Annotated in this window: 54 protein-coding genes and 1 pseudogene (1 of these 55 only partly in view); 15 read left to right on the top strand and 40 right to left on the bottom strand. The window is 53.0% G+C overall.

Annotation, left to right across the window (positions count from 1 at the left end):
* Positions 1 to 392: 392 nt before the first annotated feature.
* The 14 genes from LC073_RS16670 to LC073_RS16605 form a co-directional block, all read right to left on the bottom strand.
* Entirely contained in the window at positions 393 to 668 is a 276-nt protein-coding gene (locus LC073_RS16670) for a hypothetical protein (protein ID WP_226648448.1), read from the bottom strand.
* Between the two features lie 93 nt (positions 669 to 761).
* On the bottom strand, positions 762 to 1,253 hold the full coding sequence (locus LC073_RS16665) for a hypothetical protein (RefSeq protein WP_226648447.1): 492 nt from the start codon (positions 1,251 to 1,253) through the stop codon (positions 762 to 764).
* 110 nt (positions 1,254 to 1,363) lie between these two features.
* Positions 1,364 to 1,678: a hypothetical protein gene (locus LC073_RS16660; protein WP_226648446.1), complete on the bottom strand. Its 315-nt coding sequence runs from the start codon at positions 1,676 to 1,678 to the stop codon at positions 1,364 to 1,366.
* A 496-nt stretch (positions 1,679 to 2,174) separates the two neighbouring features.
* Positions 2,175 to 2,597: a hypothetical protein gene (locus LC073_RS16655; protein WP_226648445.1), complete on the bottom strand. Its 423-nt coding sequence runs from the start codon at positions 2,595 to 2,597 to the stop codon at positions 2,175 to 2,177.
* A 500-nt stretch (positions 2,598 to 3,097) separates the two neighbouring features.
* A complete protein-coding gene (locus tag LC073_RS16650) occupies positions 3,098 to 3,706 on the bottom strand; it encodes a helix-turn-helix transcriptional regulator (protein WP_226648444.1) in 609 nt (202 codons plus the stop codon).
* A gap of 709 nt (positions 3,707 to 4,415) precedes the next feature.
* On the bottom strand, positions 4,416 to 5,900 hold the full coding sequence (gene lysS, locus LC073_RS16645; RefSeq protein ID WP_226648443.1) for a lysine--tRNA ligase: 1,485 nt from the start codon (positions 5,898 to 5,900) through the stop codon (positions 4,416 to 4,418).
* An 84-nt stretch (positions 5,901 to 5,984) separates the two neighbouring features.
* A protein-coding gene (prfB, locus tag LC073_RS16640; RefSeq protein ID WP_226648442.1) for a peptide chain release factor 2 occupies positions 5,985 to 7,080 on the bottom strand; the annotation gives its coding sequence in 2 pieces (ribosomal slippage) (positions 5,985 to 7,007 and positions 7,009 to 7,080; 1,095 coding nt in all).
* Between the two features lie 100 nt (positions 7,081 to 7,180).
* Complete coding sequence (locus LC073_RS16635) at positions 7,181 to 7,576, bottom strand: MerR family DNA-binding protein (RefSeq protein WP_226648441.1); 396 nt, start codon at positions 7,574 to 7,576, stop codon at positions 7,181 to 7,183.
* A gap of 43 nt (positions 7,577 to 7,619) precedes the next feature.
* Complete coding sequence (locus LC073_RS16630; protein ID WP_226648440.1) at positions 7,620 to 8,069, bottom strand: hypothetical protein; 450 nt, start codon at positions 8,067 to 8,069, stop codon at positions 7,620 to 7,622.
* A 33-nt stretch (positions 8,070 to 8,102) separates the two neighbouring features.
* Positions 8,103 to 8,723 (bottom strand): LysE family translocator, encoded by a 621-nt coding sequence (locus LC073_RS16625; protein ID WP_226648439.1) that lies wholly within the window; start codon positions 8,721 to 8,723, stop codon positions 8,103 to 8,105.
* A gap of 8 nt (positions 8,724 to 8,731) precedes the next feature.
* Entirely contained in the window at positions 8,732 to 9,643 is a 912-nt protein-coding gene (locus LC073_RS16620) for a DMT family transporter (RefSeq protein ID WP_226648438.1), read from the bottom strand.
* Between the two features lie 79 nt (positions 9,644 to 9,722).
* Positions 9,723 to 11,450: a single-stranded-DNA-specific exonuclease RecJ gene (gene recJ / locus LC073_RS16615; RefSeq protein ID WP_226648437.1), complete on the bottom strand. Its 1,728-nt coding sequence runs from the start codon at positions 11,448 to 11,450 to the stop codon at positions 9,723 to 9,725.
* Between the two features lie 56 nt (positions 11,451 to 11,506).
* A complete protein-coding gene (gene thrC, locus LC073_RS16610; protein WP_226648436.1) occupies positions 11,507 to 12,907 on the bottom strand; it encodes a threonine synthase in 1,401 nt (466 codons plus the stop codon).
* A 90-nt stretch (positions 12,908 to 12,997) separates the two neighbouring features.
* Positions 12,998 to 14,320 carry a homoserine dehydrogenase gene (locus LC073_RS16605; protein ID WP_226648454.1) on the bottom strand — a complete coding sequence of 441 codons (1,323 nt, stop codon included), beginning with the start codon at positions 14,318 to 14,320 and terminating at the stop codon, positions 12,998 to 13,000.
* Positions 14,321 to 14,704: 384 nt separating this feature from the next.
* Between LC073_RS16605 and LC073_RS16600 the strand changes: the two genes are divergently transcribed.
* The 3 genes from LC073_RS16600 (at position 14,705) to aspA (ending at position 18,283) form a co-directional block, all read left to right on the top strand.
* On the top strand, positions 14,705 to 15,715 hold the full coding sequence (locus tag LC073_RS16600) for an asparaginase (RefSeq protein ID WP_226648435.1): 1,011 nt from the start codon (positions 14,705 to 14,707) through the stop codon (positions 15,713 to 15,715).
* Positions 15,716 to 15,875: 160 nt separating this feature from the next.
* Positions 15,876 to 16,688: a helix-turn-helix transcriptional regulator gene (locus LC073_RS16595; RefSeq protein ID WP_226648434.1), complete on the top strand. Its 813-nt coding sequence runs from the start codon at positions 15,876 to 15,878 to the stop codon at positions 16,686 to 16,688.
* A gap of 128 nt (positions 16,689 to 16,816) precedes the next feature.
* Complete coding sequence (gene aspA, locus LC073_RS16590; RefSeq protein WP_226648433.1) at positions 16,817 to 18,283, top strand: aspartate ammonia-lyase; 1,467 nt, start codon at positions 16,817 to 16,819, stop codon at positions 18,281 to 18,283.
* 46 nt (positions 18,284 to 18,329) lie between these two features.
* On the opposite strand, the gene LC073_RS16585 is transcribed toward aspA, so the two are convergent.
* From LC073_RS16585 to ffh, 6 genes are all read right to left on the bottom strand, one after another.
* Positions 18,330 to 19,082: a DsbC family protein gene (locus LC073_RS16585; RefSeq protein WP_226648432.1), complete on the bottom strand. Its 753-nt coding sequence runs from the start codon at positions 19,080 to 19,082 to the stop codon at positions 18,330 to 18,332.
* A 359-nt stretch (positions 19,083 to 19,441) separates the two neighbouring features.
* Positions 19,442 to 19,792, bottom strand: a complete 351-nt coding sequence (gene rplS / locus LC073_RS16580; RefSeq protein ID WP_020413505.1) for a 50S ribosomal protein L19 — start codon at positions 19,790 to 19,792, stop codon at positions 19,442 to 19,444.
* A gap of 80 nt (positions 19,793 to 19,872) precedes the next feature.
* The gene (gene trmD / locus LC073_RS16575; protein WP_226648431.1) at positions 19,873 to 20,637 is read right to left on the bottom strand and encodes a tRNA (guanosine(37)-N1)-methyltransferase TrmD; all 765 of its coding nucleotides are present in this window, start codon (positions 20,635 to 20,637) and stop codon (positions 19,873 to 19,875) included.
* Positions 20,638 to 20,648: 11 nt separating this feature from the next.
* A complete protein-coding gene (gene rimM, locus LC073_RS16570; protein ID WP_226648430.1) occupies positions 20,649 to 21,188 on the bottom strand; it encodes a ribosome maturation factor RimM in 540 nt (179 codons plus the stop codon).
* A 22-nt stretch (positions 21,189 to 21,210) separates the two neighbouring features.
* Positions 21,211 to 21,450, bottom strand: coding sequence for a 30S ribosomal protein S16 (gene rpsP, locus LC073_RS16565; RefSeq protein WP_226648429.1), 240 nt, complete (start codon positions 21,448 to 21,450; stop codon positions 21,211 to 21,213).
* A 155-nt stretch (positions 21,451 to 21,605) separates the two neighbouring features.
* Positions 21,606 to 23,024: a signal recognition particle protein gene (ffh, locus tag LC073_RS16560; RefSeq protein WP_226648428.1), complete on the bottom strand. Its 1,419-nt coding sequence runs from the start codon at positions 23,022 to 23,024 to the stop codon at positions 21,606 to 21,608.
* A gap of 205 nt (positions 23,025 to 23,229) precedes the next feature.
* Between ffh and LC073_RS16555 the strand changes: the two genes are divergently transcribed.
* Both LC073_RS16555 and LC073_RS16550 read left to right on the top strand, forming a co-directional pair.
* The gene (locus LC073_RS16555; RefSeq protein WP_226648427.1) at positions 23,230 to 24,030 is read left to right on the top strand and encodes an inner membrane protein YpjD; all 801 of its coding nucleotides are present in this window, start codon (positions 23,230 to 23,232) and stop codon (positions 24,028 to 24,030) included.
* A 209-nt stretch (positions 24,031 to 24,239) separates the two neighbouring features.
* Positions 24,240 to 25,502, top strand: coding sequence for an HlyC/CorC family transporter (locus LC073_RS16550; protein WP_413231456.1), 1,263 nt, complete (start codon positions 24,240 to 24,242; stop codon positions 25,500 to 25,502).
* Between the two features lie 24 nt (positions 25,503 to 25,526).
* Here the strand turns inward: LC073_RS16550 and rnhB are convergent, their stop codons facing one another.
* The 16 genes and pseudogenes from rnhB to rpsB form a co-directional block, all read right to left on the bottom strand.
* On the bottom strand, positions 25,527 to 26,144 hold the full coding sequence (gene rnhB / locus LC073_RS16545) for a ribonuclease HII (protein WP_226648426.1): 618 nt from the start codon (positions 26,142 to 26,144) through the stop codon (positions 25,527 to 25,529).
* Positions 26,145 to 26,161: 17 nt separating this feature from the next.
* Positions 26,162 to 27,310: a lipid-A-disaccharide synthase gene (gene lpxB / locus LC073_RS16540; RefSeq protein WP_226648425.1), complete on the bottom strand. Its 1,149-nt coding sequence runs from the start codon at positions 27,308 to 27,310 to the stop codon at positions 26,162 to 26,164.
* Between the two features lie 113 nt (positions 27,311 to 27,423).
* The gene (lpxA, locus tag LC073_RS16535) at positions 27,424 to 28,203 is read right to left on the bottom strand and encodes an acyl-ACP--UDP-N-acetylglucosamine O-acyltransferase (RefSeq protein ID WP_226648424.1); all 780 of its coding nucleotides are present in this window, start codon (positions 28,201 to 28,203) and stop codon (positions 27,424 to 27,426) included.
* Positions 28,204 to 28,318: 115 nt separating this feature from the next.
* The gene (gene fabZ / locus LC073_RS16530; protein ID WP_226648423.1) at positions 28,319 to 28,756 is read right to left on the bottom strand and encodes a 3-hydroxyacyl-ACP dehydratase FabZ; all 438 of its coding nucleotides are present in this window, start codon (positions 28,754 to 28,756) and stop codon (positions 28,319 to 28,321) included.
* An 82-nt stretch (positions 28,757 to 28,838) separates the two neighbouring features.
* Positions 28,839 to 29,882, bottom strand: coding sequence for a UDP-3-O-(3-hydroxymyristoyl)glucosamine N-acyltransferase (gene lpxD / locus LC073_RS16525; protein ID WP_264190644.1), 1,044 nt, complete (start codon positions 29,880 to 29,882; stop codon positions 28,839 to 28,841).
* Between the two features lie 24 nt (positions 29,883 to 29,906).
* The gene (locus LC073_RS16520) at positions 29,907 to 30,422 is read right to left on the bottom strand and encodes an OmpH family outer membrane protein (RefSeq protein WP_226648421.1); all 516 of its coding nucleotides are present in this window, start codon (positions 30,420 to 30,422) and stop codon (positions 29,907 to 29,909) included.
* Positions 30,423 to 30,491: 69 nt separating this feature from the next.
* The gene (bamA, locus tag LC073_RS16515) at positions 30,492 to 33,044 is read right to left on the bottom strand and encodes an outer membrane protein assembly factor BamA (RefSeq protein ID WP_226648420.1); all 2,553 of its coding nucleotides are present in this window, start codon (positions 33,042 to 33,044) and stop codon (positions 30,492 to 30,494) included.
* A 63-nt stretch (positions 33,045 to 33,107) separates the two neighbouring features.
* Positions 33,108 to 34,385, bottom strand: a pseudogene (bamA, locus tag LC073_RS16510) (outer membrane protein assembly factor BamA); the annotation flags it as partial.
* Positions 34,386 to 34,500: 115 nt separating this feature from the next.
* On the bottom strand, positions 34,501 to 35,856 hold the full coding sequence (rseP, locus tag LC073_RS16505; RefSeq protein ID WP_226648418.1) for an RIP metalloprotease RseP: 1,356 nt from the start codon (positions 35,854 to 35,856) through the stop codon (positions 34,501 to 34,503).
* Between the two features lie 58 nt (positions 35,857 to 35,914).
* Positions 35,915 to 37,099 (bottom strand): 1-deoxy-D-xylulose-5-phosphate reductoisomerase, encoded by a 1,185-nt coding sequence (gene ispC / locus LC073_RS16500; RefSeq protein ID WP_226648417.1) that lies wholly within the window; start codon positions 37,097 to 37,099, stop codon positions 35,915 to 35,917.
* A gap of 134 nt (positions 37,100 to 37,233) precedes the next feature.
* Positions 37,234 to 38,079 carry a phosphatidate cytidylyltransferase gene (locus LC073_RS16495; protein ID WP_226648416.1) on the bottom strand — a complete coding sequence of 282 codons (846 nt, stop codon included), beginning with the start codon at positions 38,077 to 38,079 and terminating at the stop codon, positions 37,234 to 37,236.
* A 126-nt stretch (positions 38,080 to 38,205) separates the two neighbouring features.
* Positions 38,206 to 38,961 (bottom strand): polyprenyl diphosphate synthase, encoded by a 756-nt coding sequence (gene uppS / locus LC073_RS16490; protein WP_226648415.1) that lies wholly within the window; start codon positions 38,959 to 38,961, stop codon positions 38,206 to 38,208.
* Positions 38,961 to 39,518 carry a ribosome recycling factor gene (gene frr / locus LC073_RS16485; protein ID WP_226648414.1) on the bottom strand — a complete coding sequence of 186 codons (558 nt, stop codon included), beginning with the start codon at positions 39,516 to 39,518 and terminating at the stop codon, positions 38,961 to 38,963. Before frr ends, uppS begins: the two co-directional genes overlap by 1 nt.
* Complete coding sequence (gene pyrH / locus LC073_RS16480; RefSeq protein ID WP_226648413.1) at positions 39,515 to 40,252, bottom strand: UMP kinase; 738 nt, start codon at positions 40,250 to 40,252, stop codon at positions 39,515 to 39,517. The genes frr and pyrH overlap by 4 nt, the downstream gene beginning before the upstream one ends.
* Before the next feature lie 162 nt (positions 40,253 to 40,414).
* Positions 40,415 to 41,278, bottom strand: coding sequence for a translation elongation factor Ts (gene tsf / locus LC073_RS16475; protein WP_226648412.1), 864 nt, complete (start codon positions 41,276 to 41,278; stop codon positions 40,415 to 40,417).
* Between the two features lie 113 nt (positions 41,279 to 41,391).
* Positions 41,392 to 42,138: a 30S ribosomal protein S2 gene (gene rpsB / locus LC073_RS16470; RefSeq protein ID WP_152452474.1), complete on the bottom strand. Its 747-nt coding sequence runs from the start codon at positions 42,136 to 42,138 to the stop codon at positions 41,392 to 41,394.
* Positions 42,139 to 42,457: 319 nt separating this feature from the next.
* Here rpsB and map point away from each other — a divergent pair, with 319 nt between their 5' ends.
* The 7 genes from map to dapE all read left to right on the top strand — a co-directional run bounded on the left by map (position 42,458) and on the right by dapE (position 50,573).
* Entirely contained in the window at positions 42,458 to 43,228 is a 771-nt protein-coding gene (gene map, locus LC073_RS16465; RefSeq protein ID WP_226648411.1) for a type I methionyl aminopeptidase, read from the top strand.
* 80 nt (positions 43,229 to 43,308) lie between these two features.
* Positions 43,309 to 46,017, top strand: coding sequence for a [protein-PII] uridylyltransferase (locus LC073_RS16460; protein WP_226648410.1), 2,709 nt, complete (start codon positions 43,309 to 43,311; stop codon positions 46,015 to 46,017).
* Between the two features lie 27 nt (positions 46,018 to 46,044).
* Positions 46,045 to 47,223 carry a succinyldiaminopimelate transaminase gene (gene dapC, locus LC073_RS16455; RefSeq protein WP_226648409.1) on the top strand — a complete coding sequence of 393 codons (1,179 nt, stop codon included), beginning with the start codon at positions 46,045 to 46,047 and terminating at the stop codon, positions 47,221 to 47,223.
* A 60-nt stretch (positions 47,224 to 47,283) separates the two neighbouring features.
* Complete coding sequence (gene nth, locus LC073_RS16450; RefSeq protein WP_226648408.1) at positions 47,284 to 47,952, top strand: endonuclease III; 669 nt, start codon at positions 47,284 to 47,286, stop codon at positions 47,950 to 47,952.
* Positions 47,953 to 47,954: 2 nt separating this feature from the next.
* A complete protein-coding gene (locus LC073_RS16445; protein ID WP_226648407.1) occupies positions 47,955 to 48,308 on the top strand; it encodes an ArsC family reductase in 354 nt (117 codons plus the stop codon).
* Positions 48,309 to 48,317: 9 nt separating this feature from the next.
* Positions 48,318 to 49,349, top strand: coding sequence for a 2,3,4,5-tetrahydropyridine-2,6-dicarboxylate N-succinyltransferase (gene dapD / locus LC073_RS16440; protein ID WP_226648406.1), 1,032 nt, complete (start codon positions 48,318 to 48,320; stop codon positions 49,347 to 49,349).
* A 90-nt stretch (positions 49,350 to 49,439) separates the two neighbouring features.
* The gene (gene dapE, locus LC073_RS16435) at positions 49,440 to 50,573 is read left to right on the top strand and encodes a succinyl-diaminopimelate desuccinylase (protein WP_226648405.1); all 1,134 of its coding nucleotides are present in this window, start codon (positions 49,440 to 49,442) and stop codon (positions 50,571 to 50,573) included.
* 75 nt (positions 50,574 to 50,648) lie between these two features.
* On the opposite strand, the gene tnpA is transcribed toward dapE, so the two are convergent.
* A complete protein-coding gene (gene tnpA, locus LC073_RS16430) occupies positions 50,649 to 51,083 on the bottom strand; it encodes an IS200/IS605 family transposase (protein WP_226648404.1) in 435 nt (144 codons plus the stop codon).
* Between the two features lie 234 nt (positions 51,084 to 51,317).
* Here tnpA and LC073_RS16425 point away from each other — a divergent pair, with 234 nt between their 5' ends.
* Both LC073_RS16425 and LC073_RS16420 read left to right on the top strand, forming a co-directional pair.
* A complete protein-coding gene (locus LC073_RS16425) occupies positions 51,318 to 53,372 on the top strand; it encodes a S9 family peptidase (protein ID WP_226648403.1) in 2,055 nt (684 codons plus the stop codon).
* Between the two features lie 112 nt (positions 53,373 to 53,484).
* A complete protein-coding gene (locus tag LC073_RS16420; RefSeq protein ID WP_226648402.1) occupies positions 53,485 to 55,443 on the top strand; it encodes an alpha/beta hydrolase family protein in 1,959 nt (652 codons plus the stop codon).
* Between the two features lie 77 nt (positions 55,444 to 55,520).
* On the opposite strand, the gene LC073_RS16415 is transcribed toward LC073_RS16420, so the two are convergent.
* From LC073_RS16415 to LC073_RS16405, 3 genes are all read right to left on the bottom strand, one after another.
* The gene (locus LC073_RS16415) at positions 55,521 to 55,898 is read right to left on the bottom strand and encodes a hypothetical protein (RefSeq protein WP_226648401.1); all 378 of its coding nucleotides are present in this window, start codon (positions 55,896 to 55,898) and stop codon (positions 55,521 to 55,523) included.
* A gap of 6 nt (positions 55,899 to 55,904) precedes the next feature.
* On the bottom strand, positions 55,905 to 56,456 hold the full coding sequence (locus LC073_RS16410) for a flavodoxin (RefSeq protein ID WP_226648452.1): 552 nt from the start codon (positions 56,454 to 56,456) through the stop codon (positions 55,905 to 55,907).
* A 214-nt stretch (positions 56,457 to 56,670) separates the two neighbouring features.
* A complete protein-coding gene (locus LC073_RS16405) occupies positions 56,671 to 57,138 on the bottom strand; it encodes a Spy/CpxP family protein refolding chaperone (RefSeq protein ID WP_226648400.1) in 468 nt (155 codons plus the stop codon).
* A 168-nt stretch (positions 57,139 to 57,306) separates the two neighbouring features.
* Between LC073_RS16405 and LC073_RS16400 the strand changes: the two genes are divergently transcribed.
* Positions 57,307 to 57,671: the 5' portion of a response regulator transcription factor gene (locus LC073_RS16400; protein ID WP_226648399.1), read on the top strand. 340 nt of this gene lie beyond the right edge of the window; the window shows 365 of its 705 coding nt (coding positions 1–365); its start codon is at positions 57,307 to 57,309; its stop codon lies beyond the right edge, outside the window.

The following is a 57,671-nucleotide window of genomic DNA, read 5'->3' as shown; positions in this document are numbered from 1 at the left end:
CCCGCTTAACAGGCAAATACTGGTTGGCTAAAATCCGAAGCGCAGCGTAGGAGCCAACCAGTATTTGTCCTTGTTGAAGCGCTTGTTATATTTGTAAACAAACTTACAACGATTGAATTAAGTTTGTGAACCAATCGAATGTAAAAACGGTTGTATAAATTTTCAAACAAACTATCCCTATAAACAGAACTATTAACCCAGCTTTAACCTTACGGCTTTTTACATTGTTCCAGAATGAAATCTTTGAGTTGATCTCACTTTTAACTTTTTCAAGTCCTTCTTTCACACACCATTTCCCTGTATTGATAAAAGTTGAATACTGAACAAAAATATAACGCCCAAAGCAACCGCGCAGTTTACTGCGTCGGTTGCCTTTGCTTGTTATGCTTTTATTACTTGAATTCATTTTGCAGCCAGCTCATTTGCCTTTTAAATTGACTTGCATAGTTAGGAAATTCTTGACTGCTTAGACTGTCAAAGTTTTGTAACCATTCAAAAGCAAGCTCTAGTTCGCCAGCGTATCGAAGGCTTACGTAATCAGAGACTTGTCTCAGAAACTCCTGAGCTTTAACCGAATCACTTTCCCCTGCTTCAGAAATTACAGGCATTATTAGATTGAATGCAAAATCTAAAGCTTCTTCTATTGAGGATGTGGCTATATCGCTCATTCTTCCCTCTGAGGAGCATAACGCTGCCAGCACAGGCGGCCAACTTGTTGGCCGTCCTGCCAGCATGAAATGCTGGCGAAGTGCCTGGCCTTGTTAAATTTTACTCGTGCCATACTTGATAAATTTGCTTATTGTGTCACTAAAATACGATGGACTAATTTCACCAGTGAAGACAACCCCTTTATTGTCATAGTGCTCGATAGAAGCGTATATAGATTTTCCTAGGGGGACAATGAAGCATGCGACATTGTCTGTATTAGGGCCCCAATTTAAAATCTGTTGATTTGGGTAGATTAGATCATCTTCGATATCGAAATACTCAGAACTGGGATCTCTGGTGCTCAAAATAAAATTGTGGGCCTCTTCGGGTGACATATTATGAAAGTACTTAGAAAATCGGTGTAAGTCACGCTTCTCAATTAAATCATCCTCGGCTTGATAGAGGACAGATTTAAGATAAGCAATATTATCTATCCTGGTAACATGCTGACCAAGAAGCCACATATCAAATTCATAAAGATCAAGAGACCCTTCGACACATTCTCCTATCTTAATTCCGATAATATCCCTACTTCCGATATCCACACTTACTCTCTAAGAAATTTAACGCTTTGCTAAAAGGCAGCCGAAACGCAGTGCAGGCTGTCCGGTGGAGGGGGCATTCTTTTGCACCCGGAACGAATTTCAGCAACTTGTTATGTTTTCCTCAAGGCCTTCTTGAGCAGGTAGCTTATAGCCCAGGCTATGAGAAAAAATAAGATCAAAATTTCATGGCTGCCCGTATTATTTGCCCACTTCTGGGCACGAATTTTACTACCAAAAATACTTACGAAGATAAGTGGCGATGCGATGGTCATAAGAACAAACCCAATGGCAACTGCTGGTTCACTATCAGATCCCTCTCGATATAAAACTCCAGCTACTACAGCAATTAAAGCCGAGCCTAATAGAAATAAGAGAACCCTAGATAACAGTTCATCAAACTCCTCTCGCTTACGCCTACTACCCACTTCTCTCTCCAGAAACATAACGAAAATAGATATGCGGAACCGTTAAGGAAGTTGGCAGTACCTTTGCGTAAGCAAAGGGAATGACAACTTTTAGGTTTCCGCATCATCGGGTTGTTATTTGTTGCTCGTGGCATTGTGTACAAATCCACTACAAATATCTTTCTTGCTACTGTCTACCACGATTCGGAGAGAGAAATTAGCAGCACTAGGTTCGCGGCCTTGCTTCGAAGCGGCTGCGCCGTCCGCATAAACTTCGTTATGCGAGCGTCGCTGAAGCTTCGAAGCTTACACGAAGGTCGAACCGTTGACTATGGGCTTCCCCGCCAATACTGTTTTTTTATACAGCACTCCAGCAATCATCTGCTATGCTTAACTGAACCCTCGCAAAACTGGAGCGAGCGACCAATAACGCCTTGCTAAGGGGCAACCGAAACGTAGTGAAGGTTGTCCCGCGGAGGCCGCGCCTTTTGTGGCCGGAGTGTACTTGAGCAATTTGTTAGGCATTTTCTCTCCGATGGTTAGCCACTCCCCACAAACGTAGCACTATACCTATATATGCAATGGTCATGATGCTATGGATGATCGGCTTTTCCCAAAACGTACCAAGAATAATTGAAATAATTGGAATTGCAGCGAAAACCAATGCTATTACCTTTAAACCCAAAGGAGACATAAACTTAGATTTACCTTTGGGGCTTACAAACAACAACCGTAGCGAGAGATAAAATACCCACAGACTGCCAGCCAAAAATAGGCTACCTAAAGAAATGGTGAGCAATGTAGGTGGCACATTCGGTGCGACCGAAATTATTGCCGAGCCGATAACACATAAAAAAGTAAAAGGAGTAAAGACAATACCCAGCGGTACTGTCACCCATCTCGGAAATGGCTTTGGCTCAATCTCTTCGTATTCTTCCATGCTCTATAAGATGCCTAACGTTGCCAGCAAGGGCAGCCGAAGCGGAGCGTAGGCTGTCCAGCCCAGCCACCGGCTGGGCGATCTTGCCTGGCCTGGTTATAGTTGGCGCGCTCTGAACGACCTACTTTCTCTCTGCCAGCCAACTTTGGCTGGCCGCTGCCCAATATTTACGAGGAAAGAATACCGCACTTTCCCCAACCAATTCCTATCTTACTGGCACTCCACGAAATTGCTGCGGACCGCCTCTTTTTACAGCACCTGAGCGAACGCTCTAGGAGCGAAACTGCTTGAATAGCAATCAATAAAAATGCTCAATATTGGGCGCTATTTAGTGGTACTAAACCTTCAGTTAGTATGAAAAATCAATAAAACCGACCGCCACAATAACGCCGCGCTCAGCCGCAGCTTACTTGGTGCGCCTTTTGCGCGAAAATTGGGAGCGCAGCGACCGCGCAAAAGGTGCACAAAGTAAGATGTCGGCCTGCAGCGCTTTGTTATGCCTAGTTCTGGGGGGTTACCTGGACCTCAAATGGAACCCCACTTGAAGCTGTAAACTTAATACCCGCAGATTTATGAAACTCTGTAAGTAAAACCGGGCTAGCCACAAGTACAAACCCGGTAGACTCTTTGAATTCGTACACTTTCGTTTTTAAACGGATTTGATTCTCCGGCGTTTGCTCCGTGCTTAGCTCAATTTTTAGCATATTATTTATACGCATTTCGCTTTCAGCGCCTTCCTCATTAAGAAGCTGAATAGATGCCAGCTGTTCATTATTTGAGCTTGCATCTACTTTAAGCATAATTGGAGATGCCGTGGAGAAAGAGGCGTATAGAAGAGATGCGCCCCCAAGTACCAATATTGCAGCAATATAATTCTTGATTCGTTTTACGACAGAAAATTTTTCTGACTCTTTCACAAGGATATCTTCTGGCACTATTGAAAATGCAGAAGAAATTGATTTGACCGACTCCTGGGACGCATTACCACTTTTCTCGATTCGTTGTATCGTTCTTAAGCTAACCGATGCCACTTCAGCAAGCTGCTGCTGACTCCAGGCTCGCGACTTTCGCAGGCTGATAATCTTACTTGTATCTACTTGCACTTCCATTTCTCTGTCCTCTGAAAATTGAACTCAAATTTTCATCGGATCAGCCTTAATTAGTTACGTCATTCTTACGACATTAGTACGAAATTCATGCGACAGGCATAACATTTATATAGTAATCACAATGCCCTCTATTATCCTGATTACTATCCCAGGATCAATTTACCTATCCAACTCTTAATTTCATTTCAGAATCATAGGGTTAAATAAATTTGGTACGATCGCACAAACTGAAAAAATGATCACTCTGACCACTATCACAAATCTTGTGGGATCGGCAACCTATTGATTTTGAACATCTTTGTCCTTCAGATTATTTTCTTACGAAAATAACGGTCACAATGAACGAAACCCCAAAGCGATTTCAGTCACTGTTACAAAGTATCTATAGTGGGAAACTAGAACCATGCACCACATTCAAGGAAGTAAAATCCTCTTCCACCTACCGCCGTCAAGTTGCAGCCACATAGGGCCCCAGACGCTTCTGGATCACCTGCATTCTGTCGATTCAATACCCAGATCTTTTTCACTGCTTATCTAGGGTATTAACAACCTGCATAGGCTCCATCGCCCCAAAAATAGCGGGGCTGTGGGTCTATTAAAAACAGTTGTCACTTTATGGGGAATTTACTGAAAGGAAACCACCGCACCGGAAATGGCGCGGTGGCTGTACGCACTGGGGATAATGCGCGGGGTTTAGGTTTTTGTTCGCCTAGTCGTTTGCTTCCGGGCGCATATGCGGGAACAGTAGTACGTCGCGAATCGATGGGGAGTTGGTAAACAGCATTACCAGGCGGTCGATACCGATACCCTCACCAGCGGTGGGCGGCAGGCCGTATTCCAACGCGCGGATATAGTCGGCGTCGTAGTGCATGGCTTCGTCGTCACCGGCGTCTTTCTCTGCCACCTGCGCTTTAAAGCGTTCAGCTTGGTCTTCCGCGTCGTTCAACTCGGAGAAGCCATTGGCAATCTCACGGCCGCCAACGAAGAACTCAAAGCGGTCGGTAACAAACGGGTTGTTATCGTTGCGACGGGCCAACGGAGACACTTCGGTTGGGTATTCGGTGATAAAGGTCGGCTGGTCCAGGCGATGCTCTACGGTCTTCTCGAAGATCTCGATCTGCACCTTGCCCAGGCCCCAGTTATCTTTTAGTGGGATGTCCAGTTTCTCGGCAACAGCGCGAGCGGATTCGATGTTGTCGATATCGACCGTAGTCAGTTCCGGGTTGTAGTGCAGGATGGAGTCGAACACAGACAAACGCGCGAACGGCTTGGAGAAGTCGTAGCTGCTGTCCTGGTATTCCACAGTGGTGGAGCCCAGTACATCTTCACAGATGCCGCGCAGCATCTTCTCGGTGAGATCCATCAGGTCGTTGTAGTCCGCGTACGCTTGGTAGAACTCGAGCATGGTGAACTCGGGATTGTGGCGAGTGGACAAGCCTTCGTTGCGGAAGTTGCGGTTGATCTCGTAAACCCGCTCGAAACCACCCACGACCAGACGCTTCAGGTACAGCTCCGGGGCAATACGCAAGTACATATCGATATCCAGCGCATTGTGATGCGTAACAAACGGACGCGCGCTGGCGCCACCGGGAATTACCTGCAGCATGGGCGTTTCCACTTCCATAAACTGCTGGCCGTTGAGGAAGTTGCGGATGTACTCGATAACCTTGGAGCGCACGCGGAACACTTCGCGGGCCTCCGGCGTGGCGATCAGGTCCACGTAGCGCTGGCGATAGCGCATTTCCTGGTCTGCGATGCCGTGGAATTTTTCCGGCAGCGGGCGCAGCGCTTTGGTCAGTAGGCTGTACTCTTCACAATTTACGTAGAGGTCGCCCTTGCCGGATTTGTGCAATGTGCCTTTTACGCCGACGATATCGCCGATATCCCAGGCACCGAAGCGCTCTTTGATATCTTTCTGTGCCGCTTTATCAGCATAGAGCTGGATGCGGTCAGACACATCCTGGATCACCATGAAGGGTCCACGTTTAGCCAGGATTCGCCCCGCTACGCACGCCCGTTTACCCAGTTCTTCCAGCTCCTCTTTCTGTTTATCGCCGAACTCAGCTTGCAGGTCGGCAGCGAGGTTTTCGCGGCGAAAACTGTTGGGGAAAGCATTGCCCTTCTCGCGCAGAGCGGAAAGCTTGGTGCGGCGCTCGGCGATCAGTTTGTTTTCGTCTTGCTGGATATCAGTCATGGTGATCTATCAGTTTTGTGAGTGATATTACCCCTCGTCCCATTAGTGAGAGACGAGGGGCGCGGTGAGCGTGGAGACTTTAAATCAGAGGCCGGCTTTGAGGCTGGCTTCGATAAACTGGTCCAGGTCTCCATCCAGTACTGCCTGGCAGTTGCTGGTCTGGACACTGGTGCGCAGGTCCTTGATACGCTGGTCGTCCAACACGTAGGAGCGGATCTGGCTGCCCCAGCCGATGTCGGCCTTGCTGTCTTCCATGGCCTGCTTCTCTGCGTTGCGCTTGAGCATTTCCTGCTCGTACATTTTTGCGCGCAGCATTTTCCAGGCTTTATCGCGGTTCTGGTGCTGGGAGCGTTCGCTCTGGCACTGCACGACGATGCCGGATTCTGTGTGGGTCAAACGCACGGCAGAATCGGTTTTGTTCACGTGCTGACCACCGGCGCCGGAGGCGCGGTAGGTGTCTTCACGCACCTGGGATTTGTCGATTTCAATCTCGATATTGTCATCGATTTCCGGTGATACAAATACCGAGCTGAAAGAAGTGTGACGGCGATTGCCGGAATCAAACGGCGATTTGCGTACCAGGCGGTGTACGCCGGTTTCTGTGCGCAACCAGCCGAAAGCGTGGTCGCCGGCAAAATGTATGGTGGCACTCTTGATACCGGCCACTTCACCCGCGGAGACCTCTTCCAGGGTGGTCTTAAAGCCGTGGGCTTCACCCCAGCGCAGGTACATACGCAAAATCATTTCTGCCCAGTCCTGGGCCTCGGTGCCACCGGAGCCGGCCTGGATATCCAGATAGGCATTGTTCTCGTCGTTCTCACCGGAGAACATGCGGCGGAATTCCAGAATCCCCAACTGCTGCTGGAGACCTTCGATCTCAGTGGAGACCTCCCCTACGGAGTCCTCGTCATTTTCCTCGACCGCCATTTCCAGCAGTTCGCGGCAATCGGCGATGCCGGAGTCGAGATTTTCGATGGTAGTAACCACAGTTTCCAGGGAGGAGCGTTCGCGCCCCAGTTCCTGTGCGCGGTTAGGGTCGTCCCAAACGCTCGGCTCGGCCAGCTCCAGCTCTACTTCGGTTAGGCGTTCTTTCTTGCTGGCATAGTCAAAGATACCCCCTAAGAACGTCGGTGCGCTCTTCGAGGTCTTTCAATTGGTTGAGGAGGGGATTGATTTCCATGAACTCTCGGTGTCCGGACAAAATAAAAAGCGGCGCGCATTCTACCGCAGCGCGCGGGGGTCCTTCCAGTCGGCCAGATGCTGTAAATCAGGCAAAATTCCTATTTGCATGGTTGGCCGGATAACTGCTGCAAAATTGCGCAGTCTGGTGAGTCATCACCGGTACAACTGTCGATAAACGAATGCAGGGTTTCACGCATCGCCAACATATCGCGCAGCTGGGCTTCCAGCATGGAGAGCTTCTCATGCACCAGCTGCTTGGTTTCGCGGCTGTGTCGCTCGGGGTCATCCCGCAAGCCCAACAGAGTGCGCACCTCCTCAATGGAGAAGCCGCAGGCGCGGGCGCGCTGGATAAAACGCAAGGTCTCCAGGTCATCCTCGCTGTAATGGCGGTAGCCATTGGCTTTGCGCGCGGGAATCACCAAGCCGATCAATTCATAATGGCGTAGGGCCTTGTTACTAAGACCCGAATGCTGCGCCGCCTGAGAAATATTCACTGCCAACTCCCGACCTATTAATTACAGCTGATAGACCTTGTTCTTAGGCGCTGTTATCCCGGCACTGGGAAAATTGATACTGCATTTTTTCGGCGGGGTCGTAACCCAACTCCAGGGCGGCATCCAGGGCATCCATACTGATCAGGTGCAGTAAAATATCCCCAGTGGGCGCGCCACAGACAGCCGGAAACATTCGATCTGTGCGAACACCGCAGCGGGATTCCTGCACCATCAAACCGTTTTCCCGCAACTTGGCCAGGCTCTGCTGCAAGGTCATACCGCCCCCCTCACACTGCTTGCGGCCACTCTTGCGGTAGACCCAAACCAGTTCACCCGACCTAGCTGCGGGAGGATTGGCCGCCACCTCTGGCTGACTGGAGCCCGGGGTATTCTCTACCTGATTTTCCACTGCCTTTTCCTCCTTGGCTCCGCCGCAGGCCGCCATGGCAAGTAAAGTCAGCACCAGCAGAGCAGACAATTTTATTTTTATCATCAAACTTCCTCCATAATGCAATAGTTACCCGGCTTAAGACAGCGCCAACCAGGCTCCCACCAATAACATCAAAGTACCGGAAATACGGTTAATTAAACGCACATTTTCAGCGCGCTCCAGCAAACGGCTGAGGGCCTGACCACCCCCAGCGTAAATCAGTAAACACAGGGTTTCCAGCAACAATATGGTGGCGATCAACACCGAGAGTTGCGGTACCAAGGGCATGCTTTGGTTGATAAAGGGCGGCAACAGGGCGATAAAGAAGGCCCAACCCTTGGGGTTGGCAACGGCAGTGATAAAGCCTTGGACAATAAGCGCCTTTGCCGACGGACGGCCGCTCCTCTGTGCCTCATCAAGCGCCGTCAGGTGCCCCTGGGAACGCCACATTTGGATACCTATCCAAGCGAGATAGGCACCGCCGCAATATTTAAACAGCTGAAATATCGCAGGGTATTGCACCATCACGACCGCCGCGCCGAGCCCCGCAGCCAGGGCCACCAAGGCGACTCCCGCCAACTCGCCAACCATCATCCACAAGGTGTGGCGCACCCCCACTGTAATTCCCAGGCTGAGGGCCAGCAGCATGCACAGCCCCGGTGTTACCGAGACAAAAAAACTGGCGGGGACAAAGAGCGCGAGTACAGACAGTTCCATTGTATTTCCTAGTGATGGGTACCGTTATGGTTCCCATAATGACTTACCAGCATTCCGGCCAGCATCAAGCCACAACCAATCAGTTCGCGTGTGCTCAATAGCTCGTTGAGAAACAGCCAACCCGCCGCCAGGGCGAATACCGCCTCCAAGCTCATAATCACCGTGGCGTGGGAAGGCGCCGCGTGGCGCTGGGCCAGCAGCTGGAAGGTAAATGCCAGCGCGGTGGAGAAAATCATCATGTAGGCGATCGGCCAGGCCGCATCCACAGCAGACTGTATCGTTGCCTGCTCGGTGAAGAGCGATGCCAAGGCCGACAACAGACCACAGACTAGAAACTGGATACAGGCAAGGCGTAGCGCATCGTAGCGCTTCACCAGGCGATCCGCAGAGAGCACCTGAATGGCGAAGACAAAGGCGCTGGCAAATACCATCAGGTCGCCAACTAGCTGAGACTCTTCACTGAAATCCGCCAGCCAGTAAAGGCCAAATAAAGCCAGGCCAATACCGGCCCAAGTCCAACGATTGGTTTTATGCCCTAGGGACAAGCCGATGACCGGCACCAACAAGAGGTAAAACCCGGTGATAAAACCGGCGCGGCCGGCAGTAGTGTACAGTAGGCTGACCTGTTGCAGCGCCGCACCGAGAAACAGCCAAAAACCGAGTAGGGCCCCACCGGGAAAACAGGCTCTCCAGCGATGAATAACAGAGTGCCCATCCACTTCGCCGGGCTGGGCATCCCTGCGGGAGGACAGCCAGTAAACGATGGGTACCAGAATCAAGCCCCCGAGGAAAAATCGCCAGGCATTGAAGGCCAGTGGCTCAATATTCGCCATGGCAATTTTCTGGGGCACAAAAGCGACACCCCAGAATAACGCCGCCAGTAAAAGTAGGATTTCAGCCTGAACTTGTTTGCGTTTCACGTCTTCTACTTCCAACCACTTCCAAAAAAGACAGTTGCGAAGAAGCTCCATGCCCCTCGCGACTCTCGTAAAGACTCCCCTAGACCGCTTCCAACAGGTCCACCATTAACTGCAGGGATTCGCGCCCACGAAATTCGTTGACGTCCAATTTATAAGCTAAACGCACTTTCTCGGTAGGCTGCGGCCACTGGTCTGTGTCCACATTAAAAGCGATAGCGTCGAGGGCCAGCTGTGGCGCCTGCGGCGGAGCCACCACCATCTTCAAGTGACGCTCGCCGACAATACGCTGCTGCAGCAAGAGAAACTCCCCATCGAAGACCGGCTCGGGAAACGCCTGCCCCCAGGGTGCACAGGCGCGTAACATGGCTGCGGTTTGCAGGTTGTAGTCTGCAATATCTAGCTCACCATCGGAGTCGATCACCGCCTGTAATTGATTTTCATCCAAACGCTTGCGCACCACTCGCTCAAGCTCCGTTCGAAACGCATCGAGGTTTTCCGCTGGCAGGCTCAGCCCCGCCGCCATGGCATGACCACCAAATTTACTAATCAGAGTCGGGTTAGCCGCAGCCACATCGCTCAGGACATCGCGGATGTGCAAACCGGGTATGGAGCGCGCCGAGCCTTTGACCAAGCCGTTGTCTCCTTCGGCAAAGGCAATTACCGGGCGGTGGAATTTTTCCTTGATGCGGCTGGCGAGGATACCCACCACCCCCTGATGCCAGTTGGCATCGTAGAGGCACAGGCTCCAGGGAATCTCCCCCTCCAGCTGTAGCTCTTCCAACGCCGCCAGAGCTTCCCGCTGCATGCCCTGCTCTATAGCTTTGCGGTCCCGGTTGAGCATATCCAACTCCCCCGCCAGCTCACGAGCCTCACTGGGATCGCGGGTCAGGAGACAACGGATACCGGTGCCAATATCATCCAGGCGCCCGGCTGCATTGATACGCGGCCCCAGGATAAAACCAATATCGGTGGTGGAAAGCCTGCGCTGGTCCCGCCCGGCCACTTCTAGCAAGGCAGAGATACCAGGGCGGCAGCGACCGGAACGGATACGGGCGATACCCTGGTGCACCAGGATGCGGTTGTTGTGATCCAGCGGCACCAGGTCTGCCACGGTGCCGAGCGCCACCAAATCGAGATATTCGGCCATATTCGGCGGGGCAATACCGCTCTGCGCAAACCAGCCGCACTCCTGCAGGGCACTGCGCAGACGACTCAAAAGATAAAAGATAACTCCCACACCGGCGAGATTCTTACTGGGGAAATCACAGCTCGGCTGGTTCGGGTTCACAATGGCATCGGCATCCGGCAGCTCGCTGCCGGGTAAGTGGTGATCGGTTACGATTACTGTCATGCCTGCGGCCTTGGCCGCCGCCACCCCATCGATACTGCTGATGCCGTTATCCACGGTGATCAGCATATCCGGGGCGTAATCCTTGGCCACCTCTACGATTTCCGGGGTGAGGCCGTAACCAAAATCGAAACGGTTCGGCACCAGGAAGTCCACGCCCGGCGCACCCATGGCCCCCAGCGCCAGTACGGCGAGCGTGCTGCTGGTGGCACCATCGGCATCGAAGTCACCGACGATCAAGATCTTCTGCTGCGCCCGCACGGCCTCCACCAGCAGTGTCACCGCTGTATCAAGCCCGCGCATCAACTGAGGTTGTTGCAGCTTGGCGAGACTGTGGTCCAGGGCTTCCTCACTGACGATCCCGCGACCGAGCAACACTCTCTGCAAAATTTTTGGGGTTTCAGAAGCAAAACGGCCAGTGGAGAAATCCACTGGCCTTCGCTGAATTCTTGTACTCATTCTCTCTCAGCTTTTTTATCCGGCCGCCAAGTCCCTCGCTGCGAAGTCTGCGCCAGCTAGCGTCCTTCGGACAGCATGGTCGCCATATAGTCGTGCACCTGGGACAAGTCGTTGGGCAGTACCTTGAGTCGCTCTTCGCGTTGCCAGAGGTCCTGCATATGGGCCGGCAGGGGAATTTCGGTTTGTGGCAGCGCCTGCGCCACGGCATCGGGGAATTTTGCCGGGTGTGCGGTGGATAAGCAAACCATGGGCTGCTCGGCGGAGCGGCGCACCCTTCTCGCGGCCTCGACACCAATTGCGGTATGGGGATCGAGCAGATAGCCGGTCGCCAGGTACTGCTCGCGGATCACCTCAATAGTGCGCGCATCGTCGACCCTATAACTGGAAAATGTCTTTTGGGCTTGCAACAGGGCCACCTCGCTCAAGTGCATAGGTGCACTGCGATCTGCCAGTAACTCCGCCACCGCAGCTCCATCGCGGCCGTAAAGATCAAACAGCAGGCGCTCAAAATTGCTCGACACCATGATATCCATACTGGGCGACAGACTATGTACCAGCGGCTTGGGGGTGTGGTCGTTATCGCTGATGCAGCGGTGCAGGATATCGTTGGCATTGGTGGCGATCACCAATTGGTCGATAGGAAGACCCATCTGCTTCGCCAGATAACCGGCAAAAATATCGCCGAAGTTGCCGGTGGGCACGGAGAAATTCACGGTTTTTTCCGGCGCACCCAGGCGCAAGGCCGCGTAAAAGTAGTAGACGATCTGCGCCATAATGCGCGCCCAATTAATGGAGTTCACCGCCACCAAGCGGCGCCCGTCGGGCAAAAAAGACTGGTTGGCAAAGCTGGCCTTCACCATATTCTGGCAATCGTCGAAATTACCTTCCATGGCGATATTGAAAACATTATCCGACAGCACCGTGGTCATCTGCCGGCGCTGCACTTCTGAGACCCGATTGTGGGGGTGCAGAATAAAAATATCGATATTGTCACAGTGACGGCAGCCTTCAATCGCCGCCGAACCGGTATCCCCGGAAGTCGCCCCCATCACCACCACGCGCTCACCGCGCTTTTCCAGCAGGTGATCAAACAACTGACCGAGAAACTGCAGGGCAAAATCTTTAAAAGCCAGGGTCGGACCGTGGAATAGCTCCAGAATCCACTCGTTGGTATCAGTCTGCACCAAAGGCGCCACCGCCCTGTGACGAAACTGACTGTATGAGCGCCCGATAATATCGCGCAGTTCCCTCTCACTGAGATCCTCCCCCACAAACGGCCAGATAATTTCAAAGGCCAACTGCTGGTAATCCATACCTGCCATAGCCGCAATATCCTTTCTGGAGAAGTGCGGCAGTGACTCGGGCACATAGAGACCGCCATCGCTGGCTAGCCCGGTGAGGACGGTATCGGCAAAAGAGAGAGACGGCGCTCGGCCGCGGGTGCTGACAAATTTCACGATGTTATTTCGCTCTTGGATCTCGTGGGCAATAAAGAAAACTGGCGCCGATCCCTATGGAACGGCGCCATGTAACAAAGGGGGTAAGGATCAGCCGAGGCTCTCCACGCGAATGCGCACCACTTCCCCCTCGACTGTATCCAGGGCCTCAATTTGCGCGACCGCCTCGCGCAGGCTGGCCTCCTTGGCGCGACTGGTGAGAATCACCACAGGAACTAACTCTTCCCCATCCACCGGCTCGTGCTGAATAAGAGCCTCAATACTGATGCCCTGATCGCTGCAGATCGTTGCCACCTTGGACATAACTCCGGGCTTGTCATGGGCGGAAATACGCAGGTAATAGCTGGTGACCACGTCTTCCTCCGGCAACACCAGGGTATCGCCCTGCTCTGCCAAGGCCACTCCGGCAGCGGGCACCCGCTGATCCGGCTTGGCATCGAGGGTGCGCGCCACATCGACGATATCCGCAATCACTGCCGAGGCAGTAGCTTCGGCACCGGCGCCTGCGCCGTAATACAGGGTTGGTCCCACCGCATCGCCATTAACCAGCACCGCATTCATCACACCATTGACATTGGCGATCAGGCGCCGCTGGGGGATTAGGGTTGGGTGTACCCGCAGTTCCACCCCCTGCTCTGTACGACGTGCGATACCCAGATGTTTAATGCGATAGCCGAGTTCATCGGCATAGCGGATATCCTCAGGGCAAATACGACTGATTCCCTCGGTATACACCTTGTCAAAGGCGAGCGGGATAGTGAAAGCCAGCGAGGCCATAATCACCAGCTTGTGCGCGGCATCGATACCTTCCACATCGAAGGTCGGGTCCGCTTCGGCATATCCAAGCGCCTGTGCCTGAGCCAGGGCCTCATCAAAGCTGCGACCCTTCTCACGCATTTCTGTGAGGATATAGTTCCCAGTGCCATTAATAATGCCGGCGAGCCATTCGATGCGGTTGCCCACCAGGCCTTCGCGCAGGGATTTAATAATAGGGATGCCACCGGCCACAGCCGCTTCATACGCAATGGTGACCCCCTTTTGCGCGGCCAACTCAAACAGCTCATTGCCGTGCTCGGCGATCAGCGCCTTATTGGCAGTAACCACATGCTTGCCGTTTTCTATCGCTACCAGAACCAGCTCGCGAGCTACCGTAGTACCGCCAATTAATTCCACCAGAATATCGACATTGGGATTGTTGGCGACCTCAAAGATATCGCGGGTGACATTCAGCTGGCTGGTATCGCAATCGGGGTTGTCGCGACGGGCTCCGACTTGCTCAATCACCACCGCGCGGCCACAGCGCGCGGCCACCTCATCTCCATTGCGCGCCAAGACATTAATCGTTCCGCTTCCCACAGTGCCCAAACCGCAAACACCGATACGCACTGCACGCTGCGGCTCTACCGCAGACACCTGATCCGCCGCCTCTGCGACGTCTTCAATTGTTGCGCTCACAAGTTCCCTCCGCGCGTAGGCTCCCGACAATGCACCCCAAGCTAAAATGCTGCGCCAGGAGAAGACGCAATAAAAGCAAATAAAATTAACAAAAGATCGACAACCTTACCGAGCAGCAAGCAAAAAAGTCAATAAAATTGCGCCAGCCAGACCCTAGCCTATACAAAGGGACAAGCGAAACTTTTGTCACCCTGAAGATCCTCTTGAAATAGGAACCATCCTCAGTAGATGCTATAAGAGCATCTACTAGCATCAGGTACCAGCAACCTGCGAAATTGCATCCATCGCGCCTTTTCCAAAAAATGGGCGCACTGAAAAACGGACTCAGATAGCGGTCGAGTGATGAAAAAAACCCTTATCCTTTATACCGGCGGAACCCTGGGAATGCGCCGCAGCGAATCCGGCTATGTGCCCGACGCCGATCTCGAAGGTGCTCTGCAGCGCCTGCTGCAGGATATGATCGGCCAGCTGCCGAGCTACGACTTCCAGGCCCTCGACCCGCTCCTCGACAGCGCCAATATGCAGCCCCAGGACTGGTACCGCATCGCCTCCCTGATACGCGACAACTATAGCCACTACACGGGCTTTATTGTGCTGCACGGCACCGATACTATGGCTTACACCGCCTCCGCGCTGTCTTTCGCCCTGCAGGGACTGGCCAAACCCGTAGTGGTAACCGGCTCTCAAATTCCCTTGCGGGAAATGCGCAGCGACGCCTACAACAATTTGATTGCCGCCCTGCTGCTGAGCGGATCGGATAGTATCGGAGAGGTCTGTCTCTACTTTAATGGCAAGCTGTTGCGCGGCAACCGCGCAGTAAAAGTCAGTTCCGGTTCACTGGATGCCTTCGCCAGCCCCAACTACCCGAGCCTCGGCGAAGTGGGTATTCAGGTGCATATCGACCCCAATGCCTTATTGATGCACGGCAACACACCAAAATTTGAGATTCCCGAAAACGCCGATGGTAACGTTGTACTGGTAAAACTATTCCCCGGAATAACCCCACTGTTCCTCAGTAAAATTATTGAAGCCAGTCCGCGCGGCATAGTGATTGAAACCTACGGTACCGGCAACGCCCCCACTGACGACCAGGCATTTACCGCACAACTGACAAGGGCCGCAGAACTGGGAATTATTTGTGTGGCGGTTTCCCAGTGTCTGGAAAACCATGTGGATCTCGGCAAATATGCGGCAGGCTCGGCGCTGTTGCGCGCCGGAGTGATCGGTGGCCTGGATATGACCAGTGAAGCCTGCTATGCGAAATTAAATCATTTGCTGGCCATGAACTACACAAACAGCGAAGTAAAAAAATTGATGGAAACGCCTCTGTGCGGGGAGTGCACCCCCCAGTAACATCAAACGGAATTTATTATGCAAAGCGCAGGGAAACCCTGCGCCAGAAAAATCACGGCAAATAAAAAACTGGACCACTCCATATGGATTGCCAAATGTGGTCAAGCTTTAGTTTCGAATGGAATTCCTGGGCACTGGAACCAGAAACAGATACTCCTTGATGAGCAATAATTTTTCGCAAAACTTGCGCCTGCTGTGCAGCTTCTATCGCTCCATCGCCGAGGTGTGCCGGCGCATAGGTGTAAACAGGGCGCAATTTAACAAATACCTAAACGGCAACACCCAACCCTCACAGTACACGCTCAATAAGATCTGCCACTTCTTCGGCGTTGAGCCCCATGAAATCCTGATGCCACCGGAACAGTTTGAGCAGATTGTTCGGGTACGCAGCACCCCTACTACGGTGGAACCCTCACGCCCTTATACCCAGGATATCGATCTTTTAATGCGGGAGTCCCAGGGCCGTGCAGATAAATACCTGGGTTTTTACTTTGAGTACCACTACTCGATGACGTTTCCCGATCATATTATTCGCAGCCTGCTGCATGTCGAGTCGGATGGCGAAGGGTATTATTTCCAACGCTTCGAGCGTATGCGTTATCCGGACAGGGAGGAATGGTACAAGTCCCGCTATAAGGGCATGCTGTTTTTTCTTTCCGAGCGCATTTTTCTTATTGGCTACGAGGCGCTGACGCGCAACGAAATCGCCCAGACGATTCTCTACCCCACTTACAAAAGCCGTGTGAGCTATTTATCCGGCCTTAAATTGGGCGCCTCCGCCAGCGACCGGCGCGAGCCGGTGTGCACAAAAGTTTTACTGGAATCTCTCGGACGTAATATCAGTATCAAAAATGCGTTAAAGCTGTGCGGTGTATTCGGCCCGGATTCCGATGAGATCAATCGCAGCATACGCGAGAATATCCGGGCTTCTAACACAGAAGGCCCACAGAGTTTTTTTGCCACCCCACTTTAAAATAACTCCCTATAAAGGCCCCCACTAAGAGGCCTAAATGAAAACAGCCACGCGCACCCCGAAGTTCAGGTCAATCCTGGCTATTAGTGCGCTTGGCTCTATGCAGATGAAGAGAAAGCAAAAATATCATGACAAATGATTTCCACACCCTAAAACCCATGCCTGTATTCACTGCCAGTAGTGAATTTCGCATTGAAAAAGACCTGCTCGGGGAGCGTGAAGTGCCAGCGGATGTCTATTTTGGCATTCAAACCCTGCGTGCTCTGGAAAATTTCCAGATCACCGGCATTACCCTTAACCATTTCCCCAATTTGGTTAAGGCACTGGCCATGGTCAAAAAGGCTGCGGCACGAGCCAACCGAGAACTCGGCTACCTAGAGGAAAAGCTGGAAACAGCAATAACCGAGGCTTGTGCTGAAATTATCAATGGCAAATTGCACGATCAATTCCTGGTGGACATGATCCAGGGCGGCGCTGGCACCTCCACCAACATGAATGCCAACGAGGTAATTGCCAACCGCGCCTTGGAGTTGCTGGGCCACAGCAAAGGGGAATACAAGAAGGTCCACCCCAACAACCATGTAAACCTGTCGCAATCCACCAACGATGTGTATCCCACTTCTATCAACTTGGCCGTGCTCCTTAGCTACAACGATTTGGTGCAATCCATGGAGGGGCTATGCATTGAGTTTGATGGCAAAGCCAGAGAGTTTGCCCACGTGATCAAAATGGGGCGCACCCAATTGCAGGATGCCGTACCTATGACTCTTGGGCAGGAATTTGCCGCATTTGCCGCTACGATTCGCGAGGATGTCGCCCGGGTTAAGGAGCTGGTTGCCCTGTTTAATGAAATTAATATGGGGGGCACGGCAATTGGTACTGGAATCAATACCGATCCTCAATACCGCCAGCTGGTGGTAACAGCCCTTTCGGAAATTTCCGGTATCGATTTTGTCTGCGCGGAAAACCTGGTGGAAGCCACCTCCGATATGGGTGCCTTCGTCATGTTCTCCGGAGTGATGAAACGCATCGCGGTGAAAATCTCAAAGATCTGTAGTGACCTGCGTCTCCTCTCCAGCGGCCCCCGCGCGGGCCTCAACGAGATCAACCTGCCTCCAATGCAGCCGGGCTCCTCTATTATGCCCGGCAAAGTGAATCCGGTAATTCCCGAAGTGGTAAACCAGGTGGCCTACCAGGTGATCGGCAACGATCTGACGATCACCTTGGCGGCCGAATCAGGCCAGCTACAGCTGAACGTAATGGAGCCAGTCATCGCCTTCAACCTGTTGCAATCCATGCGCCTGATGACTCAGGCTATGCACACCCTGGCCCAGCGCTGCGTCAACGGTATCAGTGCGAACGAGGAACACTGCCGGCAGATGGTGGAAAACAGCATTGGCCTGATTACCGCGGTAAATCCATTTATCGGCTACGAAAATGCCACTCGTATCGCCCAGCAGGCATTGATGACCGGCGCGAGCGTCAAGCAGTTGATACTGGAGGAGGGGCTGCTGAGTGAGGAAGAGTTAAGCGATATTCTCGCCCCGGAGAATATGACCCAGCCACGCAAGGTGACACTGAAAAACCTGGCCTAAATAAAAATAGCGGCCGTCACAAAACGGCCGCTATTTTTCAGAATAATTAGATTCCCAACTCTTTAACCAGAGTGGCGGGGGGCAGATAGCCGGGTACGACTCTGCCGTCCTCCATCACAATCGTAGGCGTACCGCGCACATCGATCACCTCGTTACCCAATTTATATTGAGCGGCAACCGGGTTGTTATCACAGACATTCAAAGGCACGTTTTCACGATTCTTTAAAGCCGTCAGGGTTTTGTTGCTGTCCTCAGCGCACCAAGCAGTCACTAGCTTGCGATAGCTCAATGATTGCAGCCCTGCTCGTGGGAATGCCAGGTATCTTACTTCGATCCCGCGCTTGTTCAGTTCGGGAACATCCTGATGTAACTTCCGACAGTAGCCGCAGTCCACATCGGTAAAGACATAGATGCGCGCCTTAGTTTCACCTTTGGGCGAAAAGACGATCATATCGTCGATGTTCTGGGTTTCCATCACCTTGGCCCGGCGAGTTGCACGGCGCCCTTCCGAGAGGTTGGCAAAGCCGCCACCGCTCTTCACCTGAAACAGGTCTCCCAGAATAAAGTGGTTGCCATCGGCTGAGACGAATAGGGTGCTACTGCCGCCATCCAGCTCTACCTCGTAGAGCCCTTCGATGGGGGTCTCGCGCACGTCGCCATACTTGGGCTTTGGGTTACTTGCCTCTAAGCGGGCCTTAATCGTCTTCGCAACATTCGCGTCGACCTCTGCAAGGGCCGCTGGGCCAAGCAGACCGAGCAGCACTCCAGCGAGCGCCAGCGGCTTCTTGATAAGCATCATTACCGATTGCTCCTTTAATTCTCAATGAGGTTCGACTCAAACGTCGGCCTTCAGTTCCAGCCAGTATGGCAGCTACATGCCGTATCAGGCCCATATGGCGCGTTTTAACATATTCAGGCATCCGGCACTACGTGCAAAATTCCAAGTTGTGCGCTGATCTCGAAGATATGGCAGAGATACATCGCGGCAAGCTGCCGCCTTAATGGAGAAGTCAGTGACCAGGAATTCAAAAAAAGCCACTGGTTTCTGAGGCTGCATTGCCTTTTAGGGGCCGGGAATACAGTCACAAAGGGCTGATTTCAGATACAAAAAAGCCGGAGCAATTGCTCCGGCTTTTTTGCGAGCTGTATGAGAGGTGCTTAGTTAAGCTTCTCTTTAATACGTGCGGCTTTACCAGTCAGGTTGCGCAGGTAGTAGAGTTTAGCCTGGCGCACGTCACCGCGACGCTTAACCTTAATGCTGTCAACCAGCGGGCTGTGGGTCTGGAAAGTACGCTCAACGCCAACACCGTGGGAGATTTTACGTACGGTGAAGGAGGAGTTCAGGCCGCGGTTGCGCTTGCCGATTACCACACCTTCGAACGCCTGCAGACGCTCGCGGTTACCTTCTTTTACTTTCACTTGAACGATTACAGTGTCGCCCGGTGCGAAGGGAGGTACTTCGCTCTTCAGCTGTTCCTGCTCCAGCTGCTGGATAATTTTGTTAGTCATTTGGATTTGCTCCCAAATAGAGTTTATGTAGCTTCTCAGCTAGTTCACCGAACTACTCCCGCCTCCCGGCGAATCCGGCATCAAGTTTTATCGGATTTCCGCTCCTGCTGGATTTCCTCCAACAGTTGCTTCTGTTCCTTGTCCAGCTCCAGCCCCGCCAAAAGGTCGGGCCGACGCTGTTGTGTGCGCGCCAGTGCCTGCTTCAGGCGCCAGCGGCGTATTCTTTCGTGGTTGCCCGAGAGCAACACTTCCGGTACCGCTACGCCCCGGTACTGTTCGGGCCGGGTGTAGTGGGGACAGTCGAGCAAGCCAGAGGAAAAAGAATCCTCAACCGCCGACTGATCGTGCCCCAGAGCTCCGGGAATCAGGCGTGTAATAGCATCCACCATTACCATAGCAGCCAGTTCACCACCGCTTAGGACATAGTCACCAATGGACCATTCCTCGTCGATCATCGATTCGACGATACGCTCATCTACCCCTTCATAACGCCCGGCCAGCAAAACCAGATTGCCAGCATCAGAGAGGTTTTCGACCCCGCGCTGATCCAGCTGCTGCCCCTGCGGAGACAGGTAGATAATGCGTACGGCTTCGCCCTCTTCTCCAGCCCAGACGCGTGCCGCCTGCAAGGACTGATAAAGGGGTTCGGCCATCATCACCATTCCGGGACCACCGCCATAGGGGCGATCATCCACAGTGCGGTGCTTGTCACTGGTGAAATCCCGAGGGTTCCAGCAGCGTACTTCCAACAGGCCATCTTTAACGGCCCGCCCGCTGACACCATACTCGGTCAGTGCGGCAAACATCTCCGGAAAAATGCTTACCAGAGCGATTCTTTTAGCCATCGCTCAATGCCTTAAAAAGCCGGGTCCCAGTCGACGGTGATCACACCGGCTTCCAGGTCTACTTCTGTAACAAACTGGCCTGGTATATACGGAATCAAACGCTCGCGTTTATCCGTCCCACCACGCACAACCAATACATCGTTTGCGCCAGTTTCCATCATGCGAACGACACTGCCAAAATCGTGCTCCCCGCCGTCAAAACGGCTGATAACCCGCAGACCTTCAAGCTGGTGCCAGTAATACTCACCTTGCTCGAGTTCAGGCATCAGGTCACGTGCTATAGCAATATCACGCTGACAAAGTTGAGCCGCCAAATCGCGGTCATCCAAGCCCTTCACATGAACGATCAATCCCTTGCCATGACGCTTACCAGCATCTATTTCCAAGGGTTCCCAGCCTTTCGGCCCCCGCAACCACCACTTGGGGAATTGCAGGATGTTGTCCATCGGCTCGGTATAGGAGTGAACCTTGACCCAGCCGCGCACACCATAAACGGTAGTTACGCGCCCAACCGTGACCAGTTCCTCGGAAGGCTTTCCGTTATCTGCCACAGGCGCACCACTTACGCGCAAATTAAGCGGATTCTTTCAGCAGCTTGCTGACGCGATCAGAAACCTGAGCGCCGTGACCCAGCCAGTAGTCAACACGCTCACGATCGATGCGCAGACGCTCTTCCTGACCACGGGCAACCGGGTTGAAGAAGCCAACACGCTCAATGAAACGACCGTCGCGAGATTTGCGGCTATCGGTTACGGTCAGGTGATAAAACGGGCGTTTCTTAGCACCGCCACGAGCCAAACGAATGGTTACCATGTAACTTTCCTGTAGTTTTTAACACTTGGCGACAGCATTAAGCCATCACCCAAACAACTCTGCCGGCAGCTCACCCGGCTGAAAGGCGGCGTATTCTAATGCACCGCCAGAGATTTGTATAGCGCTCGCTGGGGAAGCCAAAGAGCCCCAGAGCCTTACTTTTTCTTAAATCCAGGAGGCAATCCTCCGGGCATTCCGCCCAGGCCGCCGAGACCTCCAGGCAGGCCAGCACCACCAGTCATTCCACCCAGGCCGCGCATCATCTTGCTCATACCGCCGCCCTTGAGCTTTTTCATCATTTTTCCCATCTGCTTGTGCTGTTTGAGCAACCGGTTAAGATCCTGCACCTGGGTACCGGAACCAGCGACAATACGGCGCTTGCGAGAGCCATTGAGAAGCTCTGGATTGCGACGCTCCGCCGGGGTCATGGAGGAAATCAAAGCGTCCATTCGTTTGAACTCCTTGCCCATATCCGCCTGTTGGGCAGCTTGAGCAACGCCGCCCATGCCGGGCATTTTTTCCAGCAGGGAGCCCAAACCGCCCATATTCTGCATCTGCTGCAGCTGGTCGCGCAGGTCCTCCAGGTCGAAGCCCTTGCCCTTTTGCACCTTTTTGACCAGTTTTTCGGCCTTCTCCCTGTCGATTTTTTGCTCTGCCTCTTCGATCAGAGACAAAATATCGCCCATACCGAGAATCCGTGAGGCGATACGATCCGGGTGGAAGGTTTCCAAGGCATCGGTCTTCTCACCGACACCGATAAACTTGATCGGCTTACCAGTGACATGGCGCACAGAGAGTGCCGCACCACCGCGGGCATCACCGTCCGCCTTGGTCAGAATAACCCCGGTAAGCGGCAGCGCCTCATTGAAGGCGTTGGCGGTATTTACCGCATCCTGACCGATCATTGCGTCGATAACGAACAGGGTCTCCGCTGGGTCCAGCTCTCTGTGCAGCTCTTTGATTTCATCCATCAACTGGCTATCGATATGCAGGCGACCAGCGGTATCGACGATCAACACATCGGCAAACTGCTTGCGTGCCGCATCCACAGCGCCCTTGGCAATATCAAGTGGCTTCTGCTCCGGAGTGGATGCATGGAAAAGCGCGTCCACCTCACCGGCCAGAGTCTCCAGCTGTTTAATAGCTGCGGGGCGATATACGTCTGCACTCACCACCATGACTTTTTTCTTTTCCCGCTCACGCAGGTATTTGGCCAACTTGGCGACACTGGTGGTTTTACCGGCGCCCTGAAGACCCGCCATCAGAATCACAGCCGGGGGCTGCACTGCGAGATTGAGAGGCTCTGCAGCCGCACCCATTACCTTGACCAGCTCATCCTGAACAATCTTGACGAACTGCTGGCCCGGATTCAGGGCCTTACTAACCTTCTGTCCTACAGCAGCTGTGCGCACTTGTTGCACAAAGGCCTTCACAACAGGCAGAGCGACATCCGCTTCAAGCAGCGCTTTGCGCACTTCGCGCAGGGTATCGCGGATATTGTCATCGGTCAGGCTCGCCTTGCCGGTGACTTTTTTTAGGGCCGCCGATAAGCGGTCACTCAGGTTATCGAACATAAATTCGTCTCGATTTCTCCGATTGCGGACAGGACCCCGGTGCGGAGGGCCGCGAAATTATCTAGGGGAGCATCTCCAACTCCCACTCTGAGGCGCGGCAGTATAGCCCAGGTCCCGTCACAGCCGAAATATCACCAGATCTTCCCTGTTAAAGCGGGCTGTGACACACTCCTCCTCCACTGCTTAGAAGATACGGATCTAACCAATGGCGGCATTCGCCCACTGGACGGCCATCGCGCTATATATAGCTACCACCATTGTCGCGGCCAGGGCCCTTGCTCGAGCACAACAGCCCGAGCGCTGGCTCCTGCTGGGCCTGTTCGCCGGAGCCCTGATTACTCACGGAATATCCCTGGCTCACACGCTGTTCTCTCCCGCAGGTTACCGCTTTGACTTATTGGCGATGCTGTCACTCATTATCTGGGTGGTGAACCTGTTGCTACTTATTCTGGCTGCAAGCCGCCCACTCACCTTATTGATCCTTATTTTTGCCCCAGTTGGCGCGCTCGCTGAGCTAGCCGCCACACATATCTGGGGGCCTGTTGCACCACATCAACAGCTGTCTTCGGGTATAGCCGTACATGCGCTTTTATCTATCTGCGCCTACTCACTGCTTACCCTCGCAACCCTGCAGGCCATCTACCTCTACTACCTGAATCAACAATTGCACAACCACAGACCTGTGGGTGCAATGCGTCTGCTCCCCCCTCTGCAGAGTATGGAATCACTGCTTTTTGGCTTGATCGCTTTCGGTCAGCTGCTGCTAACCGCCTCTCTGATTACCGGTTTTATTTTTGTTGGCAACCTATTTGAGCAGGGTCTTCTACACAAAACAGTACTCTCCCTGATCGCCTGGGTGCTCTACAGTATTCTCCTCTGGGGACACTGGCAGTGGGGTTGGCGTGGCAATACCGCCGTGCGCTGGACTCTATGCGCATTTGTCGCACTGATGCTGGCCTACTTTGGCAGCAAACTGGTTATTGAAGTTATTCTTCAGCGCGGTTAAATAAGAAAAGGAAAAATCGCAGCTAAGCCAACAGCAAATTACCGGTATCGATACTCCAATGCCCCGCCATGTTGTTGGCCGGAAACTGTACATTCCTATCACCTTTCTAGCCCTTAATTTGTATGTTTTGGGTTATTAATGACTAGAAAACTTGCGGAGGTCTCTGTTCTGTTCCAATATCTCCGCTCAGAAATAAAAAGAGTTCTCCCTTGAACGAGATGCCCCCGGGTCTGCTGTTTAGCCTGCTGGCCCTGCTGATTGTGATATCGGCTTTCTTTTCCAGCTCCGAAACCAGCATGATGGCGCTGAACCGCTACCGCCTGCGCCACCAAGCCAAGAACGGTCACCGTGGAGCCAAACGCGCAATGGAGCTCCTCGCACGACCCGACAAGCTGATCGGCTCGATCCTTATTGGCAATAACCTCGTTAACGTCCTCGTCTCCGTTATTGCCGGCTCTGTCTTTGCCCAGGTATATGGCGAGCTGCTTACGACAATAGTTTTGACCGTCGCCCTACTGATTTTTGCGGAAGTCACGCCAAAAACCATTGCCGCTCTTCACCCTGAGAAGGTTGCCTTTCCTGCGTCATTTATTTTGCGCCCAATTCAGTGGCTACTAACCCCAGTGGTTCTTCTGGTAGGTGGTATTTCCAATGGGCTCGCTCGTTTGCTGGGCGTAGAAACCACTACCAACAGTGATGCTGAGCATTTGGCCCCGGAAGAGCTGCGAACTGTTGTATTTGAGTCCGGTGCCCTACTCCCAAGCAAGCACAAAGGAATGCTTCTCAACGTACTAGACTTGGACCAGGCCACAGTCGAGGACATCATGATCCCCCGCAACGAAGTCATGGGGATCGATCTGGAAAACAGCGCCGATCAAATCCTCCAACAACTGGCTGAGAGTACCTATACCCGTCTGCCGGTTTACCGCAGCGATATCAATCAAGTGGTTGGCGTTTTGCACCTGCGTCGCGCCGCGCAGATCCTGCGCGAAGGGCCCGATAAACTCACAGCGGAGCGTCTCAAGTCCTTTACCGATGAGCCTTACTTTGTGCCAGAGGCCACACCCCTTCCCACCCTGTTAATGAACTTCCAGAAAACCAAACGCCGAATGGGTCTGGTTGTGGATGAATATGGTGAAGTAATGGGAATTGTGACCCTGGAGGATTTGCTGGAGGAAATTGTCGGCGATTTCACCGCGAGCCCAGTACCCAGCGACGACGAGGAAATTGTCGCCGTTGAAGGGGGCTGGTATATGATCGAGGGTGGAACCTCCATTCGGGATATCAACCGAACCCTTGGCTGGAACCTCCCCACCGATGGCCCCAAGACCTTCAATGGCCTCGCCATGGAGCACCTGGAAAGCATTCCAGATGGCAATATCAGCCTATACATCCTCAATTATCTGGTAGAAATTGAAGAGGTATCAGACAAGATGATTACCAAAGCCCGAGTTAAGAAAATCGAGCGCTAACTAACAATTGGCTGAACCCTGAGTTCAGGCAAAATCCACTAAGAGCTTTCTTACCGGTGCGAAGCTCACCCTATGTAGTGGGCTAGGTCCGAGCTCTTGTAAGGCTTGCATATGCGCCTTGGTTGGATAGCCTTTGTGGCCGGCCAGTCCGTAACCTGGATACCGCGCATCCAATTTCACCATCTCACGATCCCGTGTCACTTTTGCCAGAATCGAGGCGGCGGCAATCGCAGCCACTCGACCATCCCCCTTGACCACGGTATCGCAGGGGTAAGGCCAATTCGGTTTCTTATTGCCGTCCACCAACACAAACTCTGGCTGCTGGGACAACTGCTCCACCGCACGATGCATTGCCAACAGGCTAGCCTGTAAAATATTGATCTGATCGATCTCTTCGACTGTAGCCCGAGCAATGGCGAAACTCAGAGCGCGCTCACAAATTTCATCAAAGAGTAACTCGCGTTTTTTTTCACTGAGCTTTTTGGAGTCAGCCAACCCAATTATTGGCTTGGCTGGATCGAGAATTACCGCAGCCGCCACTACATCTCCAGCCAATGGGCCACGGCCAACTTCATCGACTCCGGCAAGCAGATCCCCTTTATAAGAGCAAATGTAAGGGGGCAATTCTTTTTTGATGCTCATGGATTTTTAAAACCTAATTACTTCAAAAGAGTACAAACAGCATCGGCCGCCCGCTCAGAGGCATTTCGTCGCAACTGTTGGTGAAGGTCGTCAAATTCTCGCTCTAACTGATCGCCGAGCAATGGATCTTCAAAATAGTGCATCAGTGCGGCCCCTAAATTTTCAGGGGTCGCGTCACTCTGTAATATCTCCGGTACCAGCTCCCTCTGTGCCAACAAGTTAGGCAACGAGACCCAGGTGGTATGCAGCATACGGGAAACGATGGCGTAGGAGATTTTGCCCAGCTTATAAGCCACCACCATAGGCTTTTTCAGTAGCATCGTCTCCAGAGTCGCCGTGCCCGAGGCAATCAATACGGCATTAGAGACACTGAGGGCCTTGTGAGAGTCCCCTTCCAACAAGGTAACCGGCAATTCTGGAAAAGCCTCCAGCTGCTCCTTCAATTCAGCCAGGCGCTGTTCATTAGCCGCTGGCAAAACAAACTTAAGATCGGGGTGGCGCTGATAACACCAGCGAGCCGTTTGTAAAAATAACGGCCCAAGTAAGCGTACCTCACCGCCACGGCTACCCGGCAACAGCGCGATAACTCTATCATCAGCCTCAAAACCTAACTCTTTGCGCGCTGCAACATTACTAACTTGTAAGGGGATCTCATCCGCAAGGGGATGCCCCACAAAAGTCACCGGCACTTGATTTTCCCGATAAAAGGCCGCCTCAAAAGGCAAAAGAGTGAGCATATGGTCGATAGCGCGGGCAATCTTTTTTATCCGCCCCCGCCGCCACGCCCAAACTGAAGGGCTGACATAGTGTACGGTACGAACACCCTCGGCCTTGAGGGATTCTTCCAGAGACAAATTAAAATCCGGGGAATCAATACCAATAAAAAGATCCGGTGGATTCTCAGTAAAATGCTCGCGTAGGGTGCGGCGAATTTTTAACAATTCTGGCAAGCGCTTTAACGGTTCAACAAACCCCATTACCGAGAGGCGCTCCATCGGAAACAGAGACTTTGCTCCCAATGTCTGCATACGCGGGCCAGCAATCCCTTCAAATTGAATTCCCGGTAGACGCTTTTGCATGGCCTCTATAAGACCTGCACCAAGGATATCCCCAGAGGCCTCACCAACAACAATACCAATACGAACCGGTTTATTATTTTCTGACACGCCTAAAAATACCCCCAGAGCGGAATGGACCTGACTCTCATAGACACCGAGCAAAAAAGAAAAGACTAATTTGGGAAGTGGTCAATAACTGCACTCCCCATAAGTAATTGCGCTTAGCGAACAATACCGCGGGCAGAGGACTGCAGGGAGTCAATCCAGGGCTGGATTACAGGGGACTGTTCACGTAACTCTCTCAGGGCTAGCAAGGCTTCCTGCAGGGTGAGGCCACGCCGATAGACTGTTTTGTAAGCCTTGTTGATCAAAGAAATATCCTCGCGGGAAAAACCACGACGCCGTAACCCTTCGGCATTGATAGTTTTGGCCTCCGCTGGATTCCCGGCAACCATAACGTAAGCGGGCACATCTTTACCGATTGCCGCCCCCATTCCCAGGAAAGCGTGCTCTCCAATCGTGCAATGTTGATGCACAAGGCTGTAACCGCTGAGAATTGCCCAATCCTTGACAATAACATGGCCGGCAAGCCCCACATTATTAACCAGAATGGTATGGTTACCGACAACACTATCGTGGCCAATATGGGCATAAGCCATAATCAAATTGTCACTGCCGATAGTGGTTTCCCCGCGGTCCTGCACGGTACCGCGATGAATAGTGACTCCCTCGCGAATGACATTATTATCACCAATTACGAGGGTAGTCTCCTCGCCCTGGTATTTTTTGTCCGGCGTATCCTGGCCTATCGAGGCAAACTGGTAGATGCGGTTATTTTTCCCGAGCTTAGTGGGTCCGCTCAATACGACATGTGAAGCTATTTCACAGCCATTACCAAGCTCCACATTGGCCCCGACAATGGAATAGGCTCCGATACTCACCCCGGAACCGATAACCGCCGTCGGATCGACAATAGCTGTGGGGTGGATACTTGTCTGCATTCTGGAATCTACTCCTCAAGTAGCGGCTCTTCGGACACTACAACTTCACATAAACAACAACTGGAAAAGCTATCTAAGGCACCTCAGTGGTCACATCAAGTGATCGACAAAGGCGCTACACCTTCTTCACGGCACACAGGAGGTCTGCAGAGGCAGCCAATTCTCCATCAACACTGGCTTTACAGGAGAACTTCCAGATATTACGCCGCACCGAAACGGCTTCGGACATCAGGTCCAATCTGTCTCCAGGGATTACCTGGCGTTTGAAACGCGCCTTGTCGACACCGCCAAACAAGTAAAGGTAGCCATCCTCTGGTTTCTTACCAAAAGTTTTAAAACCGAGGATTCCTGAAACCTGTGCCAGAGCTTCAACGATCATAACACCAGGAAAAATTGGCATCTGTGGAAAGTGACCGTTAAACAGCTCTTCATTGACAGAGATATTCTTATATCCCTTAATAAACTTTCCTTCTTCGAGTTCTACTACGCGATCCACCAATAAAAACGGATAACGATGCGGCAAATACTCGCGAATCTCAATTACATCCATCATTCCAAATGCCCCCAGAAACCACTTCGGGGCGTTAAACGCCCCGAAAACAGCAATTCAAAATTGTTTTCTTACAGCAGCTGAGTTATTTATCCCGAGCGCGGGACAATGCCTCAAGTTGCCTTTCCAAATCTTTCACTCTTCGCGCCATTTTATCCAGCTGGCCAAAGCGCACCGCATTGCGACGCCAGGACTGGCTGTCATCAAAGGGTAAGGCGCCGGAGTAGATTCCCGGTTTTTCGATGGATTTGGTCACAAAGGTATTAGCGGTAACCTGGCAGCCATCGGCGATGGTTACATGTCCGGCAATGCGGGAGCTGCCACCCAAAGCGCAGTGCTTCCCTATAATTGCGCTGCCGGCGATTCCGGTACATGCAGCAATGGCTGAGTAGTCACCAATCTGCACATTGTGCGCGATTTGGACCAAATTGTCGATCTTGACTCCACGGCCAATCACCGTATCGCCAAGCGCTCCACGGTCCACACAGGTGTTGGCTCCGATTTCAACATCGTCGCCAATCTGGACGCCGCCCAGCTGATAAATTTTTATCCACTCCCGCTGATGCAGAGCAAAGCCAAAGCCATCTGCCCCAATAACCGCGTGGCTATGGATGATAACATTCCGCCCAACCTGACAGCCGTGATGCAGTATTGCACAAGCATAGAGACAGCTCCCTTCCCCCAAGGTGCTACCCTCTCCCACAAAGCAGTTGGCACCAACCAATGCTCTGGGGCCAATTTTCGCAAATGCCTCAATTACTGCACCAGCGGCAATGGAGGCACTGGAATCTACTTCAGCATCTGAGTGAACAACAGCAGTGGGGTGTATTCCTGCCTCTATTGTTGGAGCCGTGTTGAATAAAGCACTTGCCCTGGCAAAAGCCAGATAGGGGTTGTCCACACACAAGACACTAACCGGCGCCTCCTCAACAAACTCGCTGGTCACAAGTACCGCGCCAGCAGACGTACTCTTAAGGAAGCGACGATAATTGGGGTTTGCCAGGAAGGTCAGCTGGTCCGGCCCAGCATCTTGCAAAGTACTAAGGCCACAAATTATATGCTCTGCGCCTACCCCCGGGGCCAGACGCAGCTCAGCACCCAACGCTTGTGCAAGCTGGGTTAACGACAAATTGTCTCTCATACAGGCTATCGATTACTTATCAGCGTTCATACGCTTTACGACAGCCTCAGTCAGGTTAACTGAAGGATTAGCGAAGTAAGCGGTAGAGGCATCCAACACCAAATCCAGCTTTTGTTCTTTAATAATCGCTTCCAGCGCCGCTTTGGCCTTTGGTCCCAGGGAAGTCTGGATTTCTTGCCCCACCTGAGCTTCCAGTGCACGAAGCTTCTTAACGGTAGTTTCAAAATCTGAACGCTTAAAGTTCATTTTACGCTGGTATTCGGTTTTCTGCTCATCAGACCAAGTGACACTGTTTTTCTGCCCATCCTCTGCCATTTTTTGCAGCTCGGAGCGAATGGATTCGGCACTGCTTTGCAGTTTGGAATATTCGGAACTGGTCTTCAGTGAATTGACCTTAGTTTTGGCCACATCGGTGCTCATAATCGCGGCCTGCAGGTTAAATACCGCAACCTTAGTCTGCGCCAGGGCGGCACCAGACAGGGTTATACCAGCCAGCAGGATTGCGAAAATCTTTACATTCTTAAGCACTTTGGTCTCTCCAATTGATTTTATTTTTTTGCGCAACAACTGCGCTCCATCCATTTGTGTCCGATTAATTTAGAAGCTATTACCCAAGGTAAACTGGAACACTTCGGTTTCATCATCCTCATTTTTCTTCAGGGCCTTAGCCAAGCTGAAGGTGAGTGGGCCAAAACCGGTCACCCAAGTCAAGCCGATACCTGCAGAAACATTCATTTTACCGAAGTCCACATCGTAACAGTTGATCTGGGTTTCCTCACAACTGGTATCAAATACATTACCCGCATCGATAAAGAAAGCCGACTGTAAAGAGCGCTGATCTTTGATAAACGGCAGCGGGAAGATAACTTCGGCGCTACCCTCGACTAAGATGTTTCCGCCAAATGGATCGGCATCACCATTCTGTCCGATGACTAAATTTCCACTACTATCAGTTTCATAACAATATTGGGTAATATCCTCGCCGTTAGTAGCACATGGGAGGCGAGTATAGTACTCAGCAGGAGTAGACCGAGGCCCCAAAGTATTGCGCTTAAAGCCTCGTACAGAGCCAAAACCACCCGCATAGAAGTTCTCGAAGAAAGGCAATTGATCGAGATCACCATACCCATCTCCATACCCCAATCGTGTACGCAAGCGCAGAGTCAAACTATCTGTGAGTGGACGGAAATACTGGCCGGTATAAATAAATTTATAATATTCAAGATCACTACCAGGCACAGTAAACTCTGCGGAGAAGTTCTGGGAAGCTCCCCGAGTCGCCAGAATACCGCGATTCAAGGTGGAACGCGCATAAGAAGCAGTCAAAGCTAAGTTGTTAAACGCATCACCGTAGCGATCAATAAAACCATCGGCCGAAGTATTGAATTGATTCTCATCAATAACCATTGCAAGGTTATTAGCCGTTCCATCGTTGAGATCTGTAATAATTGTCTCAGCATTAGTTAATGTCACCCCATCACGAGAGGTGTCATCCAAAAAAGATGGGCTAGATTGAATTTCCTGAACAGAGCCGCTTGAAGCTGAAAGCTCCAAATGACTGAGGTTAACATTCAAGCCTAAGCGGGAGATTTCTGACATTGGATAGCCAAAACTGACACCGCCACCATAGCTTGTAGTGTTATAGTCCGACAGATTGACCTCGGAGTAATCATTTTCCCTGTAAAAAACGTTAAATCCACGGCTTACACCATCAGGAGTGAAGTAGGGATCGAGGTAGGAGAAGTTCAGCGCGGTCTGATAGGTAGACACATTCACCCCAATACCTACCTGCTTGCCGGTACCCAGCCAGTTGTTCTCCTGAATATTACCACCGAGTACCAAGCCACTGCTTTGGGCCCAGCCGATGGTGCCGCCGATTGAACCTGAAGGTTGCTCCTCAACGGTATATTCCACGTCGATCTGGTCAGAGGTGCCTGGCACCTCTGCGGTTTCCACTTCTACCTCTTTGAAATAACCGAGGCGCTCCAGGCGCACCTTGGACTGCTCGATTCTTGCAGAGGAGGCCGAGGCAGACTCCATCTGGCGCATCTCACGGCGCAATACTTCATCGGCAGTCCGGGTGTTTCCACGGAATTGGATTCGGCGCACATAAGCACGCTTGCCGGGGTTGATAAAGAAGGTGATTTTTACCGTATTATCTTCTTTATTGGGTTCGGGAATACCATTCACTTCGGCAAAGGTATAACCCTCGTTACCGAGGCGCTTGGTAATGTAATCAGAAGTAGTGGTCATCCGGATTTGGGAGAAAGTCTGCCCTTCACGTACCAACAACAGGCGCTTGATTTCCTCTTCCGATACAACCGGATCACCGGCAAGTTCCACTTCGCTGACCGTGTAAACATCGCCCTCTCGCACGTTAACCGTAATAAAAACGCTCTGTTTGTCGGGGCTCAGGGAAACTTGAGTCGACTCGATCTGAAAATCTAGATAGCCGCGGTCGAGATAGTAGGATTCCAGGCGCTCCAGGTCACCGGTAAGCTTCTCACGGGAGTACTTGTCATCACTGCGCAGCCAGGACAACCAGCCAGTGGTCTGCAACTCGAAAATTTCCGCCAGTTCCTCGTCGGAAAAGGCCCGGTTACCCACAATATTGATGTGCTTAATCGCCGCGACCGATCCCTCATCGACGATAACCCGCAGCTCGACTTGGTTGCGCGGCAGCTCTTTAACTTCGGTCTTAACACTGGCGCCATAGCGTCCCTGCGCCACGTATTGACGCTCAAGCTCCTGAGCAAGCCCTTCTAGAGTTGCGCGCTTAAAGATCTGCCCTTCGGACAAACCGTTGTCTTTCATGCCTTTGAGCAGATCTTCGGTGGCGATAGCCTTGTTCCCGGAAATCTCGATTTTGGAGATTGCGGGACGCTCACGCACTGTGACCACCAGTACACCATTTTCACGACCGATTTGAATATCTTCAAAGTATCCGGTGCGGAACAATGCCCGAGTGGCGCTCTGAATTTCTACTGACTCGATTTCGTCACCAACACGCACGGGAAGGGCAGAAAAGACGGTACCGGCAGAGACACGCTGCAATCCTTCCACGCGGATATCGTTGACCACGAACGACTGCGCTATTGCACTTAAAGGCAACACCAGGCCGAGAGAGGCCGCTTTCAGGAAATCTTTCATCTACTAATTCCGAGTCTTTTTATTCGCAATCCAGGAGTTACAGCGTCTTAATTAACGCCCCGCTCCCCCGGAACCTGAGGGTTGCCCCTCTACCATGTAATCGACATCAATCCGGTCTGAGTTACCGGCTACCTTAGCGGTCTCAACTTTCACTACCTTCAAATAACCAAGCCGCTCAAGACGTGTTTTGGCTTGCTCAATTCGAGCCGAGGAAGCTAAAGCCGATTCCATCTGGCGCAACTCTCGCCGCAAGACTTCATCTGCAGTACGAGTATTTCCGCGAAAAGTTATACGCCTAACGTAGGTTGGCTTTCCGGGGTCAATAAAGAAGGTTATTTTTACTGTATTTTCTTCTTTATTGGCCTCTGGAATGCCGCTTACTTCGGCAAAAACATAACCTTTATTGCCCAAACGCTTAGAAATATAGTCAGAAGTCGTAGTCACCCTCTCTTGGGAGAATATCTGCCCTTCACGTACTAACAATAAGCGTTGTATTTCTTCCTCGGAAACAATCGGGTCTCCAGCAAGCTCTACCTCACTAACAGTGTAAACATCACCCTCAATCACATTAATAGTGATAAAAACACTTTTTCTGTCCGGACCCAGAGATACCTGGGTCGAATCAATCTGGAAGTCAAGATAACCACGATTGAGGTAATGGGACTCCAGACGCTCGAGATCACCAGTGAGTTTCTCACGAGAGTATTTATCATCACTGCGTAACCAGGAGAGCCAGCCGGTAGTTTTGAGCTCAAAAATTTCCCCGAGCTCTTTATCGGAGAAGACACGATTTCCCACAATATTGATATGTTTAATCGCAGCGACTGTCCCTTCTTCGACAATAACTCTAAGCTCAACCTGATTACGCGGCAGCTCTTTGACTTCGGTCTTGACACTAGCACCATAGCGCCCCTGCGCCACATACTGGCTCTCAAACTCCTGAGTTAAACCCTTTAGAGTCGAGCGCTTTAAAATCTCTCCCTCGGCCAGGCCGTATTGCTCCAATGCTTTTAGCAGATCCTCTGCGGCAATCGCCTTGTTCCCTGAAATATCTATCTTAGATATTGCCGGTCGCTCTCTTACGTTAACAACGAGAACACTACTTTCACGGCCAATCTGAATGTCTTCAAAATAACCCGTACGGAACAACTCTCGGGTTGCCCCTTGGATATCCGCAGGCTCAATTTCATCGCCAACCCGCACCGGAAGTGCTGAAAAAACGGTGCCTGCCGAAACGCGCTGCAACCCTTCCACCCTGATATCACTGAGAACGAACGACCGCGCTAAAGCACTGAAAGGCAGCACCAAGCCCAAAGTGATCGTTATCAGCCAATATTTCATACCAATGCCGAGTCGCTTCTATTTAAAACGGAGGCTGTAAAAACAACCAACAGCGCCCTCATTCAACAAAAATTCCTTCACACTCTGTGTCGCAGGAAAAATAAGCTTTAGAGCGCTACAAACGCAAAATATCGTTGTACAGAGCCAATCCCATAATGCAGAGCACTAGGGCCATACCCACCTGCAAGCCAATCACCTGTACTCGCTCAGACACAGGAGACCCCTTGATCGCCTCAATACCGTAGTAGAGAAGGTGACCACCATCGAGTACCGGAATGGGTAACAGATTGAGTACACCGAGACTGATACTAAGCAGAGCCAAAAGCGACAGGAATGACTGCCATCCCCTCTCTGCGGAAGTACCCGCCACTTTAGCAATGGTGATTGGGCCACTCAAGTTTTTGGTCGAAAGTTGACCAAAAATCAATTTCTTTAAGCTGTTCAAGGTAAACAGGGTTTTATCCCAGGTTTCCTGAAGTCCCTGCGATAGCGCTCCCGCCACACCATAATGGAAGACCCTAACTCGGTCTTCTGGCCAGCGCTCTGTCACTGGCTGCACGCCAATTTGACCGACACGTTCACCGCTTTCGAGCGTTACTTCCGCCGGCGTCACCGGCAGGGTCAAACGCTGCCCCTGCCGATCAATCTCTACCTGAAGGGGCTCCCCAGCACGAGCTCTTACATACTGGCTCCACTCTTCCCAGCCCGAAAATGTTCTTCCATCGGTTGCCACTATCTTATCACCCGCACGCAGGCCCGCTGCGTTGGCGGCGCTACCCTCTAGAACCTGGTGGAGCGTCATACTGATGGGGGGAGTCCAGAGTTCAAGACCAACCTCCCCCAGTGGATCAGGCACTTCCTGACCAGAGAGCCAGCGGTCGATATCCGCCGTCATGTGGTATTCAAGATCCGAGTCCGGGTAGCGCACTGAAAACTCTATAGCGCCACTATCCCCCAATCGATTGGCCAAGCGCCAGTTGAGTGCCTGCCAGGTGGGTGTAGCCTCGCCGTCTACCGCAATAATTTCCTGTCCAGGCTCCAAGCCCGCAGATTGGGCGATACTACCGGGCTTGACAGTATCTACGATGGGCACTGGGCCCGCCGTACCTCCCATAAAGACAACCCAAAACAGCACAATGGCCAACAGGAAATTGGCTGCTGGACCGGCTGCGGCAATCGCCATACGTGCCCACACGCTCTTGCGATTAAATGCCTGATTCAGTTCGTGATCGGCAACAGGCCCCTCCCGCTCATCCAGCATTTTGACGTAGCCGCCAAGGGGAATTGCCGAAACTGCAAATTCAGTACCGTGCCGGTCATAGCGGGAAAATAGGCGGCGGCCAAAGCCCACAGAAAAGCGCAGCACCTTGACCCCACAGAGCCGTGCTACGAGAAAGTGTCCAAACTCGTGGAAGGATACCAGTATACCGAGGGCCACCAGGGCCCAGATTACCGTCTGAATCAGATCCATACTCAGTTACAGTCTCTTTTCATGCGCAAACCCCGGCATTATATGCCCAGCAGCGAATCTAAAGGGCTCCAACAGCTTGCTGGGCCAGCTCCCGCGCATTGAGATCAATGGCTTCGACTACATCCAGCCCTGTCAGTTCAACAGCGGGAGCGCTATTCATTACTTTTTCTATAGCCGCAGCAATACTAGTAAATGCCAGCCGCCCCTGTAAAAACGCCTCGACGGCCACCTCGTTGGCCGCATTCAACACCGTTGGCATACTACCACCAGCATTCATAGCCTCTTGAGCCAGACGCAGACAGGGGAACCGCTGATAATTAGGTGCCTCAAAATCCAGTCGGCCCTGTGCAATCAGGTCCAGCACGGGGACCCCTGCGTCAATGCGAGCAGGAAAGGCCAGTGCGTGCGCGATTGGGGTGCGCATATCTGGATTCCCCATTTGCGCCAGCAGAGAGCCATCTCGATACTGCACCATGGAGTGCACAATACTCTGCGGGTGCACAACCACCTCTATCTGTTCAGGGCTTGCGTTGAACAGATAACAGGCCTCGATAAACTCCAACCCTTTGTTCATCATGGTGGCCGAATCTACCGAGATCTTCCGCCCCATCGACCAGTTGGGGTGCGCGCAAGCTTCCTCAGGCGTCACCCGATGTAAATCGTTCGCTTCGCGCGTGCGAAATGGGCCGCCGGAGCCGGTAAGCAGTATCTTTTCCACCCCAGCTCCCTCCAGGCAATCGTACGGCTGAGGCAGACACTGGAAAATAGCATTGTGCTCGCTATCGATAGGTAAAAGCTGGGCTCCGCCTGCCCGCAAAGCACGTAGGAAAACCGGCCCGGCCATCACCAGCGCCTCTTTGTTGGCGAGCAGTACCTTCTTGCCAGCCTCAACTGCTGCTAAGGTCGGTCGCAAGCCTGCGGCGCCGACAATCGCCGCCATAACCACATCCACCTCATCCACAGAGGCAACCTGGCAGAGCCCCTCCAAACCCCAAAGGACTTGGGTCTCAACGTCATCCCCCAGCAAGCCTCGCAATTCCTCGGCTCGCTCTTCTCCGGTGACTACTGCGAAGCGCGGGTTGTGCTTACGGCACTGTTGGGCCAACTCCGCGATGCGCTCGCGGGCCGTTAAGGCATAGATGGTATACCGCTGAGGATGGCGCGCAAGCACATCCAGGGTGCTCACACCAATGGAACCCGTAGAACCGAGGACGGTAATAGCCTGTGGAGATTGCCTTTGCATAAGCGTTCGACTTACCTACGAAACCTCTTGCGCTTCGAAGAAAGCGCCGACAAATAATGCCGGCGCTTATCAAAAGCACAGATATGGACTGAAGAGTGGCGCACCCGTTAGAGGTACTTATTTACAGGTACTTTTTACAGATACTTAGGCAGCTCGCTAGCGAGCGCTGCCATAGTGAAGACCGGCAGGGCCGCAGTGAGGCTATCCAAGCGGTCCATAACACCGCCATGCCCCGGCAACATATGGCTGCTGTCTTTAATACCCCGGTGCCGTTTGAACATACTCTCCAACAGGTCGCCAATCACCGAGGCAAGCGCGGTCACCAGGACACCAAAAGAAAACAACACCGTGTTTTTGAGCGGAAGATCAAACAGATAGGAAGTGACAAGAGCGAGTATCAGGCAGGCGCCCAAACCGCCAAAAAAACCCTCCCAGGATTTACCAGGACTCACTTCGCGGGCCAGCTTGCGCTTACCGAACTTACGACCAACAAAGTAAGCGCCCACATCGGAAGCTACCACGATCGCGACAACATACAATACCAGCCAGGCACCGTGATCGAGTCCACGCAAAATCACCAGCGACAGCCAGCTCGGCACCAGCACCACCAACCCTATTAGGCCCCGCACCCAGCGGTTCCCCCAGAGCATGGCGCTGGCAGGGTAGCTCTGCACCCACAGGAAAGCGAGCGCCCACCAACCGCAAGCTATCGCCAATATCTGGCGCGCCCGGTCAATATCTGGGGAGCTGAAATCCATAGAAAAAACATATTCAGAGGTGAAAACTAAGGTTCCACCCAGTGCGGCGAGAAACACAAATCGCAGTGCGCGATTGAGATTGGAAAGGTTGGCCCACTCCCAACCACCGAGCAAAATCACCGCGACGAAAATCAGCGTGTACCATTGAATTGGCAGCAGGAACAAAACTCCAGCGAAAAGTACCAGCAATACCAGCGCAGTAATTATTCTTTGTTTAAGCACCGAAAACCCCTTTCATCTGGACCCACACTCCGCCTGCTATCATTTAGCGACCTTGAGCGCCCCGGTGTAATATTCCTAAAAGTTATTCGCGGACAAAAAAATGGCCGCGCATTGGCCCGAACCCATTCAAGCCTGCACAGCCGTGCCATCATCTTCAGCGCGCCCACCAAATCGCCGGTCACGCTGCCGAAATGCTTCTATCGCCTCATCAAGGGCACTTTCATCAAAATCTGGCCACAGCGTATCAGTAAAAAACAACTCGCTATAAGCGGCCTGCCAGAGAATAAAGTTACTGATACGCTGCTCGCCGCTGGATCTTACCAATAGATCCACCGGTGGCAAATCGGCGAGCTGCATTTGGCTATCGACGGCATCCTCATCGATCGAATCGAGAGAACGCTCTCCCTTGGCTACCGCCTCGGCAAGCTGTCTTGCCGCTTGGGTAATATCCCAGCGACCGCCGTAGTCCGCCGCAATCACCAGGTCACCCTGATCGCCACCGCAGGTTATCTCTTCTGCTTCCGCAATAGCCCGCTGCAAGCGCGACGAAAAGCGATCCCTGCGCCCTATCACTCGCAGGCGCACGCCTTCATCGCGCATACGCTTAGCTTCCTTGCGCAGATAGGAGTGAAACAGAGTCATCAGTAGTTCCACTTCCTTTGGGGGGCGCTGCCAGTTTTCGCTGGAAAAAGCGAACAGCGTCAGCGCCTCAACACCGCGACTCCTGCACGCGGACAGGAGATCGCGTATGCGCTCAACTCCGGCCCTGTGCCCCACGGAAGGCGATAGCCCCCTGCGGGCGGCCCAGCGCCCATTGCCATCCATAATAATGGCGATGTGTCGGGGGCCGGGGGAATTCAAGTCGGTACCACTATTACCCATTAAATTTCCATCAGATCTTTTTCTTTGGCAGTGAGCGCTTTATCGACATCCGCCACAAACTGATCTGTAATCTTTTGGATGTCGTCACTTGCACGGCGCTCGTCATCCTCGGAAATTTCCTTGTCCTTTACCAGGGACTTCACTTCAGCCAGTGCATCGCGACGAATATTACGGATAGACACCCGTGCAGTCTCAGCCTCACCTCGAGCCTGGCGAATAAAATTTTTGCGGGTCTCTTCAGTCAGCATTGGCATCGGGATACGAATAACCGCACCCGCAGTGCTGGGGTTGAGGCCCAGATCAGACTTCATGATCGCCTTTTCGATATCTGGAACCAGATTTTTCTCCCAGGGAGTAACCGATAAGGTGCGTGCATCTTCAACACTGACATTGGCGACTTGAGACAACGGAGTATCGGAGCCGTAGTAGGAAATATGAATACCGTCGAGAATACTCGGGTGCGCACGGCCGGTGCGGATTTTATTGAAATTACTGGCCAGTGCATCAAGCGCCTTGCTCATACGAGTCTTAGTGTCTTTTTTGATATCTTCAATCACGATTTCACTTCCTCTTCGATTAGCGTGCCTTCCTCGCCGCCCACAACGATATTGAGCAGCGCGCCGGTTTTATCCATACGGAACACCCGCACGGGCATATTGTGCTCGCGGCAGAGACAGATCGCAGTCAAATCCATCACGCCGAGTTTTTTATCGAGTACTTCGTCATAAGTCAGCTGGTCATAGCGGGTTGCGGAGGGGTCCAGTACCGGGTCGGCCGAGTAAACACCGTCCACCTTAGTGGCTTTTAGCACCAACTCCGCCTCAATTTCAATGCCTCGCAGGCAAGCAGCAGAATCAGTAGTAAAGAATGGATTACCGGTACCCGCGGCAAAAATCAGCACTTCGCCACGCTCCAGGTAACGAATTGCCGCGCGGCGATCATAGTGATCCACAATGCCACTCATCTGGATAGAGGACATTACCCGCGATGAAATATTGGATCTTTCCAGCGCATCGCGCAGTGCCAGGGCATTCATTACCGTGGCCAACATTCCCATATGATCGCCGGTCACGCGATCAAGTCCGGCCGCGCTTAGGGCCGCACCGCGAAACAGGTTACCACCGCCTACAACCAGTCCAACCTGAACGCCGATACCCACCAGCTGGCCAATCTCCAGGGCCATTTTGTCCAGCACTCTAGGGCTGATACCAAAACCCTGATCGCCCATCAGCTCTTCGCCGCTGAGCTTTAACAGAATTCTTTTATATTTGCGGTCTTTAATACCGGGCATTCGTCGGTCCTCTCAAATGTACCTGTTTAGTGGCCAAGTATTGCCGCCGAACATTACAACACTTTCAGTCATTTACACAGAGGGGTGCCCCGCTGCAAGCACACAGGCTCCAGCGGAGGCACCCCACCGCGAGCGAGTACTCAGAGCACTCACTGTTATCAATTAGGAAGAGGATTTAACCTGTGCCGCTACTTCCGCAGCGAAGTCCACCTCTTCTTTCTCGATACCTTCGCCCACTTCAAAGCGCACGAAAGAAATTACGTCGGCACCAGCATCTTTAACCAGCTTGCCAATACTTACATCTGGGTTCTTAACGAAAGGCTGCTCCACCAAGCTGTTCTCTTTCAGGAACTTCTTGATACGACCGCCCATCATCTTCTCAACGATTTCATCCGGCTTGCCTTCCATATCTGGCTGTGCCTTGATGATCTCTTTCTCTTTTTCCAGGACGTCAGCAGGCATATCTTCGGGCTTGTTCACCTGAGGGTTTACAGCGGTTACGTGCATAGCAACGTCTTTCGCCAGCTCAACCTCACCCGCGCTCAGGGCTACCAGAGCCGCGATACGATCATTGGAGTGCACATAGGCACCTACAACCGGAGCTTCAACCAGCTCTATACGGCGAACACCGATGTTCTCACCAATTTTCTGAACCAATGCTTCGCGGGCAGCTTCCAGTTCGCCTTCCATCAGTGCGGCCACGTCCTGTTGACGCTCTGCGAATGCCTTATCAACAACCTTGGCAACAAAAGCCTGGAAGTTATCGTCGCGAGCAACAAAGTCGGTCTCGGAGTTCACTTCAACCAATACACCGTAGCTACCATCTTCGGCGACTTTTGCAGCAACAACGCCGTCTGCAGCGGTGCGACCCGCTTTCTTGGCAGCCTTCAGGCCGGAGGCTTTGCGCAGGTCTTCGATCGCTTTTTCGATATCGCCGTCCGCTTCGGTGAGTGCTTTCTTACACTCCATCATCGGCAGGCCGGTACGCTCGCGCAGTTCTTTTACCATTGACGCGGTAATCGCCATGATTCTTTCCTCGGGGTTCTGTCACTTAAAATTAGAAAAAAGGGGCCGTAATTCGGGCCCCTTTTTAAGTTCGTAATGTAACGCTACTCCGCTACACCACTTCGCCCTGCAAATTACTCTGCAGCAGCTTCGTCATCGCTAGCTTCGACGTACTCGTCTTTGTTCACCGCGCTGCCAGCTTCCGCTGCACCAGCGAGAACTGCGTCGGCCACAACAGTGGTGTACAGCTTGATTGCACGGATAGCGTCGTCGTTACCGGGAATCACGTAGTCAACACCAGCGGGATCACTGTTGGTATCAACAACGCCGATTACCGGGATACCCAGCTTGTTGGCTTCCTGGATGGCGATGCGCTCGTGTTCAACGTCGATTACGAAGATCGCGTCAGGCAGGCCGCCCATGTCCTTGATACCACCAATGGAGCGGTCGAGCTTCTCCATCATGCGGGTGCGCATCAGAGCTTCTTTCTTGGTCAGCTTCTCGAAAGTACCATCCTGAGACTGAACTTCCAGCTCGCGGAAACGCTTGATGGACGCGCGGATGGTTTTGTAGTTGGTGAGCATACCACCCAGCCAGCGGTTGCTGACGAAAGGCTGGCCACAGCGCTCGGCCTGCTCTTTGATAGATTTCTGAGCGGCGCGCTTGGTGCCTACGAACAGAATCTTTTTCTTTTGAGCGGCCATCCCCTTGACCACCTGCAGGGCTTCATTGAAAGCCGGTACAGTGTGCTCCAGGTTGATGATGTGAATCTTGTTGCGGGCACCAAAGATGTATTGACCCATCTTCGGGTTCCAGTAGCGGGTCTGGTGGCCAAAGTGAACACCAGCCTGCAGCATATCGCGCATGCTTACTTGCGGCATAATAAACCTCTAAATATACGGGTTAATCCTCCACACATCCCATGCGTCAACCCCTTTCGAGGCACCCAGACTCATGTGTCGATGCGTGTGCGGCATTTCTGCCCCGGAAGCACCCCGGAGCGGCGCGCTTTATACCACAACCTCGCGGCCGAGTGAAGAACGGGAATAAATATGGTGTGAATGCCTGCGCCTACCCATGGGTTCCTTCAGTCGTCAGTCGTATCCTTTAGTTAGTAGTTAGCGAAACTTTCTGGCGCTATGCCCCGCCACTGCCAATCCGCTACAATGCCCGCCTTCACAGATAGACTTAAGGACACGCATGACCTCAGCCATAAAGACGCCGGAACAAATTGCCAAAATGCGCACCGCGGGCCGCCTCGCCGCAGAGGTCCTGGAGATGATTGGCGAGTATGTGGTCCCTGGTGTCACTACGGAAGAACTGGACCGCCGCTGTCATGACCATATCGTCAATGTGCAGAAGGCCATACCCGCCTGCCTAGGCTATCGGGGTTTCCCGAAGTCCATTTGCACCTCGGTCAATGAAGTGGTCTGCCACGGAATTCCCTCTGAGAGCAAAGTGCTCAAGAAGGGCGACATCATCAATATCGATGTCACCGTGATCAAAGACGGCTGGTACGGCGACACCAGCAAGATGTTCTTCGTCGGCAAGCCGATTGCACACGCCGAGCGACTAGTGCGGGTCACCCAAGAGTGCCTGTACAAAGCCATTGAGATAGTACGCCCGGGCACCAGCCTTGGTGATATCGGCCATGTAATCCAGCAGCACGCCGAGAAGAACTACTACTCTGTGGTGCGCGACTTCTGCGGCCACGGTATCGGCGATGTCTTCCATGAGGAACCCCAGGTACTGCACTACGGCCAGCCCGGAACCGGCGAGATTCTGCAGGAGGGCATGACCTTTACCATTGAACCGATGATCAATGCCGGCAAGGCTGCCACTCGAGTTCTCGGCGACGGCTGGACCGCAGTCACCAAGGACCGCCGCCTATCGGCGCAGTGGGAACACACCATGGTGGTCACCAGCAGCGGTGTTGAGGTACTGACCGCGCGCAGTGAGGAAAAATTTTAAACACAAGCTCCTCCCTGCTCCTAAAAAAAGATGCACATCCCCGCCGCGTACGGCGGGGTACAGCCAAACGGACCTTAGTCATGCAGCCGGCCAACACGCCCTACTTTGAGCGCCCCCTGTTTTTCTTCGACCAAGCCCGCTTTCGCCGCGACCTCGCCGCCCGTGAAAAACCGCCCTTGCAGATATTCAAGAATGCGATAGGTGCAGCCGAGCACCAGATGGCTGAGCGTTTTCGCGAGGGCGAAGATGTGAGCACCCTGGTGCACGAGCGCGCGCTCTTTGTCGACTGCCTGCTGCACTATGCCTGGCATCAGTACCACTGGAAAACGGGCACCAGCTTAATGGCCGTAGGCGGTTATGGCCGAGGGGAGCTACACCCCCATTCCGATATCGATCTACTGATCCTCACCGAGGATCGCGCAGATGAAGAAACCATCGATAGTATTGAGCGTTTCATCACTTTCCTCTGGGATCTGGGCCTGGAAATCGGTCACTCGGTGCGAAGTGTAGAGGAGTGCTTGGCACTGGCCGCCGAGGATATCACCATAATCACCAACCTCACCGAGTCCCGCACAGTGGTGGGTGATAGCAAACCTGGAGAACGGCTGGTGGCTGGCATGGAGGGCGGCAAGCTCTGGCCTATCGAGGACTTTTTCAACGCCAAACTGGCCGAGCAAGATGAGCGTCACAATCGCCAGCAAGCCGCAGAGTATATCCTCGAACCCAATATTAAAAACGCTCCCGGCGGGCTGCGCGACATCCAGACCATCGCCTGGGTCGCAAAGTATTTTTTTCGGGTGCGCACGCTCAGACAACTGCAGGGCAAGGCCTTTTTCACCGAGGAGGAATTCGCCATCCTCCAGTCCGGCGAAAGCTTTCTTTGGCGAGTTCGCTATGGCCTGCACCTGCTCGCCGGACGTGCCGAGGAGCGACTGCTGTTCGACTACCAAAGGGAGCTGGCCAAACAGTTTGGCTATGAGGACAGCGATACCCAGCTGGCAGTTGAGCAGTTTATGCACAACTACTACCGCATCGTAATGGCCCTACGCGAACTCAACGATGTACTGCTGCAATATTTGGGCGAGGCAATACAGCAGGGGGGCGAGCAGGCTGCCGCCCCCATCAACGAACGCTTCCAGCTGCGCGGTGGCGCCATTGAGGCCACCTACCCACAGGTGTTCAATCAGCACCCCCCAGCACTGTTGGAGATTTTTGTGCTGATGGCCAGGCACCCGCAGATCACACGGGTGCGCGCTTCAACCATCCGCCTGATCCGCGAGCACCGCCACCTGATCGACGAGCACTTCCGCGCGGACCCCGCCAACAGCGAGCTGTTTATGGAGCTGCTGCGCTCTGCGCGCGGGCTCTCCACACAGCTGTCGCGCATGACCCGCTACGGCATTCTCGGGCGCTACCTGCCAGAGTTCGGCCGCGTCACCGGGCAGATGCAGCACGACCTATTCCACATCTACACCGTTGATGCCCACACACTCCAGGTGGTGCGCAATATGCGCAGCTTTCGCGGCCCCGAGGCGCGGGAGAAATTCCCCATCGCCGCGGAGATTCTCGAGCGTTTGCGCCAGCCGGAACTGCTGTATATCGCCGGCCTCTACCACGATATCGCCAAGGGGCGCGGCGGTGATCACTCTAAGCTGGGCGTGGTGGACGCCGCCGAGTTCTGCGAACGCCACCATCTGTCGGCGCGCGACCGCCGCCTGGTTTGCTGGCTGGTGGAAAAGCACCTGTTAATGAGTCAGGTATCGCAGAAACAGGACATCAGTGACCCGGAAGTGGTGCACGCCTTCGCCCGCGAGGTGGGCGACCGCGAGCACTTGGACTACCTCTATGCCCTGACCGTGGCGGATATCAACGCCACTAACCCAGAGCTTTGGAACAGCTGGCGCGCCAGCCTGATGCGCCAGCTCTACCAAGCCACCCAGCACGCCCTGCGCCGCGGCCTGGAGAACCCTATAGACCGCGAGGAAATTATCGAGGAAACCCGCAGCCTGGCACTGGAAAAACTGTGCGCCCTCGGACTGCCGGAGGCCTCCATGGAAAATATTTGGGCACAAATGGGCGACGATTATTTTGTGCGCGAAAGCGCCGACAACATCGTCTGGCACACCGCGGCCATTCACGAGCTGCACAGCAACAGCCCGCTAATGCCAAGCGACACCCTGGTGCTGACACGCAACTCGGGCCCCGGCGAGCACGACGGCGCCACTCAGGTCTTTGTCTACACCCCCGATCGTGCCAATGTATTCGCCGCCGTAGTCACCGGGCTCGATATGCTCAACTTGAATGTGCACGATGCGCGCCTGTACAGCTCGGCCTCCGGCTACACCCTGGATACTTTTTACGTGCTGGACGAATATGGCCAACCCCTGCTCGACGAGCCCCAGCGCCTGCAACAAATTCGCGAGACATTGCAAAAAGAACTGGCATTAGTGGAGGATTACTCCAAGGTGATTCAACGGCGCACCCCGCGGCGCTTGAAGATGTTTTCGATGGAGAGCCGCGCGCACCTGTCTACCGAGACGGGTGACCAGTACAGCACGTTGGAGATCACCAGCGCCGACAGGCCTGGCCTGCTCGCCCTGATTGCGCGCACTTTTGTCACCCATGACCTGCGCCTGCACAACGCCAAGATTTCCACTCTTGGGGAGCGCGTGGAGGATATTTTCCATATTACCGACGCCGAGGGGCGCACGCTTTGCAACGCCGAGACCAATCGCGAACTTGAACAGGCCATTTGCCGGGAGCTGGACTACCACACTGCGCCGCAATAACACCAATGACGATCGGATAAGAACGCCATGAATCCAAACCTGGACAAGCTGCAGCCCTACCCTTTCTCCAAGTTACAGGCGCTGAAAGCAGACCTGCAGCCGGCGGGCAAACCCCATATCGCCCTCTCTATCGGAGAACCCAAGCACACACCGCCTGAATTTGTGCAGAGCGAGCTGGTCGCGCACCTGGACAAAATCGCCGCCTACCCCCTCACCAAGGGCCTTGAGCCACTGCGCCAGGCGATTGCCGACTGGCTGTGCGCCCGCTTTCAGCTCGCGCAGGTCTGCGCCGACACCCAGGTGCTGCCGGTAAACGGCACCCGCGAGGCGTTGTTCGCCTTTGCTCAGGCCATGGTCTCGCGGGGCAGCAAAGTGCTGATGCCCAACCCCTTCTACCAGATTTACGAGGGGGCGGCCCTGCTCGCCGGCGCTGAACCGCACTTTATCAACTGCCTCGCTGGCAATCGCTTCAAGCCGGATTTCAGCTCGATACCCGAATCGGTGTGGCGCCAGTGTGAATTACTATATCTCTGCTCACCGGGCAACCCCACCGGCGCCCTGCTGGAGATCGACGACCTGCAAACGCTCATCGAGCTGGCAGACCGCTACGACTTCACCATCGCCTCGGATGAGTGCTACTCGGAACTCTACTTCGACGAGGGCGCACCGCCGGCCGGACTGCTGCAAGCCTGCGAGCAAATGGGCCGCGATGACTATCGCCGCTGCGTGGTTTTTCACAGCCTGTCGAAGCGCTCCAACTTGGCCGGGCTGCGCTCCGGCTTTGTCGCAGGCGACGCTCAGCTGCTGGAGAAATTCCTGCTCTATCGCACCTACCACGGCTGCGCCATGCCGCTACCCAACCAGTACGCCTCCATCGCCGCCTGGCAGGATGAAGAACACGTGCGCGAGAATCGCGCACTCTACCGACAGAAGTTCGACACAGTGCTGGATATTCTCGACGGCTGCCTCGATGTACAAAAACCGCAAGCCAGCTTTTACCTGTGGCCACGTGTCGACGACGGTGAGAAGTTCGCCCGCGAGCTGTATCGCCAGCAAAATATTACGGTTTTACCTGGCTCCTTCCTCGCCCGCGAGAACGAAGGTATAAACCCGGGCAGTGAATATGTGCGCATGGCCCTGGTGGCCACACTGGAGGAGTGCGTGGAGGCGGCGGAGCGCATCAAAGAATTTTGCCGGCAGAACTAACAGCCGAACTAACCCTACAGAAACTGTAACCCAGGAGCCCACACCCAGGCACAAACGAGAATGGCAGTAAAAAACTTACTCAAACAAGAGCGCGTGGATTTTATTTTGCAGCGCCTGGAAGAACTCTATCCGCAGACCCCAATTCCGCTCAACCACAAAGACCCCTACACGCTGCTGGTAGCCGTACTGCTCTCGGCACAGTGTACCGATGAGCGCGTCAACCAGGTCACCCCTGCCCTCTGGCAGTTGGCCGACAACCCCGAGGATATGGCATTGGTACCCGTGGAGGATATCCAGGCAGTTATCCGTCCCTGTGGATTGTCACCGCAGAAATCCAAAGCCATCAGCAAACTTTCACAAATTCTCGTCAACGAATACCACAGCAAAGTACCGGAAAATATGGCTGCACTGGAAACCCTGCCCGGTGTCGGCCACAAGACCGCCAGCGTGGTGATGTCCCAGGCATTCGGCCACCCGGCCTTCCCGGTGGACACTCATATTCACCGCCTGGCGCAGCGCTGGGGACTTACCACCGGTAAAAATGTCACCCAGACCGAGAAAGACCTCAAAAGGCTGTTCCCCAGAGAAAAGTGGAATAAATTGCACCTGCAGATTATTTTCTATGGCCGCGAGTACTGCTCCGCGCGCGGCTGCGACGGCACTGTCTGCGAAATCTGCACCACCTGCTACCCCAACCGAAAAAACCCCAAAAAAACCAAAAAGGCGTAACTGTGATTACTCTGTACGGCATTAAAAACTGCGACACCGTAAAAAAAGCCCGCAAGTGGCTGGAAAAGAATGGGGTCGACTATCAATTTCACGATTTCCGTGAAGACGGTATGGACGATGTGCCCCTAAAAGCCTGGCTGGATGAATTTGGCTGGCAGGAAGTACTGAATCGTCGCTCCACCAGTTGGCGCGCCCTGAGCGAAACACAGAAAAATACAATGGATAACGACAGCGCTTTTACCTTTGCCAGCGAGACCCCGACCCTGATCAAACGCCCGGTGACCACTTCAGGCGGTGTTACTCGCTTTGGTTTTAAAGAGCAAGAATTCGCCGCGCTAGTCGGCCAACCCAACTAGGAGAAAAATATGAGCGATATTTACAGCATTGGATTTGGCGTTGGCACCTGTAATAGTAAGGGCGACTGGCTGGAAGTCTTCTACCCAAAACCGCTGTTCAAACCCAATGCAGAAATAGCCAAAGCCGTGATTGAGACTCTGCATATCGACAGCGGCAACCACAGCCTACCCCTCGACGCGACCCTGCTGCACAGCCTTACAGAAAAACTGCACAGCGCCGGGGCGGGTGAGCAGGCAGAGATCCTGCAGCAGTTCGCCAACAGTCACCGACCACTGGTAGTGGTTGTACTTTCTAGCGACGAGGCACCGCAAACAGTACCGGAAGCCTATTTAAAGCTGCATCTGCTCTCCCACCGCTTAGTGAAACCCCACGAAACCAATCTCGAAGGTATCTTCGGCAAACTGGTCAATGTGGCCTGGACCAATCTGGGCGCTATCGATCTGGAGGAACTGCCACAGCGCCAACTGGAAGCGCGCCTAAACGGAGAGCACCTGGAAGTTGCCTGTGTCGACAAATTTCCCAAGATGACCAACTATGTGGTACCCACGGGCGTGCGCATCGCCCACACCGCACGCGTGCGCCTCGGCGCCTATCTCGGCGAGGGCACCACCATCATGCACGAAGGGTTCGTCAACTTTAACGCGGGCACCGAGGGCCCGGGAATGATCGAGGGCCGTATCTCTGCGGGCGTATTTGTCGGCGCCGGCTCCGACCTGGGCGGCAGCAGCTCCACCATGGGCACGCTCTCTGGCGGCGGAAACATAGTGATTTCCGTGGGCGATAACTGCTTGCTGGGTGCCAACGCCGGTATCGGCATTCCCTTGGGGGACCGTTGCACCGTGGAAGCCGGCCTCTATATCACCGCCGGGACCAAAGTAGCCCTACTGGACGACAGCGGCAAACTGGTCGAGTACATCAAAGCACGTGAATTAGCCGGAAAATCCGATCTACTTTTCCGCAGAAACTCCACCAACGGTGCCGTTGAATGCCTGACCAATAAGAGTGCCATTGAGTTGAATGCAGCACTGCACAGCAATTAAAACCTGACCCTGCGGGGCCCCGGCCCCGCCCGCTCTCCACCTGCATAAATTCCGATAACAGCGCACCTGACCAACTAAAAGGATTATTCCGTGACGCCCACACTGCAACTGGCCTTTGACCTCATCCGCCGACGCTCCGTAACCCCAGAAGATGCGGGCTGTATGAACCAGATGATTGAGCGACTGGAAAAAATCGGGTTTAAGGTGACGAAGCTGCGCCGTGGCGATACCGATAATTTTTGGGCGGTGCGCAACGGGCAAAGCGAAGGCCCTCTGCTCGCCTTCGCCGGTCACACCGACGTCGTGCCGAGCGGGCCGGAGGAAAACTGGAGTAGCCCGCCCTTCGAACCTGAAATCCGCGAAGGCTTTTTATATGGCCGTGGCGCGGCTGATATGAAAGGCTCCCTCGCCGCAATGGTGGTGGCCTGCGAAGAGTTTATCCACCAGTTCCCTGATCACAGTGGTCGTATCGCCTTTTTGATCACCAGTGACGAGGAGGGGCCGGCGACCAACGGCACAGTCAAGGTCGTTGAATGGCTCGAGGAGCAGGGCGAAAAAATAGATTGCTGTATTGTGGGTGAACCCTCCAGCAGCGAGCGCGTCGGCGATATTATTAAAAACGGAAGACGCGGCTCCCTGGGCCTTGAGTTAAAAATCTTTGGTGTGCAGGGACATGTAGCCTATCCACACCTGGCAGAAAACCCAATTCACAATTTGGCTCCAGCACTTGCTGAACTAGCCGCAGAAGAGTGGGATCGGGGTAACCAATTTTTCCCTGCCACCAGCTTCCAGGTATCCAATATCAACGGAGGCACCGGGGCAACCAATGTGATTCCCGGTCAAGTGGATCTGCTCTGTAACTGGCGTTTTTCTACGGAATCCACCGCCGAAGAACTGGAGGCCCGCGCCCGCGCAATCCTGGATAAGCACAAACTAAAATATGAGGCGAACTTTAATTTGTCCGGGCACCCCTTCCTCACAGCCGAGGGGCCACTGGTGCACGCTGTCGAGCAAGCAATCAAAAAAATCGCCGGGAAGGAAACGATACTGTCGACTGCCGGGGGCACTTCCGACGGCCGCTTTATCGCTCCAACAGGAGCACAAGTCGTGGAGCTGGGACCGGTCAATGCCACTATTCACAAGGTTGATGAGAGAGTCGAAGCTGACCATTTGGATGTACTGAAGGATATCTACCGGGAAGTTCTTAGAGAGCTGCTAAGCTAAATTTACAGCCCCGCAAGATAATCAGCAACCACCCGCATAGCGGGTGGTATGGTGAAAGCCCCCAGAGGGGGCTATTTACAACCCCGCCAGTTGCATCTGCTCTTGCCGGCGTTCTTCAACCTCTTGATTCTTGATGTACTCTCGAATCATCTGCTCATCAAGACCTACTGTACTCACGCAGTAGCCACGAGCCCAAAAATGTCTTCCTGTGAAATTTCTCTGCACATGCTTGTACTTCCGAAATATCTGGATCGCAGATTTCCCTTTCAGAAACTCAACCGTATTGGAAACACTTAACCTTGGAGGAATCATTAACAACATATGAATGTGATCCCTCATTGCGTATCCCTCGACCAACTCAATGCCTTTTTGACGACATAAGTCTCGGAATATTGCTCCAATCTCACGTCTCAATGCCCCAAATAACGCTTTCTTTCTATACTTGGGCACAAATACCACATGGTACCTGCAATAATGTTTCACGTGAGCTTGGCACTGCCAATCTCGCATATGGCCTCCTTAAAGAACTTGCCGGTTCATGGAGGCCATATTTTCACTCTGCACGCCGGAACGGCAGAGCCTTGTCAAGTCTCACCGCCTGAGGCGGTGGTTTACCTATTTGTTAATTATTTAATAATTACACGGACTGTCCCGCTAAATACACGGATCGGCTTATTGGCCACCTGCGCAATTATCTCTGCGGTATTCTCCCCCCGATAACAAAAAGGGAGGAGCCCGCAGATCATGAATAGGCTATTTAAAATTGCCGCGGCGATGTTGATCGCCAGCCCCGCGCTAGCCGATGAACAAACGCCCAACTTCAGCTACGAGGATGTATTCAACCTAGAGTACGCCAGCGATCCACAGTTCAGCAGCGACGGAAAAGATATTTACTACGTTCGCAATTCCATGAATAAGATGGCGGACAATAAACGGGCAAACCTCTGGCGCATCAGTGCCGATGGTAAGGATCACCGCCCACTAACCTCTGGTGATGACTCAAACTATTCGCCGCGCCTATCTCCGGACGGAAAGACAATCGCATTTGTCAGCACTCGCAGTGGTAGCCCGCAGATTCACCTGCTGTGGCTCGATAACGGCCAAAACTTGCAGATCTCACACCTGCCCAAGTCCCCTTCGAATATTCAGTGGTCACGGGACGGCCAACAAATTGCCTTTACCATGTTTGTACCGGAGAGCAAACCATTACCGATTGAACTTCCCGGCGCTCCTGAGGGTGCCGAGTGGGCGAAACCTCCCCAGTTTATCGACAGCAATATTTATCGCGCAGACGGTATGGGCTATCTCAAACAGGGACACACCCAGGTCTTTGTGATATCCCGCGAAGGCGGCACCCCCCGCCAGCTCACTAGCGGCGAGTATGACCACAGCAGCAACCTCGCCTGGAGCAAGAACAACGATGCTATTTATTTTTCCGCGAACCGTCACCCCGATCATGAGATCGAGCTGATGAACTCGGAAATTTACAAAGTAAACCTCGAGGGTGGCGACATTGAACAAGTCACCGATCGCTTTGGTCCAGATCACCATCCACAGATTTCTCCCGACGGTAAGCAACTCGCTTATTTGGGTTTTGAAGATCAGCGACTCGGATACCAACAGCACCTACTACGTATTATCGACCTTGACAGCGGCAAGTCCCGCAAAGTGCAAACCACCAAAGACCGCAGTATCTCCAGTTTTCACTGGCTCGGCGATAGCAAGCGTATCGCCTACAGCTATGACGATCACGGTTCCACTAAAATTGCCATTAAGAAAATCGGCGGTAGTGAAGCCTTGGTAGCCAGCGATGCCGGCGGCCTGTCACTGGGACGCCCCTACTCCGGTACAAACTTTGCCACATCCAAGCGCGGGGACATTGCCTACACACAAACCAGCCCGCTGCACCCGGCAGAGCTGGCTTTGGTCCACAATGGCAAAGTAAAAACGCTGACCCACCTCAACAACGACTTGATGCCGCTACGTAAAATGGCCCAGGTGGAGGAAATCAACTTCAGATCCAGCTTTGACAGCCGCAATTTACAGGGTTGGGTCGCCTACCCGCCCGACTTCGACCCAAAGAAAAAATATCCCCTATTATTGGAAATTCATGGAGGCCCCTTCGCCAACTATGGCCCCCGGTTCGCCGCCGAATTACAGCTTTTTGCCGCCGCCGGCTATGTGGTTCTCTACACCAACCCACGGGGCTCTACCAGCTACGGGCATGAATTTGCCAACCTGATTCACCACAACTACCCGAGCCAGGACTACGATGACCTGATGAGCGGCGTCGATGCGGTCATTGACCAGGGATATATCGACGAAGAGCAGCTGTTTGTTACCGGTGGCAGTGGGGGTGGCACCCTGACGGCCTGGATCATCGGTAAAACCAATCGATTCCGCGCGGCAGTAGTTGCCAAGCCAGTTATCAACTGGGAAAGCTTTGTCCTGACTGCAGATTACTCCAGTTTCTTTACCAAATACTGGTTCTCAGGCATGCCCTGGGAAAAACCGGAGGAATATCGCCGCCGCTCTCCTCTAACTTATGTGGGCAATGTTACCACGCCGACAATGCTACTGACCGGCGAAGAGGACTATCGGACCCCTATATCTGAAACAGAGCAGTTCTACCAAGCCTTAAAATTGAATAATGTGGAAGCGGCAATGGTACGAATTCCCGGCGCCTCTCACAGTATCGCCGCGAGGCCCAGCCAGATGATTGCGAAAGTGGCATCTATTCTTTATTGGTTTGAGCAACATAAACCAGATAGAGAGAGTGAGGATTTGGTAAGTAAATAATTCTATTATCCTGACTTTTTAGCGAAGGCGGCGCCTCATGGGCCCGCCTCAGCCATTTTATTTGCCTCCCTTGTCGCTCATAATTATAAGTCTCGTGACAAGGATCCTTTTAATGCGCAAGTTGTTATTTATTCTTTTCCTGTGGCCCGCCTTTGCAATTTGCGAGCAAGTTGCCCTATCCGACTTGGTACGTCACGCAGATATTCAGGAAATTAAAATCTCTCCCACCGGCAGCCATTTAGCTGTTAAAAAATTATATGAAGGGGAGCGGATGCTTGTTTTTATGTCCATTAACCCTCTTAAGATCACAGGCACACTCCGATTTCGCGGCAAGGAAGAGGTCGGCGATTTTTTCTGGGCTAATAATGAACGAGTTGTGGCTGAAGTCATGTCACGCAAGGCCGCATTGGAAGCACCCGTTTTTTATGGTTCTCTATTTGCCATTAACTACGACGGGACCAAAGGCAAGAATATTTTTGGACACCTGGCTGGAGAGAGGCAAGTGGGGTCTCGTTTTAAAAAAGCTGAGACCACCTACGCCCATGCCACCTTAATAGATCCTCTCCTAGACAGAGAGAAAGAAATCTTAGTCTCTACACACCCCTGGGCAAATAACCAAGAGTCTATTGGCGAAGTTTTGAGACTCAATATATACAACGGAGTCAAAAAACGTATATCCCGACTTCCTCAGGCCTGGGGGCGTGCGTATACAGACCAAAATGGAAACCTTCTATTTGCCAACGGCACCACTGAAGAAGGAATTAGCCAGCTATTTTTTAGGTCAAAACAAGGGTGGGAAAGAGTCGGCAACCCCCTACTGGATACCGCGACACCAATTGGTTTTGATAGCGAGACAGGTGAGTCATATTTATCCCTTACCGAGGAGAATCAAACTGAAAAGTTCATCAGGTTAAAGCCGGGCTCAAACAAATATTCTGTTATCTATCAGCATAAAATTTCCGATATACACGGCGTGATCCGTGCCCCTGGCAGCTATAAGCCGCTTGGCATCTATTTGCACCCCGACTATCCACAGGAGAAATTCTTCAGCGAAGACGAAGGGTTTGCGGCTTTTTTCCGAGGACTCAAAAAAGTTTTTGATGGATACCATATTTTTTTCACAAGTTTTACCTCCGACGGTACTCTGGGAATACTTGAGGTGCAGGGCGACCGCCTGCCCAGCGATTATTTCCTGGTGAATATGAAATCCAAAAGTGTAGATTTTCTTATCTCATCCGCGAACTGGCTAAATCCCAAACAACTAAATCCTATGATGGCTGATGCCTTCACTACCGAAGACGGTTTACGGGTCGGGGTATATCTCACATTCCCGAAGGGCTCCAAGAAAAACCACCCCATGGTGGTTCTACCCCACGGCGGCCCTCATGCCCGCGATTACTGGGGTTACAACCAAGAAGCGCAGATACTTTCACAAAACGGATATTTGGTACTGCAAGTTAACTTCCGCGGCTCTACAGGTTACGGCGATGCGTTTTATACCGCCGGAGAACGCGAGTGGGGAGGGAAGATCCAAAAAGATATCGCCGATGCAGTTAATTGGGCAGTAGAAAAAGGCTACGCAGATCCTGAGCGTGTTTGTATTTACGGCGCAAGCTTCGGTGGTTACTCCGCTTTAATGAACCCAATCAGATATCCGGATCTGTACAAATGCGCCATTGGTTATGCTGGTGTGTATGACCTGGAGATGATGTACACCAAGGGAGACATTAAACGTCGTGACCGGGGTATTGCCTATCTGAGAAGGGAACTCAGTAAAGACGAAAATTTTCTCAGGGATAACTCCCCCATACACAATACGGACAAGCTCAACATCCCCTTGTTTATTATTCACGGTGAGAAAGATGAGCGAGTGCCCGTTGAACATGCCGAAGAGCTATTGGAAAAACTTGAGAAAGAAGGGAAACCAGCAAGAAGCCTTATTGTTGCCAATGAAGGGCACGGATTTTATAGCGAGGACAACAATATGAAGCTTTATACCGAACTGTTAGCCTTCCTTGATGAGCATATTGGCGTCGGATCAGTAGAAAAACAGCCGGCTGTGAAACAGTAACAAATTAACATCAGTCTTTTCGGCACCAATCGGTAACTCGACTGGTGCCGCCAACTCACAACCGAATGACAACGCCGTTAGTGGAGGTGCCCCGAAGCCTGGGAGGGGTCCTCGACTGGACTTACCTGCTCCTCTAAGCCATGAGACAGCACAAAATAATAAATTACCTGCAATTGCCCGTGTATTTCTGTCATCAGGTCGAAGTTATATTCCCCTCTTTCTCCTGGGCCCACTTGTACAGAAGCAATATGTGATGGCTCAATAAAAAATTCCGCTACCGGGCGTTTGCCACGCATCACTTGCACCAGCAGTGTGCGAGTATCTTCCTCAGCAAAGCGCCAATAATAGTCATCATCATCGTAAACGACGCTTTCCGGGGTGCCGGCCCGGAGAATGCAATTGGGGTGTTCGGTCAGCCAGGGCCAAAACTCTTTGAAGGGGATGGTCTGCTGCATGAAGCTTTAATCATCCAGCTCGACAACGCTGGCAACCCCACCTTCGAGAGCAAGCTCATCGGCAATCTGCTTGCACCAGAGGTTGAGGCGCTCGGCAGTCAGCTCTTCCTGCTGGTCTTCATCAATAGCCAGGCCCATAAATTTGCCCTCGCCTTTAATTTCCGCCTTGGAAGCCTCAAATTCATAGCCAGCGGTGGACCACAAGCCGACAATCGTCGCCCCTCGCTCGACAATCACATCGTGCAACATGCCCATCGCGTCCAGGAAGTAATCGCCGTAACCAAACTGATCGCCCAGACCAAACAGGGCCACCGTCTTGCCACTGAAGTCTATTTCCTGCACATCCTCCCAGAACTCTTCCCAATCAGATTGAATCTGACCGAAGTCCCAGGTAGGAATACCGAAAATCAGCTGCTCGTAATTGGCAATGTCCAATTGGGTAACATCGGCGATATCAAACAGGTCCACTCGCTCCTCACCCAGTCGGGCGCGAATACGCAGGGCTACAGATTCGGTATTGCCTTCGTCGCTGCCATAAAACAAGCCGATTTTGCTCACAGTCATTCCTCTTCGCCCAAACCGGGCCACACTTGATACCTATTGGCGGGGCGGCGTATTCTCCCAGCAAAGACGGGGCACGGCAAGCTGACCAGGGTGGCGTCCGGGAACAAAAAAGCCCCCGTAACGGGGGCAAAGGGTTATGAACCGACCGGGCCTCTGGGGAAGGGTGCGCCCGGCGGATCGCACAAGGAGTCTGCGATTCGGGGGGAGATCAACTTTCTGTGGTGCGGCGCTCGAGGCGCTCCTCGCGCCACTTCATACGGTGCTCTTTGCGCTGCTCTTTCAATTCTTCATATTTTGCTTTTTGCTCATCGGTGAGAATCGCCTCGAACTGTTGGCGCATTTGGAAGTGGTTTTGCATTTTTTGCATTTCCAATTTACCCAGTTCTGCACCGAGTTGATCCAGGGTGGCCTGGTCTGCGCCATTCTCCAAAGCGGTATGAATTTGCTGGCGCAGCTCTTGTAACTGCTGACGCTGGGCATTCCTACTTTCGCTGTTACTATCTCTGTTAGCCTTTAATTGCGCTCTCTGGCCCTCGGTCAGATCCAACTTGCGGGCCATGTGCTCAAATCCGCGTTTGTGATGGCCTTCCTCTCCACCAAACGCCATAGTAGCTGCAGGGGCCGCCATTACTCCGGCCAGAGCCAGGCTACTCAGCACTAGTTTCCAGTTTCTCATCACTCCGTCCTCACGTTTGTATTCAGTGATTTCATAGTAAGTCGGGCCTGTGTAAACAGGGGCAAACTGCGGTAAACATTTGTTAAGAACGGTAAAAAGCCCAATAGTCGGCGATAACTAGCGCCAGTGCTTTGCATATAATGGCCCCACAGCCATTGAGAGAACGCCATGAGCCGCATCCTTCTAATCGACGATGACACAGAATTAACTGACCTGCTGAGGGAGTACCTCACCGGGGAGGGCTTCGATGTAACCGCTGCCAATGATGGTGGTCGCGGACTGGAATTAGCCCAGAGCCAGCACTTTGATGCGCTGGTATTAGACGTGATGCTGCCGGTGCACAACGGGTTTGATGTACTGCGCAAGTTGCGGGAAGAGGCTTCCCCTACCAGCCGCTCCCTGCCGGTCATTATGCTGACCGCCAAAGGGGATACCGTGGATCGAATCGTGGGCCTGGAGATGGGTGCCGATGACTATCTACCCAAACCCTGTAATCCCCGTGAGCTGGCGGCGCGCCTGCGGGCTATCCTGCG

The organism is Microbulbifer variabilis (genome assembly GCF_020524905.1).
GTDB lineage: Bacteria > Pseudomonadota > Gammaproteobacteria > Pseudomonadales > Cellvibrionaceae > Microbulbifer > Microbulbifer variabilis_A.
Note: the sequence above shows the minus strand (reverse complement) of the source record. Positions and strands in the feature narration are given on the sequence as shown.

Coding starts and splice junctions, on each gene's coding strand:
- tsf (WP_226648412.1), bottom strand. CDS start 41,278: ATGGCGATTACCGCGTCAATGGTAAAAGAACTGCGCGAGCGTACCGGC.
- LC073_RS16630 (WP_226648440.1), bottom strand. CDS start 8,069: ATGATAAAAATAAAATTGTCTGCTCTGCTGGTGCTGACTTTACTTGCC.
- LC073_RS16460 (WP_226648410.1), top strand. CDS start 43,309: ATGCAGCCGGCCAACACGCCCTACTTTGAGCGCCCCCTGTTTTTCTTC.
- recJ (WP_226648437.1), bottom strand. CDS start 11,450: ATGAGTACAAGAATTCAGCGAAGGCCAGTGGATTTCTCCACTGGCCGT.
- LC073_RS16420 (WP_226648402.1), top strand. CDS start 53,485: ATGCGCAAGTTGTTATTTATTCTTTTCCTGTGGCCCGCCTTTGCAATT.
- uppS (WP_226648415.1), bottom strand. CDS start 38,961: ATGGGTAATAGTGGTACCGACTTGAATTCCCCCGGCCCCCGACACATC.
- LC073_RS16415 (WP_226648401.1), bottom strand. CDS start 55,898: ATGCAGCAGACCATCCCCTTCAAAGAGTTTTGGCCCTGGCTGACCGAA.
- ffh (WP_226648428.1), bottom strand. CDS start 23,024: ATGTTCGATAACCTGAGTGACCGCTTATCGGCGGCCCTAAAAAAAGTC.
- rseP (WP_226648418.1), bottom strand. CDS start 35,856: ATGGATCTGATTCAGACGGTAATCTGGGCCCTGGTGGCCCTCGGTATA.
- bamA (WP_226648420.1), bottom strand. CDS start 33,044: ATGAAAGATTTCCTGAAAGCGGCCTCTCTCGGCCTGGTGTTGCCTTTA.
- dapD (WP_226648406.1), top strand. CDS start 48,318: ATGAGCGATATTTACAGCATTGGATTTGGCGTTGGCACCTGTAATAGT.
- LC073_RS16405 (WP_226648400.1), bottom strand. CDS start 57,138: ATGAGAAACTGGAAACTAGTGCTGAGTAGCCTGGCTCTGGCCGGAGTA.
- dapC (WP_226648409.1), top strand. CDS start 46,045: ATGAATCCAAACCTGGACAAGCTGCAGCCCTACCCTTTCTCCAAGTTA.
- LC073_RS16625 (WP_226648439.1), bottom strand. CDS start 8,723: ATGGAACTGTCTGTACTCGCGCTCTTTGTCCCCGCCAGTTTTTTTGTC.
- ispC (WP_226648417.1), bottom strand. CDS start 37,099: ATGCAAAGGCAATCTCCACAGGCTATTACCGTCCTCGGTTCTACGGGT.
- LC073_RS16585 (WP_226648432.1), bottom strand. CDS start 19,082: ATGATGCTTATCAAGAAGCCGCTGGCGCTCGCTGGAGTGCTGCTCGGT.
- aspA (WP_226648433.1), top strand. CDS start 16,817: ATGACAAATGATTTCCACACCCTAAAACCCATGCCTGTATTCACTGCC.
- fabZ (WP_226648423.1), bottom strand. CDS start 28,756: ATGATGGATGTAATTGAGATTCGCGAGTATTTGCCGCATCGTTATCCG.
- pyrH (WP_226648413.1), bottom strand. CDS start 40,252: ATGCCCGGTATTAAAGACCGCAAATATAAAAGAATTCTGTTAAAGCTC.
- LC073_RS16555 (WP_226648427.1), top strand. CDS start 23,230: ATGGCGGCATTCGCCCACTGGACGGCCATCGCGCTATATATAGCTACC.
- rnhB (WP_226648426.1), bottom strand. CDS start 26,144: ATGAGCATCAAAAAAGAATTGCCCCCTTACATTTGCTCTTATAAAGGG.
- tnpA (WP_226648404.1), bottom strand. CDS start 51,083: ATGCGAGATTGGCAGTGCCAAGCTCACGTGAAACATTATTGCAGGTAC.
- trmD (WP_226648431.1), bottom strand. CDS start 20,637: ATGGCTAAAAGAATCGCTCTGGTAAGCATTTTTCCGGAGATGTTTGCC.
- LC073_RS16670 (WP_226648448.1), bottom strand. CDS start 668: ATGAGCGATATAGCCACATCCTCAATAGAAGAAGCTTTAGATTTTGCA.
- rplS (WP_020413505.1), bottom strand. CDS start 19,792: ATGACTAACAAAATTATCCAGCAGCTGGAGCAGGAACAGCTGAAGAGC.
- map (WP_226648411.1), top strand. CDS start 42,458: ATGACCTCAGCCATAAAGACGCCGGAACAAATTGCCAAAATGCGCACC.
- LC073_RS16655 (WP_226648445.1), bottom strand. CDS start 2,597: ATGGAAGAATACGAAGAGATTGAGCCAAAGCCATTTCCGAGATGGGTG.
- LC073_RS16650 (WP_226648444.1), bottom strand. CDS start 3,706: ATGGAAGTGCAAGTAGATACAAGTAAGATTATCAGCCTGCGAAAGTCG.
- LC073_RS16600 (WP_226648435.1), top strand. CDS start 14,705: ATGAAAAAAACCCTTATCCTTTATACCGGCGGAACCCTGGGAATGCGC.
- lysS (WP_226648443.1), bottom strand. CDS start 5,900: ATGACTGATATCCAGCAAGACGAAAACAAACTGATCGCCGAGCGCCGC.
- rpsB (WP_152452474.1), bottom strand. CDS start 42,138: ATGCCGCAAGTAAGCATGCGCGATATGCTGCAGGCTGGTGTTCACTTT.
- nth (WP_226648408.1), top strand. CDS start 47,284: ATGGCAGTAAAAAACTTACTCAAACAAGAGCGCGTGGATTTTATTTTG.
- LC073_RS16595 (WP_226648434.1), top strand. CDS start 15,876: ATGAGCAATAATTTTTCGCAAAACTTGCGCCTGCTGTGCAGCTTCTAT.
- rpsP (WP_226648429.1), bottom strand. CDS start 21,450: ATGGTAACCATTCGTTTGGCTCGTGGCGGTGCTAAGAAACGCCCGTTT.
- lpxA (WP_226648424.1), bottom strand. CDS start 28,203: ATGCAGACAAGTATCCACCCCACAGCTATTGTCGATCCGACGGCGGTT.
- LC073_RS16425 (WP_226648403.1), top strand. CDS start 51,318: ATGAATAGGCTATTTAAAATTGCCGCGGCGATGTTGATCGCCAGCCCC.